Raw genomic sequence first — 57,671 nt, 5'->3', positions numbered from 1 at the left:
TGGAAGAATCTGTTCCCTTTACCTGTGCTTCCACACTCTTATTGTCAACAAAAGAAACTGTCAGCGTTTTATTACTTTCCACTACATGGTTGTTCGTTGCAATTAGAAGTTCTGAATCTGTCTGGGAAATAATAATACCAGAGCCTACACTCTTGCTTTCCTGCTCCTGCACTCCACCAAAGAAATTCTGAACCTGCTGTACACTTAAATTGGTAATTGATACAACCGATGGCATTACATTACTTGCAACTTTGGAAATATCTGAGCTTGTTGAACTACTGTCTGAACTTGTTGTAATCTTTGCACTGTTTACAGTTGCAACTTCTTTTGTCTTACTGCCTGATGTGCCGAAAACCTTGCCACCCACAAGATTACTTGTCTGAAAAGCCGCACTTGCTGCCACACCAAATGCCAGTCCGAAACATACTGCTTTTACCCAATGTGATGTTTTCTTTTTCGGTGGTTTCTCATCCTGCGGCTGATACTGATAACCTCCCTGTCCATTTTGATTCTGATCATCCTGATCCGGTGTATAATAAGTATATTGATTTTCCATAAATCATTACTCCTTTCACTACTTCGTTTATACTAAGTAGTCTAATCTATAATTGTGTTTAAACTGTGATAAAACTATGTTTAAACCTTAAAAAACAACCTGGATCAAAAACATATATAATGCCGTACCAACACCAATACTTAACAGGTTATTACGTTTCCATACATGAAGTCCTGCCGTCACTGCCACAGCAAGAAATTCTGGTATGCCATGTGGCGATACAAAAACTGGTGTATTCTTTAGGCAGTAAACTACTAACATCCCGATCACTGCCGGAGTCAGTACTTTTCCCAGATACTGGATCACTGGCGGTATTGCTTTTCCTTCTGGAAACAAGAGAAACGGAAATACCCTTGTTCCAAAAGTTGTCAATGCAACTGCCAGAATAATAATTACTGATAACGCTGCATTTACTGGCATGACAGGTTCACCTCCTTCTGAAGCTGTTTTTTCGATACAAATAAAATCATTACAATTAATAACATGGATGGCAGTACAAATCTGGATGCCCCGAAAATCTGCAATCCAATAAATGCTGCTGCCACTCCGATAATTTCCGGAATCCGGTTCTTTTTATCCAGCCACTGTTCAATAAAAATGACAACAAACAATGCCGTCATTGCAAAATCAATTCCCTCTGAATTAAATGGCAGTACACTTCCCGCCACTGCACCAATGATTGAACCAGCTACCCAGTACATCTGATCCAGTGAAGCAATCGCAAACAGGAATTTTCCTTCATCAATGCCTTCCGGAATCTTCGTCGTACACAAAAGGGAATATGTTTCATCTGTCAGGCTGAAAATCATATACCATTTTTTCTTTCCCATACCATTAAATCGTTCCAATAAGGAAATTCCGTAAAAAACATGACGGATGTTAACCATTAATGTCATAAAGACAACCTGGAAAATTGATATTCCGGGAACAAAAAAATTCACAGCAAGATACTGTCCGGAACCTGCATATACAAGAATACTCATAAGCGCAGCCCATAAAAATGAATATCCCTTTTCTGCAAACATAACTCCGAATGCTACTCCGATAAATATATATCCGGTCAAAACCGGAATCGTATATGGGAATGCTTTTTTGTATGCCTCTCTGTATCCTTTCATCTTATTGCTCGCTCCTTTTTTCATCTTATGTATCCAAATGCCGTTTTCTTCGTCGTATAGACACAGGTAAACTTCCGGCACTGTAATGCTATACATAAAGCCAGATCCTTTTGCAAAGATCTGGCTTCTCGCTCTCTATCAAGAATGATTCAGTGCTTTCTGTAACTCCTTTACCGATTCCTCAAGTAATGCATCCGACTTCAATGCCGTCTGATACTGTCGGCGGCTCTTTTCAAGCAGTGCTTTCACATCATGTTGTCCGGCAAGCAATTTTATATGGTCAATCTCCTGCCTATCCAGTTGTTTCACCCTGACCTGGAAATTCTTTCCATCCTTTTCCGTAATATACAAGGTTCCTACTCCCGGAAGCTCTGTATAGACCTGCTTAATCTTCATCCGATACATTACAAATGCTACATATGTATCTGCATATTCTCCATCTTTTATATAAATCTGGAGATGATTGTATGTTTCTACAAAGTCCGTCTTCTCTGCTATACATCTGTAATAATCTCTTACCGCCTGTCTTAATTCCGGCGATCTATTCTTACGCAGAGGATTCAGTTGTTCAACTTTACATCCCATATTTCTTGTTCTGCGCTTTTCTCTTACTATCTTTTGTGCTTTCTTCTGTGTGTTATCTCCCGTAAGTCCGATTCCGGTGCTCAACAAGATCAGGATAAAAAATAAGAAAAGCAGGCATCTTCTGCTTTTTCTCTTCTGAATATTCCTGTCTGTGAAGCCCGCTCCTAACGCACCTTTCATAAGAGTACCTCCACATACTATGCACTTTTAAAATACACACCCGGGCGGATTCGAACCGCCGCTCCCGCCTCCGGAGGGCGGTGCTCTATCCCCTGAGCTACGGGTGCATGACAATTTTCTTCAAACTGCATTATTTATACTACCATATTTTTCTTTTAAAGTAAAGGAAATGCTATAGACATTTCGTACATTTCCTTTACTTTATCATTTCTACTTTTCCTGATTCTTTTTACAATCTCAACAACTAATAAATGTTTTTTTACAGCCAATTTATACATTGGATTCTTTTATGCCTTCATATCAGCATATTGCAAGCCGATCCTCTATTCTGTCATAATAATAGGCATGATTTTCAAGAATTTCTTCCGGCAGTACACAGGCTGCATTAATGCTTGCAACCATTTCGTTCAGATTCATGCAGTCATCGGTCTCCTTTTCGGGAACAATGATCACTTCATGCACACTGCTTGGCAAGACGTAAAAGTTTTCCTTCAGATATGTACCAATCTGATTTAAACATCCTGGATATATCATAGTTGCTGCCCCGAAACTTTTCTTTTCATTCGTCAGTATATACATTCTTGCAGCTTTATCTACAGCAATTCCTTCTTCGGAAAGCACATTCTGTATTGAATGAAATCTTGCTGGAAGGTGTTTTTTCATATTCATCATTGCAATTGCAAGAAGTTCCTTTTCATCTACGTTCCATTTTTCCATTGTTTCATTGCTGATCTGCATGGAAGCCATACCGTCTTTGGTTATCTCTAAAAGTATGTAGAAAATAATCTCCAGATCCAGAATCGGCACATGTGGAATTTCTTTCAAAAATTCTTCATTCCTACTTCTCTGGACAAGCCTGAATACGATCTTATTCTTTATCTTTTCATAATTAAAAATCTCCGGCTCTTCCCATGACTGATCAAATTTCACTTTTTCATATACATTTAGAACTTCTTTTGCCAGCTCATCTACCTGGCTTCCAGACTGGTACTGTTCATAATAACCTTCCAGATAAATCGTCGGCGAAACATTCACACGCTGTTCTGAAATCACCAGACCGCTCCGGATGATTCCATTATTCTTTTTATTGTTGCATAATTCGACAGACAAAAGACACCCTGCCATTTCTTTCACACTTTTTTCCAATGCCTCAGTAAATTGATGATAAGTCATATTTCTCCTCTTTGGCCATTGTTGTAGTTATCTTCCGGAAATTGATGCGGGAAAATCCGCTTTTTACATCTTGTAGAAATTTAGAATAAATATTATGGTTTTATTATTATAAAAAAGCCTTGCAGAAAATGCAAGGCTTTTTTAATATTCTTTTAACTCGAAAAGATTAGTTTGCTCTGGATAAGTACTCTCCGGAACGTGTATCGATCTTAATCTTCTCTCCCTGCTCAACAAATAACGGAACTGCAACCTGTGCACCGGTCTCAACAATAGCCGGTTTGTTTGCTCCCTGAGCTGTGTTACCTTTGAATCCAGGCTCCGTCTCTGTAACAACCAGTTCAACAGTAAGCGGTGGCTCGATTGCGAAAGGTTTCTCCTGATATAAACTTACAGTAACTTCTTCGTTCTCTTTTACGAATTTCAGAGAATCACCAACATCTTCTGTTCCTACAGCGATCTGGTCAAATGTCTCATTATCCATGAAATAATACAGATCTCCATCATTGTACAGATACTGCATTTTCTTTCTCTCAATATATGCTTCCTGGAAAGACTCTGTAGGACGGAATGTTGTCTCTACTACACCACCGTTGATGATATCTTTTAATTTAACACGAACGAATGCTGCACCTTTTCCTGGTTTAACGTGCATGAAATCAATAACCTGACATACTTTACCATCAATCTCCAGTGTCATACCATTTCTAAATTCACCTGCTGACTTTGTTGCCATACTTTTATCCTCCTTAAATTATGTGTTTTCACACTTTATCAATTCTACTCACTTGTTCCATTCTATAATATCTGAGCGTTTTTTTCAACTATTTTTTATCTGTACAGCCCCATTTTACCGTCCTTTTCGCTCTTTTTGATAAAAATAAAGAACGATTTTCTCCAGGTAACGTTTTAATACAATCTGTATCTCTTCTTTTGGATGGATCGGCTTCACAAGAATATTTCTGATTCCGGCTCTTTTTGCTCCCCAGACATCCGTAAAAAGCTGATCTCCCACAAATACTGTATTGGAAACATCCGTTCCCATAATCTCCATTGCTTTTTTGTAATTTTTCGTTGAAGGCTTATGCGCATCACAGATATAATTCACCTGGATATCCTGATTGAACATCTTCACACGTGGCTCCTGATTGTTGGAGATCAGACAGCACTGATAACCAATCTTTTTAAGTCTCGCAAAAAGTGCTTTCGCACGGTCATCTGCCGGTGCACCATGCGGAACAAGCGTATTGTCAATATCAAAAATTACGGCACGTATTCCTTCTTCATACAGTTTCTCAAAATCTATTACATAAGTAGATGCAACATATGCATCCGGGAAAAATCTGTCAAACATGTCTATTCATCCATCTCCATTAATCGTTGTACCAGTTCCTCACAGATCTGCAGAACAGTCTTATTATCTGTCTGGATAACAATATCTGCAGCCGCTTCATATTTCTCACGTCTCTGCTCCATCAGTTCGGAAATGCCTTCGACATTCTTGCGGCCGTTCAGAACCGGACGGTCATTGCTGTCCTTTACACGTTCATAGATTACCTGTGGACTTGCTGTCAGAAGTACAACTCTACCATTCTTCTTCATCTCCTGCACATTATTCTTGCGAAGGGCAGCTCCTCCTCCGCAGGAAATAACTGTATTCTTCTTCTCCTGCATTTCCACAAGAAGATTGGTTTCCAGATTACGGAAATATTCTTCTCCATACGTTTCAAAGATATCCGGAATACTCATCTCTTCTCTCTCTGCGATAACCTGATCCATCTCAACGATTTCCATCGCAAACATCGTACTTAAATAATCTGAGATCGTAGATTTGCCTGCGCCCATAAAACCAATGAGTACAATATTGTAATCAAACAGTTTTCTTGCTTGAATCCGCTTGCTGTTCTTGCGGATACAATGGAAAATGTCACAGATCTCATCCTTGTAACGATTATCCGAAAGCTTTTCTTCCAGTCTTCTTTTCTGCTTTGCTTCCTGCCCCGGCTGAAGGATCGGCATACCATATTCTTCTTTGTATGCCATGATTTTCTCTATGATCATGCTTCTTTCCACAAGGGCATCAATAATTTTATCATCACACAGAGCTAACTGCTCTCTGTACAGTTCCAAGTCGTTCATGCTTGCCTCTCCTGTTTTCCTTACGATTTCTTTCTTAATTATGTATAAATATACATACGCTTATATATTATAGCAATATCACTTTGATTTTTCCAGTGCTTTTTTTACATCTTTCCGGAACTGTTTCCAGGCATTTTCATGTTCTACAAAATATTTCGGACAGTTCTTTCCTGTGACATCATAATGCCGAATAATATCATCCGGTGACAGAGCAAACTTCAGGCAAAGCCAGGCACACAAATGTATCACTGAGCGATAAGTCGCTTTATTAAATTCCCCCGTCTTATCCGGATGGCAACACTCAATCGATACCGTATCTTTATTCCGGTTATTGGAAGCATACGCCACTTCCCATGTCGGCACGCACTGCACGATTTCTCCATCCAGCCCTACAATGAAATTACTGCTCGTTTTTGTCACATGACTGTCTTTGAGCCCCTCAAAGTAGTTTCGGTTTCCCATTGCTGTTGCACCCGGATTTGCTGTATAATGCACAACAATTCCCTTAATCTTACCGGTTTTTATCCCCGGTCTGGAATACGGATTCGGCGTCAGAAGTTTCACTGTAATATCAGGTTTAGATGCATCAACCTGTGCATTGTCTATTTCACTGTATTTTCCAGACAGCCATTCCGGATGTAAAATCCTGATTCCTGCTGCCAGAACCATAACAATCACCAATAAAAGCAGGCCCAGCCGCATCCTGCGCTGAGCCTGTTTTTTCTGTTGTATAGTTGTGAATGATTTTTTTCTGTTTTTAATCTTTTTTGTTCTCTTCATACTACACATTATTCATATGGCATATATTCTATGCCTTTTGTAAATTCTTATTGAATAGAAAACTGATATACCGTTTTGGATGTAAATAGTTCATTCGCCTTGATAACCGGCTGCGCAAACTCCGAATGATGAATGGCATCCGGGAAAAACTGTGTTTCAAAGCAGGCAGCATTGCGGATACGGTATTCAGCTCCGCCTTTGCCTTTCTCATAATCAACATAGTTTGCTGTATACAACTGCATACCCGGAAGATCTGTATATACATCCATATGGATTCCTGTCTTATCAGAATACATGGAGGCAGCTTTGCGGAATCCTTCACCTCTGATCACCCAGTTATGATCGTAACCTTTTCCATCGATCAACGGCTGGTAATCCGCTTCTATATCCTGTCCGATCGCTTTTGCTTCATTAAAATCCATCGGTGTTCCCTTTACAGGTGTCAGTTCACCTGTCGGAATACTCTGGGCATCTGCAAGAGTAAAATAATCTGCACTGATCGTTACTTTCTGATCCAGTACATCGCCACTTCCCTGTCCGGCGAGATTAAAATAACTGTGATTTGTAAGATTCAGCAGTGTATCTGCATCTGCTGTTGATCCATAAACAATTTCCAGTTCATTCTCCGGTGTAACCGTATAAGTTACTGTCAGCTTAAGATTTCCTGGAAATCCCTGGTCTCCATCTGGGCTGTCAAGTGATAAAGTCACGCTGTTATCTGTAGATTCTTCAACTTTCCACATACGCTTATTCATCATATCTCTACCACCGTGTAGTGTATTATCCCCATCATTCTTTGTCAGTTCATAAGTCTTACCATTTAATGTAAATGAACCTCCTGCAATACGGTTTGCCACACGTCCTACAAATGCGCCAAATACACGGTCGCCTTTTTCATAACCACTGACATCGTCATATCCGAGAACAACATCCGTCGGATGTCCTTCCTTATCCGGTACGATCACATTTACAATCGTTGCGCCATAATCGGAAATAGCAACTTCCATCCCTTTTTCATTCTTCAACAGATACAATTCTGCCTTTTCTTTTGTTTTCAATGTTCCAAATGCCCGCTTCATATCTTGCCTCCTGCTGTAATGTCTATTATAACGCCAAATTTCTCTGGTATTATTCTCTTTTACTCATCTACACTGTAGTTTGGAGCTTCTTTCGTAATGTGAATGTCGTGCGGATGACTTTCTTTCAGAGATGCAGATGAGATCTTTACAAACTGTCCTCTCTGTTTGAGTTCTTCAATTGTTGGAGTTCCGCAGTAACCCATACCGGAACGAAGACCTCCCATCAACTGGAATACAGTATCTTCTACAGTTCCTTTGTATGCTACACGTCCTTCTACACCTTCCGGTACTAACTTCTTCGCATCTGTCTGGAAATAACGGTCTTTGCTTCCGTTCTCCATTGCAGCAATCGATCCCATGCCACGGTATACTTTGTATTTTCTTCCCTGATATAATTCAAATGTTCCCGGGCTCTCATCACATCCTGCAAAGATTGATCCCATCATACATACATTCGCACCGGCTGCAATTGCTTTTGTCATATCTCCTGAATATTTGATACCACCATCTGCGATAATCGGAATTCCATATTTGTCTGCCGCTTCATAACAACTCATAACTGCTGTGATCTGTGGAACACCGATACCTGCAACGACACGTGTTGTACAGATAGATCCAGGTCCAATACCAACCTTTACTGCATCTGCTCCTGCTTTGATCAGCGCTTCTGCTGCTGTTCCTGTTGCAACGTTTCCTGCGATAACCTGCAGATCCGGGAATTTGGATTTGACCATATCTACGGTACGGAGTACATTAGCAGAATGTCCGTGTGCAGAATCCATAACAACAACGTCTACATGCGCGTTCACAAGTTCCCGTGCACGTTCCAGGCAGTTTGCGGTAATTCCAAGTGCTGCACCGCAAAGCAGTCTTCCCTGGGAATCTTTAGCTGACAGTGGATATTTGATCTGTTTTTCAATATCTTTAATCGTAATAAGACCTTTCAAATTGAAATCTTTGTCTACGATCGGTAATTTCTCTTTTCTGGCTTTTGCAAGAATCTTCTTTGCATCTTCCAGCGTAATTCCTTCCTGTGCTGTAATAAGTCCCTCAGAAGTCATTGATTCTTTAATCTTCTTCGTAAAATCTTCTTCAAATTTCAGATCACGGTTCGTGATAATGCCTACCAGTTTTCCGTTTTCTGTAATTGGTACACCTGAAATGCGGAATTTTGCCATTAAATTATTGGCATCTTCCAACGTATGTTCCGGAGACAGATAAAAGGGATCCGTGATAACACCGTTCTCAGAACGTTTTACTTTATCAACTTCCTCTGCCTGCTGCTCGATCGTCATATTCTTATGAATGATACCAATTCCACCCTGACGAGCCATTGCAATTGCCATACGGTGTTCTGTAACCGTATCCATACCTGCACTCATCATCGGTATATTCAATTTAATATTTTTTGTTAAATACGTGGATAAATCTACTTGATTTGGAATCACCTCAGAATATGCCGGTACAAGCAGCACGTCATCAAATGTAATTCCTTCTCCAATAATTTTTCCCATGGTAAACTCCTTTCACTCTTATCCTTATTTATAGCTTATCGGGGTAAAAACTCCGTTTTGCTCTTTCCTATAATTAACTGGTATCATAACGAACTTTGCTATCGTTTGTCAACTTGTTTTTTTATACATACAAAATACATTTTTCTGACTATTTTGCAGATTTGTATGTAACTTTTCCCGGAATCATTCCGGCATACCCGTCTACAATCGTCTGATTCGGTTCAAAAATAATTTTTCTTAATTCTCCTGCCCTGGAAACAACTAGCACATAAGTCTGATCATTGCGTCTGCCCGAGCTATAATCGCTTTTCTTTGCCCGCTGGTACTGTCTGAGTTCACCTGTTCCAAATGGAGCCAGGACCTCTATTTCTTCTAACTTTATTGTACAGATTCGTCTTCTTCTCGACTTATGTATGATCTTGTCAACATCCAGTTCCCCATTCACAAATAAATATTCATATTCTGCATCAAATTCCAGATACAAATATATATCCATTACAAGTAATATAACTGTAAGCACTATAAAAAAAAGACAATGTACGACACCATATACACTCAGTAAAGTCGCTGCAAGCACCATTCCTTCCAGAAACCACTGACCTTTGCTTTTCTTCCTTTTAATAAGCTGTTCTGTACATATGTCATTCATGTCTTACATCCTCCGCTTTTCTCAATGTGTCTATTGTAGCACAAAAACAAGAAAAAAGAAAACTCCCCATACAGGGAGTTTTCTTAACTTTTTCTTACATCATGCCCATTCCGGCACCTGCACCTGCAGGCATAGCCGGTGTCTCTTCTTTGATATTAGCAACAACGGACTCTGTTGTCAGCAGTGTAGATGCAACACTTGTTGCATTCTGCAGAGCACTTCTTGTTACCTTAGCCGGATCAAGGATACCATGTTCAACCATGTCTACATATTCCTCAGCTAATGCATCAAATCCGATTCCTGGTTCTGACTCATATACTTTATTAATGATTACTGCGCCTTCCAGTCCTGCATTTGCAGCGATGCGGAGCAGTGGAGCTTCCAGAGCTTTCAGTACAACATTCGCACCTGTCTTCTCATCACCATCCAAATCAGCAACGATCTTGGCAACTTCTTTTGCACAGTGAATATAAGCAGATCCGCCACCTGCAATGATTCCTTCTTCTACGGCTGCTCTTGTTGCTGCAAGTGCATCTTCCATACGAAGTTTTGCTTCTTTCATCTCAGTCTCAGTTGCGGCACCTACACGGATAACTGCTACACCGCCTGCAAGTTTTGCAAGTCTCTCCTGCAGTTTCTCTCTGTCGAAATCAGATGTTGTCTCTTCAATCTGTGCTTTAATCTGTGCTACACGGTCTGCGATTGCCTGTTTGTCTCCGCATCCGTCAACGATAACTGTATTTTCTTTCTGAACTTTTACAGATTTTGCACGTCCAAGCTGATCCAGTGTTGTATCTTTCAACTCCATACCGAGTTCTTCTGAAATTACCTGACCGCCTGTCAGAATTGCAAGATCCTTTAACATCTCTTTTCTTCTGTCACCATATCCAGGCGCTTTAACACCTACTACATTGAATGTTCCACGCAGTTTGTTTACGATCAGTGTTGTAAGAGCCTCACCTTCAATATCTTCTGCAACGATCAGGAGTCTTGCTCCGGACTGTACGATCTGCTCCAGAACTGGCAGGATCTCCTGAATGTTAGAAATCTTCTTGTCTGTGATCAAAATATATGGATCATCCAGATTTGCTTCCATCTTATCCATATCTGTAGCCATATATGCAGATACATATCCACGGTCAAACTGCATACCTTCTACAAGGTCAAGTTCTGTCTTCATAGTCTTGGATTCTTCAATTGTGATAACCCCGTCATTGGAAACTTTTTCCATTGCATCTGCAACCATCTTTCCAACTTCTTCATCACTTGCAGAAATAGCTGCAACTTTTGCGATCTGATCTTTGTCTTTTACTTTGCTGGACATTTTAGCGATCGTCTCAACTGCTTTGTCTGTTGCTTTCTTCATTCCTTTTCTAAGGATGATCGGGTTTGCTCCTGCTGCCAGGTTCTTCATTCCTTCATGTACCATTGCCTGTGCAAGTACTGTAGCTGTTGTTGTACCATCTCCGGCAACATCATTTGTCTTAGATGCAACTTCTTTGATAAGCTGTGCACCCATATTCTCAAATGCATCTTCTAATTCAATTTCTTTTGCAATTGTAACACCATCATTAGTAATAAGCGGTGCTCCGAAAGATTTGTCAAGAACTACGTTACGTCCTTTTGGTCCTAACGTAACTCTGACTGTATCAGCCAGCTTATTAACTCCTTCTTCTAATGCTGCTCTTGCTTCTGCGCCATATTTAATTTCCTTTGCCATGATCAAATGCCTCCTATAATCTTTGTTTCTCTTCTTACATCTACATCTTACTCACAAATTGCAAGGATATCGTCCTGTTTTACGATAATATACTCTTCATCATCAAGCTCTACAGATGTTCCTGCGTATTTAGAATAAATAACTTTCTGTCCTACAGTGACATTCATCTTCACTTCTTTTCCGTCAACTGTTCCACCAGGTCCTACAGCAACGATCTCTGCCTGCTGTGGTTTTTCTTTAGACTGTCCAGGAATTACGATTCCTGATTTTGTTGTCTCTTCTGCAACCAACTGTTTTAATACAACCCTGTCTCCTAATGGTACTAATTTCATATTTATTCCTCCTTAAATGATATACTTATTTATTTTGTTAGCACTCACAAAAAGAGAGTGCTAAGAAACTCTAGATATAAAATAGCACTCTCTTAATATTTTGTCAACCGCCTTTGTTTAGTTTACAGTATTTTTATAAAATCCATTTTCCACATGGAAAACAAGTACTTTTCCTCTCTTATCCCAGTACCGTTCGACAATCTTTCCTCTGCATTTGACCTCTTCTTCCTCATCCGTCATCGTGCACTCATAGATACTGTCCAAAGAAAATTCTGACAGTTCCGTCTTCCCCGTTAACAGATATATGCATTCCTCTTCTTCATTATACTTAATCATCTTACACAGATAGATATTATCGTTAAAATATCCCCCGTCAAGAATCGTTTTTATCATCTCGAGTTTCACCGTATCGTCCTGAAATTTTTCCATTATATCCTCCAGTAAAATTCATCTCATCTTCAATCAAAGAAAAGGGTACCAGTCTCCCGATACCCTTATACTTCATCTTAATTGTTGCGCTCTGCTTTGATCTTATCCAGTTCCGTAAATACATAATCATTCACAACTTTGATATAAGTTCCCTTCATACCGGAAGATCTGGATTCAATAACTCCGGCACTCTCAAACTTGCGAAGCGCATTCACGATCACAGAACGAGTAATTCCTACACGGTCTGCAATCTTGCTTGCAACCAGGATTCCTTCTGTACCATCCAGTTCATCAAAAATATGAATGATCGCTTCCAGTTCAGAATAAGAAAGTGTGCTGATGGCTGACTGTACAATGTGTTCTTTTCTTGTTTCCTCCGCACTTTCTTCATTTACAGAACGAAGCATCTCAAGACCAACAACTGTTGTTCCATATTCACTTAAAATGATATCATCAATCTCATATACTTCGTCTTTCTTATAGATGAATAATGTGCCGAGTCTCTCTCCTGCGATATCGATTGGAGTTATAATAGCCTGATAACCTTTTGAGGCTTCTTCCGAAAATCCAAGAGTCTCAAGATTCACATTTTCCTTTGTCGAAAGAATGCTGAGCAGACGTTCATTTAACATATCATCAATATGTCTGCCTACTTCCTTCTGGATCAGTTCTTCTATATACGGAACACCTGTACATTTGCTTCCTCCGAGAACTTTTCCTTTTTTGCTGACCACCAGTACATTCGATGACAGAATCTCTGTCAGAACTTCACAAATATCATTAAAGACCACTTTACTTGAATTATTGTTGTGAAGTAACTTGTTGATTTTTCTAGTTTTGTCTAATAATTGTACACTCATTTGCACTCCTCCATCCTATGAAGTTATATTATCATACAATTCACTATAATTCAACGAATATTATTGTTATTTATCAGAATTTTCCTTATTTTCTACATATCCGCACTGAGCGTCACTACAACAGATCTTATTTCCCTTTTCGACCATATAATTTCCACATCTCGGACACTTTTTCTGAACCGGTTTCTGCCATGACATAAATTCACAGTCCGGATTGTCTTCACATCCGTAATATTTTCTGCCTTTCTTTGTCTTACGGAGCACAACATCTTTTCCACAAAGCGGGCAGGAAACACCGATTTTTTCCAGATAAGGCTTTGTATTTCTACACTCCGGGAATCCCGGACATGCGAGGAATTTTCCGTGTGGACCGTATTTGATGACCATGTTGCGTCCGCACTGTTCACAGACAACGTCAGTCACTTCATCTTCGATCTTGACTGTCTCTAGTTCTTTCTGTGCCTTTTCCACTGCGGCTTCAATATCCGGATAGAAGTTCTCGATAATCGTCTTCCATTTTACCTTGCCTTCTGCCACACCATCAAGCAGGCTTTCCATGTTGGCTGTAAAATTCACATCTACAATACTTGGGAAGGACTGTAACATGATATTATCTACAACTTCTCCCAGTTCTGTCAGATACAGATTCTTGTTCTCTTTTGCAACATATCTTCTGGCAATAATCGTTGAAATTGTCGGTGCATACGTGCTTGGACGTCCAATGCCCAGTTCTTCAAGAGCTTTTACAAGTGTTGCTTCTGTATAATGTGCCGGTGGCTGTGTAAAGTGCTGCTTCGTATCAAAACTTTCTTTTGTGAGCTTTGAATCCATATCCAGCCCTTTCATCAATACAGATTTTTCTTCTTTCTCTTCTCCTGCTTCTGTATAAACCAGTCTGAATCCCTGGAATACAATCTTGGAAGCAGCTACTGTAAAACGATATTTTCCTGCACTGATCTTCACAGATGTTGTCTCATATTTTGCCGGTTGCATTCTGCTGGCAAGGAAACGCTTCCAGATAAGCTGATACAGACGGAACTGATCTCTTGTCAGAGATTCTTTGATTGCCGCCGGTGTTCTTGCCGGATCTGTCGGACGGATCGCCTCATGCGCATCCTGGATGATCTTGCCGCCTGTCTTTGCTTTTGTTTCTCCAACTGCAACATACTCTTCTCCGTACTGTTCTCCGATATAAGCACGTACATTTGCATCTGCTTCATCTGAAATACGAGTAGAATCGGTACGCAGATACGTGATCAGACCGACGGTTCCATTTCCTTTGATATCGACACCTTCATACAACTGCTGTGCGATCTGCATCGTTTTTCCTGTAGCAAAATTCAATGCTTTGGATGCTTCCTGCTGTAATGTACTGGTTGTAAATGGAACCGGTGCTTTCTTTGTACGTTCCCCTTTTTTAATCTCAGCGACTTCATAAGATGCACCTTCTAATTCTTTTAAGATCTTATCCAGTTCCTCTTTGGATGAAATCGTCATCTTTTTCTTATCTGTTCCGTAAAACTTGGCATTCAGGAGTTTTCTCTCGCCTTTGACTTTCAGATTCGCATCCAGGCTCCAGTATTCTTCCGGAATAAATGCATTGATCTCTTCTTCACGGTCAGCAATGATACGAAGTGCTACAGACTGTACGCGTCCCGCACTTAAACCTCTTTTTACTTTCGCCCAGAGTACCGGGCTGATTTTATATCCAACCACGCGGTCAAGGACACGTCTCGCCTGCTGGGCATCTACCAGATCCATATCAATCTCTCTGGCATTTTTCAGAGATGCTTTGACTGCGTTTTTCGTAATCTCATTAAAACTGATTCGGTACGTTTTCTTGTTTTCCAGTTTCAGTGCTTTGCATAAATGCCAGGAAATCGCTTCTCCTTCGCGGTCCGGGTCAGTTGCAAGATATACTTTATCTGCTTTTTTCACTTCTTTTCGAAGATTTGCAAGAATCTCTCCCTTGCCACGGATTGTTATATACTTTGGTTCATAGTCATTCTCAGGTCCGACACCAAGCTGGCTCTTCGGCAGATCGCGCACATGTCCGTTAGACGCTACGACTACATAATTACTTCCTAAAAATTTTTTAATTGTCTTCACCTTCGTCGGTGACTCCACGATCACAAGATAACGTGCCATATATGATTTCCTCCATAAAATCCGCCCCGCTTTTTAGCGCATTTTCACATAATAATTCTTCGATATTTCTTTGACAAACCCTTGCAGTTCAAGCGTTATTAACTCTTCCATAAGTATCTCCGGAGCCAGTTTTGTCTCCTGCGCAAGCTCCTGAAGTCCCTTTGGAAACAAACCGACACAACTATACACCATATTTTCTGGACTTTCAAGTACTTTTTTCTCCGATGATTTATTTTGTCTGCTTTTTGACAAACAAATTCCCATCGTTTCCATCAGGTCTTCCGGACTTAGCAAAATCCCTGCACCTTGCGCGATCAGCCGGTGACACCCCTGACTTAAAAGGCTTGTTACAGGTCCCGGAAGTGCATAAACTTCCTTCCCCTGTTCCAGCGCCTGGTCTGCCGTAATAAGAGAGCCGCTTTTTTCTTTTGCTTCTATTACAAGTACGATATCTGCCATCCCGCTGATGATACGGTTACGCGCAGGAAAGTACCTGGCAAGAGGCGGGCTTCCCGGACTCTGTTCTGAAATCACACCGCCTTTTTTGATCAGATCCTGATATAGTCCGCGATGTTCTCCCGGATAACAGATATCCACGCCACATCCTAATATACCATATGTCATTCCCCCGGCATTTAATGCACCTCTTTGTCCGGCGCCATCAATTCCTCTTGCCATCCCGCTGATAATACTAATCCCGTTTTCTGCCAGCTTTTCTCCATATTCTAATGCCATTCTCTCGCCATAATGCGTACAGTTTCTTGCACCCACCAAAGCAGCCGCAGGTCTGTCACTGTCCGGCAGCCTGCCTCTCACATAGAGTGCATATGGAGGCGCCGGAATATTCTTAAGGCGCACTGGATATTCTTCCGAAAAATACGGAATAAAACGGATATTTTTCTCTTCCAGCATCTCCCATTTTTCTTTTATATCCTGCTGTTTTTTTGCTTTTATAAGTGCCTGGATTTCTCTGTCCGTCAGTATCCCCAGTTCTGTTAATTTTATTTCTTCTATATAATAAATCATTTCTGCTGTCTTTAAAATTTCACGCAGTTTTTTCTTTTTCATACAGTTAAGCCCGGAAATCCCAGCATACCAATATTCATAAATCATAAGCCTTTCCCCCAGTATTTTTTATCTACCGTACGGTATCCGATTGCCTCTTTAATATGCGCCGGAGTGATCACCTCACTTCCGGCAAGATCTGCGATCGTCCGTGCCACACGCAGAATCTTATGATATGTCCGCGCTGTCAGACCAAGTGTACAGAATGCCTGCTCCATAATCTGTTCCGTCACAGCGTCTAGCACACAGTGTTTTCGGATTTCCTTTGCTCCCAGCCTTGCATTTACCGAAAACGGCAATCCTTCATATCTCTTTTTCTGTATTTCTCTCGCTGCACACACGCGTGCACGTATATCTACTGAGCGTTCCTGCTTCTGTTGTGTATGGAGGGCCGCATAATCCACGCGCGGTGTTTCGATGCAGATATCCAACCGGTCTAAAAACGGCTGACTGATCCTTGCCAGATAATTCTGGATCTGCTGTGGTGTGCATGTACACGTCTGAGCCGGATAATTTCCGCAGGGACATGGGTTCATTGCCGCAACAAGCATGAAATCTGCCGGAAATGTATAATTTGCCTGATTCCTGGCGAGATGGATCTTCTGCTCTTCCAAAGGCTGGCGGAGCACTTCCAGAACAGACTTTTTAAACTCCGCAAGCTCGTCCAGGAAGAGGACACCTCCATGTGCCAGACTGATCTCTCCCGGAACCGGGTAATTCCCGCCACCGATCAATGCCGCTTTTGTAACCGTATGATGCACCTCCCGGAACGGTCTTCCTAACATCAACGGATGGGTTTCCTCCACTTTTCCAACGACACTGTAGAGACTTGTAACTTCCATCGATTCTTCCAATGAAGGCTTCGGTAAAATGGTTGGAATTCTCTTTGCAGCCATCGTCTTTCCACTTCCCGGTGGCCCAACTAACAGCAGATTATGTCCACCGGCAACCGCCACTGTCGCAGCTCTTTTTACAATTTCTTGTCCCTGTATCTCACTGTAATCCAAAAGTTCCGAATCCAACAGTCTCCCACATTCTCTGGCATCTTTGCACATCGCCGGTTCCAGCTTTTTTTCTCCTTTCAGATAACTGCACACTTCCTCCAGTGAATTCACACCATATACCGTGATCTTTTCTACCAGTGCACCTTCCGCCGCATTCTGCTCCGGTACAATGCAGCATTTAAAGCCTTCTCTTCCTGCTTTCTGTACGATTGGTAAAATTCCGGAGACCTTTTGTACACTTCCGTCCAGCCCCAGTTCACCGGCAACCATTACATCTCGCAATCGTTCTTCTGGAAATATTTCAAGTGCTGCCATAATACTTAATGCAATAGGAAGGTCAAACGCTGTTCCTTTTTTCCTTATTGAGCCGGGCGCCAGATTTACAATGATTTTCTTCGGAGGCAGCACAATACCACTGTTACGGATCGCTGTCCGCACACGTTCTGCTGCCTCCCGTACCTCACCGGACAGATATCCCACCATATGAAACACAGGCAGACCATTGCTGACATCTGCCTCCACCTGTATCATCTTCGCTTCAACACCCTGAATCACTGCTGAATTTACTATACAAACTCCCATGTATCCACCTCTTTCTTCCTGCTTATTCCATGCGTTTACTGCTGTACCTGCAAAACTCCGCCAGCGACAGTTTCCTCCGGCTGCTATAACAGCTAAAAAAATGTACGCAGTTTTTCGATCGCACTTTTCTCAATCCGTGATACATAAGAACGAGAAATTCCAAGCTGTCCGGCAATCTCCCTCTGCGTATACTCCTCTTCCCCATAAAGTCCGTATCGCATTTTCAGAACCAGCCGTTCTCTCTGAGATAATTCCGACTCCATTTTTGCATACAAAATCCGGACCGATTCTTTTAATTCCGCATGTCTGTGCGCATCTTCTTCTTTTGTTTCGATCACATCAAAAAGCTGGATTTCATTGCCTTCCCTGTCTGTCCCGATCGGCTCGTACAGTGAAATTTCCCGGGACATTTTTTTCTTCGCACGCAGATGCATCAATATCTCATTTTCAATGCACCGCGCCGCATATGTTCCCAGACGCACACGTTTTTCCGGATCAAAACTTACAACTGCTTTAATAAGCCCGATTGTCCCGATCGACAAAAGATCTTCCACATCCTCCTCTCTGGATGGATATTTTTTCACAATATGTGCAACAAGGCGCAAATTCCGTTCGATCAGAATATGTTTTGCTTTCAGGTCGCCCTCTGTATACTTTTGCATATAATAAGCTTCTTCTGCTGCAGTGAGGGGTTTCGGAAATGATTTCAAGGAACGCACCTCTCAGGGTATTTGCTTATAGTTTATGTAAGAGTATTCTTTTTTGTGCTTTTCCATCTGTTATGATCTTTTTCTGGTATTTTGTTGGATCGTATCTGTTTATGTCTTTGTTGAAAAATTATAAGATCTGTTTATGAAAACCATCACGCATATGTGACAATTTCAGATTATAGATGTTCCGGTTAAGATCTGCCGGACTCTCTTTCTTATGTGGCTAATAGTATACTGTATCTCTGCCGAAAATACAATCATTTTTTATAAAAGCGCTTTAGGACGAAGTTTTCTGGCATAGAAAAGAATGCCAGACAGCGTCCACATATAATAGGTTTCTCTGTCTGACATCCTATATTCTCAAATCATCTGTTTTTAAGCCTCTATGTCTTCCGCTCTTCTTAAAATATCATACTTCTCTGCTTTTTTATCCAGTTCGACATAGAGAACCTGTTTGGAATGCGGGGCACTCTCCTGTGTTTCCCCGTCTTCATTGATAATCGCCCGGACAACCGTCTCTATGTTTTGTCCATCCGGCTTCATAATCTCAATCGTCTCGCCAACCGAGAATTTATTTCTCTGCTCAATGCGATATCTTCCGTCTGACTCTTTGCCAATAATTCCAAGATATGTGTATTCTCTTACATAAGTGTTGCTGTCATAAATCTGACTTGTCTCATCCGGTTTTCCAAAGTAAAATCCGGTTGTAAACTGCCGGTATGTGCAATTTGAAATCTGATCCAGATACCACAGCATATGTTCTTCATACAGCTTCGGATCTTTCAGATAGTCATCAATCGCAAGGCGGTATGTTCTTGCAACTGTTGCGACATACAGCGCCGTCTTCATACGTCCTTCAATCTTGAAACTGTCAATTCCTGCTTCGACCATCTCCGGAATGTGCTCGATCATACAAAGATCCTTGGAATTGAAAATGTAAGTTCCTCTTTCATTTTCATATACCGGCATATACTGTCCCGGCCTTTTTTCCTCTACAACTGCATATTTCCAACGGCACGGGTGTGTACAGGCTCCCTGATTCGCATCTCTTCCGGTAAAGAAATTGCTGAGCAGACATCTTCCGGAATAAGAAATGCACATTGCACCGTGAATAAAACTTTCAATCTCCATCTCCTCCGGAATATGCTTACGAATCTCAGAAATCTCTTTCAAGGACAGTTCTCTTGCCGAAACTACTCTTTTTGCTCCCTGTTTCCACCAGAAATTGTAAGTACCATAATTTGTATTATTCGCCTGTGTACTGACATGGCGTTCAATGTCCGGGCAGATTTCTTTTGCCATTTCAAAGATTGCCGGATCTGCAATGATCAGCGCATCTGGTTTTAATTCCTTCAATTCGCAGAGATATTCCCGCACGCCTTCCAGATCATCATTATGTGCCAGAATATTTACGGTAACATGCACACGTACACCATGTTCATGCGCAAAACGGATTCCGGCAGCCATATCATCTTTTGAAAAATTCTTTGCTTTTGCACGTAATCCGAATGCCTCTCCTCCGATATAAACAGCATCGGCTCCAAACATAACCGCCACTTTGAGTACTTCCAGATTACTTGCTGGAATTAATAATTCCGGTCGTCTACCATTCATCTTACTTTTCTTCCTCCTTTTTCACACTCAGTGCCACCCCGTCTCCCAGTGGAAGAATGGATGTCCGAAGTCCTTCGTGGTGTTTCAGTTCATACAAGTATTCCCGCATGCGACTGTGAATTGTACGATTCCTTCTTTCAACAGCAAATCTTGACTGTGTAATATCGCCGTCTTGAAGTACATTGTCTGACATCAGTACTCCTTCCGGCGCCAACAGACGCAGTACTTCCGGCATATAATGAATATACTGTCCTTTCGCTGCGTCCATAAAAATAAAATCATACGGTCCTTCCAGCGTTTTCATCACTTCAAGAGCATCTCCCTCCAGCAGTGTGATCTTATCTTCTTTCTCCGCCCTGGCAAAATTTGCTCTGGCAACCGGGATTCTTTTTTCATAATTCTCAATCGTGATAATATGTCCGTCCTTTGGCATATAATGGCTCATTAAGACAGCCGAAAAACCTACTGCGGTTCCTACTTCCAGAATTCTTTTCGGTTTCTGTATCGTCAATAATACTTTCAGGAAACTCTGTGTCTCTTTTCGGATGATCGGCACATAAGCTTCCAGCGCTTCTTTTTCAATCTCTTCGATCACCGGAATATCCGGCATTTCCAGAGAATGTAGGTAGGTTGTAATTCTGTCATCTACGATCACAAAGTCTTCCTCCTTCTGACATAATACAGGACGTAGTAAAGACTGCTCTACTACGTCCTTTTTCTTCTATACGTCCATAATGATCGGAAGGATCATCGGTTTACGTTTTGTTCTCTTCCAGATAAACTCATTCATCGTATCACGGATCACAAGCTTAATCTTGCTCCAGTCCGCATTTCTCTGATGTGTCAGACAATCTTCCACGGCATTTGTCAGAACATTGCGTGCCTCTTCCATCAATCCTTCAGATTCTCTCACATATACAAATCCTCTGGATACAATATCCGGTCCCGCAAGCAACTGATTACTTCCTTTCTCAAGCGTCAGTACAACGATCAAAATTCCGTCTTCAGCAAGGTGCTGACGGTCTCTCAACACAATATTCCCAACATCTCCAACGCCAAGTCCGTCTACAAGGATCTCGCCTGTGTGAACCTTATCCACAACTTTTGCTTCATTCTCACTGACTTCCAGTACATCTCCGGACTGTAACAGGAAAATATTTTCCTTCGGAATACCCAGGGATCTTGCTACTCCCGCATTGGCCTTCAAATGACGGTATTCTCCATGAACCGGAATCGCATATTTCGGTTTTACAAGAGAATAAATAAGCTTCAGTTCTTCCTGGCAGGCATGCCCGGATACATGTGCATCCTGGAAAATAACATTGGCACCTTTGGAAGAAAGCTCATTAATAACCTTGGAAACAGATTTTTCATTTCCAGGAATCGGATTAGAACTGAAAATAACTGTATCACCCGGCATAATTGTAACCTTCTTATGCACATCTGCCGCCATACGCGACAGTGCTGCCATAGATTCTCCCTGACTTCCTGTCGTGATCAGGACCGTCTTCTCCGGTGGATAGTTTTTCAGCTGATCAATCTCAATCAATGTCTTGTCCGGCACATTCAGATAACCTAATTCCTGTGCAACCTGAATGATATTTACCATACTTCGTCCTTCTACAACAACCTTACGGTTGTATTTGCATGCAGAGTTAATGATCTGCTGAACACGATCTACATTTGAAGCGAATGTAGCAATAATAATTCTCGTATTCTGATGCTCTGCAAAAATATGGTCAAATGTAATTCCTACTGTACGCTCTGACTGAGTAAATCCCGGTCTCTCTGCATTCGTACTGTCTGACATCAGCGCCAGAACGCCTTTTTTGCCAATCTCTGCGAAACGCTGCAAATCGATTGCATCTCCGAATACAGGCGTATAGTCTACTTTGAAGTCTCCAGTATGCACAACAATACCTGCCGGAGAGTAAATTGCAAGCGCTGCTGCATCCTGAATGCTGTGATTTGTTTTAATAAATTCAATCCTGAACTTGCCAAGATTAATAGACTGTCCATGTCTGACTACTTTTCTGCGCGTACTGCGGAGAAGATTATGCTCTGAGAGCTTCTTCTCAATAATTCCCATTGTCAATTTCGTTGCATAAATCGGAAGATTCATCTCACGAAGTACATAAGATAATGCTCCAATATGATCCTCGTGTCCGTGTGTGATCACAAATCCTTTTACTTTCTGAATGTTCTCTTTCAGATATGTCACATCCGGAATAACGAGATCGATTCCGAGCATATCATCTTCTGGGAATGCAAGACCGCAGTCCACAACAATAATACTGTCTTCAAACTCAAAGGCAGTAATGTTCATTCCGATCTTCTCCAGACCTCCAAGCGGAATGATACGCAATTTTCCGTTGTTTTCTCTTTTCAATTTAACACCTCCATGTGCCTCTCCGTACTACTTTTTCCGGCATTTTTTACACTGTCCGTAGAATTTCAGCTCATGGTCCAACACATGGAATCCTGTCTCTTCCTCAATATGACGTTCTAGTCCGTCCAGCAGATCGTCCCTGAAAGGGAACACTTTTCCACATGTTTTACAGATCAGATGATGGTGATGATGGTGTGGCTCACCCTCTCCGTCATTTGCCTCACCAATCTCATATCGCACACATCCGTCATCCAGATTGATCTTATCCACCAACTGCATCTCGAGCAAAAGCTGCACTGTCCTGTATATCGTCGCCAGTCCAATCTCCGGATAGTCTTCTTTTACAAGTTCATAGATATCCTCCGCAGTCATGTGTCTGTCCCGATGTGCGGCAAGGACTTCCAGAACGAGCAATCTCTGGTTTGTAACTTTCAAACCTTTTTCTTTCAGCATTTGTTTAAACTTTTCCTGACTGATAGACATAAAGTTCTTACCTTTCAATCTCAATATCTTCCAGTAACTCCTCGAACACTTTTAAAATTGCTGACAATTCTTTCTCGTCTTCTACAATCTCATAAATGCTCTCTTTTTCTTCTTCCGCTGATGTATCTTTTAAAATTAAACACTCTGCATCGTCTTCTTCTGAATCCGTCACAAGAATGTAAGACACTCCATTTAATTTCGTCTGTTCCAGCACAAAGAATTCTGTCTCTTCCTGCAGTTCATCCGATGTAAATCTTATTTTTTCCATACAAAAAACACCTCACGACTTTACCGAGTCCAAGTATCCCTGCAAAATAAATACTGCAGCAATTTTATCGATATATTTTTTGCGGTCCTCTCGTCTGATATTGCTTTCGATCAGGGTACGTTCCGCTTCCATTGTTGTAAGTCTTTCGTCCCACATCTGCACTTCCAGACCTGTCCGTCTTTTTAACATCTCTGCGAATTCCATTGACTTCTCAGCTCTGATTCCAATGTCATTGTTCATATGCTTTGGCAACCCGATGACGATCTTCTCCACTTGATACTCTTCGATCAGAGCCTCAATTCTTGCACAGGTCTTACGCAGCTTGTTCTCATCTTTGCGTGTAATTGTCTCAATTCCCTGCGCAGTAATGCCAAGTGGATCGCTGATTGCAACGCCCACCGTCTTCGAGCCGTAATCCAGTCCCATTATTCTCATAGATATTATACCCACTTGTTGTGCTCAATATACGTCTTGAGCATCTCTTCCACCAGTTCGTCCCGCTCCATCTTCATGATCAGGCTTCTGGCTCCGTTATAACTTGTAATATAAGTCGGATCTCCTGACATAATATATCCAACGATCTGGTTGACCGGATTGTATCCCTTCTCAACCAATGCCCGATAGACAATTTCCAGAATATCTTTTGCCTGAATCTGCGGGCCGCTTTCTACCTGGAAAAACTGTGTACTGCTTAAATCTTTCATATACTCACGTCCTTCAAAAATACTTTTCATTTTATTCTAACTTATTAACACCGAAAATTCAATGTATTATTTGCAAACGGCTCTCAATTTCTACATTTATGAGCTGATTTGCCAGATTTTTTTCTGTTTTATATCCAATTTTTACATATTCCTTCGTATGCCCGATCTGCCAGATTCCGTCTTCTCTCTCTATAGCTTCTTCCATCAGCACTTCCTGTGTAGTTCCGATCAGTTCTTCCTCAAAGCGGCTCTGTTTCTCTTCACTTAATGCAATCAGTACTTTGCTTCGCTCTGCCTTGATCTGCTCCGGTACCTGATTCGGCATAACGGCAGCTTTTGTACCTTCTCTTCTAGAATATTTAAAAATATGTGTCTCATAGAAATCCATGCTGTCTACAAACGCCCTGGACTCTTCAAATTCTTCCGGTGTCTCTCCCGGAAATCCAGTGATCACATCGGTTGTAAGTGCCGGATGTGCAAAATATTTGCGCAGGAGCTGACATTTTGCAGCATATTCTTCTGCCGTATATCTACGATTCATTCTGCGAAGTGTCGCATTACATCCGCTTTGCAGAGACAGGTGAAAATGTGGGCACACCTTCGGCAGTGCGGAAATCGTCCGGACAAACTCTTCCGTGATAATCCCCGGTTCCAGTGAGCCAAGACGGATACGGTGGATTCCATCCACTTCGTGTACAGCCAGAATAAGAGAAAGCAGGCTATCCTCTATATCTACTCCGTAAGAGCTCAGATGGATTCCGGTCAGTACGACTTCCTTATAACCATTTGTAGCAAGTGTCTTTACTTCCTCGATCACATCTTCTTTGGCACGGCTTCGCACTCTTCCTCTTGCATACGGAATAATACAGTAAGAGCAGAACTGATTACATCCGTCCTGTACTTTGATATACGCTCTTGTATGCTCTCCTGTACGGCTCAGATGAAGATTCTCATACTCCTTTGTATGTCCGATATCAATAAGATCGGTTGTTCTTTCTCTCTCCTCTTCGTACTGTTTGAGGATCTCCACAATATCTTTCTTTTTATTATTACCAATCACAATATCAATGCAATCGTCCACTTCCTGATTCTCAGTCTGCACATAACAGCCGGTTGCCACTACGATTGCATCCGGATTCATCTTTCTTGCCTTGTGCAGCATCTGTCTGGACTTACGGTCCGCAATGTTTGTAACTGTACATGTATTGACTACATAAACATCTGCACCTTCTTTGAACGGCACGATCTCATAACCGTTTTTTTCCAGAAGCTCCTGCATGGCTTCTGTTTCATATGCATTTACTTTACATCCAAGATTATGCAATGCTGCTTTCTTCATAATTTTCTTTTTTCCTCTCTTTACAAATTATTCCTTGACTTTTTGACTACAAAAAACTAAGATAAACGTGTAGAAAAAAATGAAACCAAGGAGGTATATTCAATGAAAACAGTTAAAATTTCTTTGAATTCCATTGACAAAGTAAAATCTTTCGTAAATGAAATCACAAAATATGATTATGATTTTGATTTAGTATCCGGCAGATACGTGATCGATGCCAAATCCATCATGGGTATCTTCAGTCTGGATTTATCTAAGAGCATTGACCTCAACATCCATGCTGATGACAGCGAGATTGACAAGATCCTCGAAACATTAAAACCATACATCGTAGAGTAATTATTTTTAACCTTTAAAAGAATGTGCCGGAGCACATTCTTTTTTGTTTTACGGTGTTACTTCAATCACTTCTACTGTATCGATTGCTTCCTGAACCATAGCATCGATCTTCTCAGCCAGTTTCTCCTCTGATCTGCGAATCACTTCTATATTCGGCTTTGTAACCGGATGTTTAGCCACAAAAATCGTACAGCAGTCTTCGTACGGCTGAATCGATGTCTCATAAGTTTCGATCTTCTCTGAAATATCTACAATCTCCTGTTTGTCAAATCCAATGACCGGACGATATACCGGAAGTGTGCATACATCATTTGTCGCTGCAAGGCTATGCATTGTCTGACTTGCGACCTGACCAATGCTCTCTCCTGTGATCATTCCAAGACATCCGTCTGCTTTTGCAAAATGTTCTGCGATCCGCATCATATAACGACGCATAATGATCGTCAGCTCATCATGCGGACACTGATCATAAATATAGAGCTGGATATCTGTAAAGTTTACCACATGAAGCTTGATCGGTCCGGAATATCTTGCTACAATCTTTGCAAGGTCTACAACCTTCTGCTTTGCACGTTCACTTGTATACGGTGGTGCATGGAAATAAGTTGCTTCCAGTCCAACTCCACGTTTGGAGATCATATAACCGGCAACCGGGCTGTCAATGCCGCCTGACAGAAGAAGCATGGCACTTCCATTTGTTCCAACCGGCATTCCGCCTGCTCCCGGAATGATCTGTGAATACACATAAATCTCATTACGTACTTCAACATGCAGCATCACATCTGGTTTGTGCACATCTACATGTGTCTCCGGGAATGCATCCAGAATTGCCTCTCCCAGATCACAGTTGATCTCCATGGAAGTCTTCGGGTAAGATTTTCTCGCTCTTCTTGCTTCCACTTTGAAAGAAAGCTTCTTATCCGGATATACTTCATCCATATATGCAACGACATCTTTTTTCAACTGGTCAAAGCCCTGATCTTCCATCCGGACAACCGGACAGATACCTACCAGTCCGAACACTCTTTTTAAATGCTCTACTGTATCGTCATAATCATATTCACCTTCACAGTCCACATAAATACGTGCCTGTGATTTATAAACAGTGAAAGTTCCTTCTACATCTTTTAAAGCGTAACGCACCTGTCTTACAAGTGCATCTTCAAAAAGATAACGGTTCTTTCCTTTAATTCCAATCTCTCCATATTTTAACAAAAAAGTATGAAATCTCATCTTATGTCTCCTTTTCGCTTCCGGACCGGTTAGTGTCTGGTATATTTTCTAAGCACCGGTACTATATTATAAAGGGTATCCAAAGTATAGTCAATCTCTTCTGATGTAGTAAATTCCGACATACTGAAGCGAAGTGTGGCATCTAAAAATTCCTGCCCTGCTCCGATTCCTTTTAACACGCCGCTCACCTGCGGATGGTTGGAAGCGCAGGCAGATCCGGAGGATACATAGATTCCCTTTTCCTCCAGTGCATGCAGGAGCACTTCGCTTCGGATACCTGCAAATCCGACACTGATAATATGCGGCGCACTCGTCTCATCATAGAGCCCATGGATCGTCGTATTTTCAATCCTGGCAATTCCTTCGATGAAATGCTCTTTCAGCTTACGCATCTTCTGCACTTTTTCATCCAGATCCTCGTAAATTGTCTTCGCTGCAAGAGACAGTCCTGCAATACCCGGAACGTTTTCCGTACCGGAGCGGATATTCTTCTGCTGTTCTCCTCCAAACAGAATTGGTTTGATCTTCACTTTGCTGTCAATATACAGCACTCCCGTTCCTTTCGGTCCATGAATCTTATGACCGCTGATGGAGCAGAGATCTACACCCAGTTTCTTCGGATGGATCCTGTATTTGCCAAATCCCTGTACTGCATCTACATGAAACAGAATATTTTTATTATATGCTTTCACAATACTTGCCGCTTCTGCGACCGGCTGTACAGAACCAACTTCATTATTTACATACATCACAGACACCAGTATCGTTTCATCACAGAGTGCCTCCTTCAATGCCTCTAACTGCACTCTTCCATAACGGTCAACCGGAAGAAATGTAACCCGGAATCCCTGTTCTTCCAGATAGCGCATCGTATTGATGATCGCAGGATGTTCAATTCCTGTCGTGATCAGATGATTACCTGCGCGTCTGTTTGCCATTGCTGTTCCGATCAGCGCTAGATTATCACTCTCTGTTCCTCCAGATGTGAAAAATATTTCTTTTTCCTGTACTTTTAAAAGTCTGGCAAATGTCTCTTTTGCATCTTTTATATATTGTTCTGCTTCAACGCCTTTTCTGTGCAGAGAAGATGGATTGCCATAATCTTCGCACATCACATGCGCAACCAGTTTTCCGACACTGTCGTAAGCTCTGGTTGTTGCTGAATTGTCCAGATAAACTTCTTTCATGTTCTTCTCTCCTGCTTATTTTCACTATTAGCTTATGTATCATTCTTCCAAATGGAACATAAGTACCGACAACGTTGTAAGTCCCGCTGTCTCCGTTCTTAAAATCCTCTTTCCCAGTGTGATCGTATGTGCGCCTGCCGCCAGTGCCTGTTCGATCTCTGCTTCTTCAAATCCGCCTTCCGGTCCGATAAATATCCCAACGCTCTGCCCCGGCCATATTTTCTCAAGAAGTGTTTTTGTTTCTTTCATACCTTCTGCACATTCATACGGTACGAGAATGATATCCAGCTGCTTTGCCTGTTCCAGTGCTTCTTTAAACGTACACACCGGTATAACTTCCGGGATTACACTCCGGCCGGACTGCTTTGCCGCACTTCTGGAAATTTCCTGCCATCGTTCCTGCTTCTTTGCTGCCTTTTTCGCATCCAATTTTACAACGCAGCGCTTCATGGAAACCGGAACAATCTGATAAGCTCCAAGTTCTACCGACTTCTGCACGATCCACTCCATCTTTTCCTGCTTTGGCAGTCCCTGGAACAGATAAATTCTGGATGGAAGTTCTGTACTGCTCTCTTCCTGCGATTCTATTTTAAGTACGGCCTCCTTATCTTCATAAGAATCAATCACACACTGGTATGTCTTTCCGGCTCCGTCACTGACTGTCACACGTTCCCCCACATGCATACGCAGAACGTTCTTCATATGATTCACATCCGAACCATTCAGACGTATCCACTCACCTTCTGCCTGGGACGGTTCAATAAAAAAATGCTGCATCTTTTTTTCTCCTGTCTGAGCTGCCTGTTTTTATTTATGCATTTTTACGTGCGACAACAGAAACCCATTCCCCCTGGTGGTTCACTTCCAGGACTTCCAGTCCTGCCGCCTTTACAGCCTCTGTTACAACTGTTTCTTTATCCTCAATGATACCACTTGTAATATATACAGCTCCCGGTTTCATCTGGTGTACGATTACCGGAGTCAGTGGCTCCAGAACATCCGCAAGGATGTTAGCAAGTACAATGTCGTATTTTTCATATCCGACAGCATCCTGCACGTCTTTATCATCAATAATATTACCGATCATAACTTCATATTGATCTTTTGCTATACCGTTTACTTCCATATTTTCATGGGTGGCATCAAGCGCACACGGATCAAGATCTGTTCCGATGGAATGTCCTGCACCAAACTTCAGTGCAAGCATACCCAGGATACCACTTCCGCATCCTACATCCAGAACAAGATCTCCATTTTTTACATATTTTCTCAGCGCACGGATACAAAGTTGTGTTGTTTCATGCATTCCTGTACCAAAAGCTGTACCCGGATCAATGTGGATCACCAGTTTATCACTGTCTTCTGCTTTTACATCTTCCCAGGATGGAATTACAAGGATATCATCAATATAGAACTGATGGAAATACTGTTTCCAGTTATTTACCCAGTCCACATCTTCTGTCTCGGATTCCTCAATCGTTGCATCTCCTACATCTACATATGCACGCATCTGTTCCATTTCTTCCCTTACCTGTGCAAGGATCGTTCCTGCATCCAGATCCGGGTCAAGATAAAATGTGAGATAGGCAACTCCGTCATCTTCCGGAATATCTGGTAATATATCCACAAACATCTGCTCTTTGTCCTGCTGTGTAAGCGGGATCTTATCTTCAATCTGCACGCCTTCGATTCCAAGATCCGCCAGCATGCTGCTAACAATATCTTCTGCTTCAGTTGTTGTTTTTAATCGGAATTGATTCCATTTCATGATTTTCTCTCCTTCATACAATATATCATCCGTTATATTAACATTGCTCAAAAGCTCCAGCTCTTCCAAACCCAGGAACAGCCAGAGCTTCACAATTAATCAAGGTCAATGAAATCCACCTTAAAGGTATCATCATCTTCCATATGCCCTCTCTTCTTTTTCGGTGTCTCTCCGAGAAGATCATCTAAATCATCAATCGTAAGTTCTTCTCTTGGAGTATATCCGGCAAATACATTTTTATCCAGATTGCCGTAATCATCCTCTTCATAAGTAATCTCTCCGAATTCGTCTTCGTCATAAGCATCGTATTCGTCTTCAAAATCATCTTCGTCATAAGCATCTTCATACGCGTCTTCTGCATCATATGCATCATAATCATCTTCTACATATGCTTCTTCAAATGCATCTCCATCATCTACATTATCAAAATCTTCTCCGTCGTAAGTTTCAAAATCATCTTCATCTGATTGTTTTTTCTTACCAAAACGAGATTCTTTTTTATTCTTCTTTTCTTTTTTGTTTTTTACCGGTACCGGCTCTTCTTCCACATCAATACCGTACTCATCATAAAGCTCATCTAACTCTGCGTTACGGTTATGCAGTTTGATACCAAGAATAATAAGGATCAGTAAAAGAACAATTGCTCCGATTCCTCCTGCAAGAATAATCATCTGTAAATGATCATTTACAAATGCCGGAAGCTTGTTGGAAGTAGTTTTACTGGATGTATCTGTCTTAGAAGTCTCAGACGGATCATCCATTCTCTGGTAAGTATTCTCCTGGGAATCATACTGATAATATCCGGTCTCGCCTTTGTTATTCATTGCATACAGGACATAATAATCTGTACTGTCACTATTCTGCCATACCGGAAATTCTTTATCATTTAAAGTCAGCTTTGCTTCCTGATAATTCGATGGAAGCTTTACTTTGGACGTATCGCTCAGCACAACAATAGATGTACTGTCAGAAATACTGACTTCCTCATATGGAGAAAAAGTTGCATCTTCTTCATTATACATGAAAAAGTCACCTTTTTTATCACTGTCCATCAAATAACCAAGTGTAATGCCACTGTCTTCATTCTTCACCATCTGACGGTCTTCTCCGTCCAGTGAAACAGTCACTCTGGAATATCCCGTCGGAACATCATTATCTGAAAATTCATCTGTCAGCGTATAAGACTTTCCATTTACTTTTACAGTCTTATCTGCTGCATTTCCAGCTTTGCTGCTCTTGGAATCACTTTTTATCTTGGATGGATCACCCGCTGCAATCTTAACTGTTGAATTTCCCTGATCCAGTGTCAGTGTCGTACCGACATCGGACGCAATCGTTGCGCCGGAAACTTCAACCTTGGTGCTTCCTTCTTTTAACGCCTGAAACTTCATTGTAAAAGAAGTTTCTGTAGAGCCGCCGGTTCCTGTATAAGTCAGTGCTCCGCCATTTTCCTTCACACCATCTCCAGATTCAAATTTCAATGAAGCCGTATCATAGCTCAACTTCACTTCCATATTTCCAAGGCTTGAACTTGTGGAGCGTACTACACATTTCACTTCTACTTCATCACCAACTGCTGTGCTTGGATCTGTAAAAGAGATTCTTCCATCTGCTGCATGTGCAACGAAAGAAAAACAAGACACGCACAGACAGAGAGTCAATAAAGCTGCACTGAGTTTCTTAAATGCTTTCATGTTCTTTCTATTCCTCCTAAATCAACTTTTATTCTGTCCCGCCACCAGTTGTATTATTATTACTTTTACTATTTCCGGAGTCACTGGTTGAGTTTGTAATCACCGGTTTATTACTGTTATTGTTATTGTTATTGTTACTATTACTGTTATTATCTGTATTCGTCTCTTCTTCTGTATTCATATTCGCCGGACGTACAACATTCGTCAGATTGGAAATCTCTGTTGAAATCATCTGCACTGTAGAAGATACCGTTTTTGTCTCGTTCGGGTACAGGAACTTATGCAATTCTTCTACATTCTCAGCCAGTCCAAGCGGTACAACAACATCTCCTGCAGTCCTGTAGATAATTCCATCCGTCTTCTCAAACGGGAAGCCCTGACTGTCACCCAGCTTATAACTTGAGGCACTCGCCGCAAGCGAAAGTACTTCTTTCAGCGAAAAACTCGTAGATACCTGCGGAAATATCTTATCCACAATCTTATTAAGTGTACCAATGTCTGCTTTAATACCTTTCTCGTACAACTTCTTAATCACAAGACGCTGTCTCTCTGTACGCTTGTAATCTCCGCCTTCCAGCTTACGAAGTCTTGCATATGTTACAGCCTGCGGTCCATCCAGTGTATAGACACCACCGCCATTTAACTTATGCGCCTTCTTCTTGGATGCTTTTGCTGTCTCACCGACATACTTATTCAGCATCTTCGCTTCCGGATCGGTTACCTGTATCTTAATTCCGCCAAGCATATCTACCACATCAGACATTGCTTTGAAATCGACGGTTGCATAATCCTGAATATCCAGGTCCAGATTCTTGTTCAGCATGTTGATTGCTGCTTTCGGACCGCCTGAAAAATATGCATGATTCGCTTTATTATAGGTATTATCATCCTGCTGCAGAAGCGTATCTCGGTAAATGGACGCCATACGGATCACACCTTCTTTGTGGTCAAGCGCTACAACTATGATCGTATCCGTGCGCGTACCGGCTTCCAGTTCTCCTTCTCTGGAGTCGCCTCCGAATAACGCTACTGTTGTATATCCTTCCTTCTTCACTCCGGAATTGATTTTAATATCATCTGAGTTAATCTCTACACGCTGGAACTTGTCATACTTCGCCATGACAAAAGCTGTTGCGGACAATGCCAGCAATATGATCACTTCGATTGCCAGTACGATTGCACGCCTTCTTCTTCTGTTCCTTCGCTTTTTTCTGGCCTTGGCAGCCTGCACTGCTTTAAGGTTTCTCTGATTCCTCTTCTTTGCCATATCAAGCCTCACTTTTCTTTTTATACAAAATACTACAATATATTACTATATTTTTGCAAAAAGTGCAACCTAAATTAACTCTTCTTTCGTAACCCGAAGAGCTTCTGCTACGACATGGTGCATATCCATGTATTTATATGTTCCAAGTCTTCCTCCAAAAATGACTTTCTTTTCTTCCTTTGCAAGTTTCTCATAAGAATGATACAGCATATTATTCTTCTCATTATTTACCGGATAGTAAGGCTCATCACCTTTCTTCCATGCTGCAGGATATTCTCTAGAGATGACCGTCTTATCCTGTGTGCCAAACTCGAAATGCTTGTGTTCAATGATTCTTGTGTACGGTACTTCGTATTCCGTATAATTTACAACTGCATTTCCCTGATAATTCGGCTGATCCAGTACTTCCGTTTCAAAAGAAACACTGCGGTACTCCAGTTCTCCGAACTGATATCCATAATATGCATCGATCGGGCCGGTATATACTACTTTCTCTGCAAGTGCATCCAGTTCGTCTTTGTGTTCCAGGTAATCCACACCAAGTCTTACTTCTGCCTTTGCAAGCATCTTCTCGATCATAGCTGTATATCCACCAATCGGGATTCCCTGATAAATATCATTAAAATAATTATTATCATAAATATACCGCACCGGCAGACGTTTAATAATCTCCGGTGGAAGCTCTGTTGCGCGATGCCCCCACTGCTTCTCTGTATATCCTTTGATCAGTTTCTCATAAATATCTTTTCCGACCAGGTTGAGTGCCTGTTCTTCCAAATTCGCCGGATGCTCTGTGCGATAAGCTGCTGCCTGTTCTTCAATCTTCGCTTTTGCCTCTGCCGGTGTCACAACACCCCACAGTTTATTGAATGTGTTCATATTAAATGGAAGATTATAGATTTCTCCTTTATAATTCGCTACCGGACTGTTCGTATAACGGTTGAACTCTGCAAACTGCTGTACATACTCCCAGACTTCTCTGTTGCTTGTATGGAAAATGTGTGCTCCATACTGGTGAACCTGAATTCCTTCAACTTCTTTTGTATAAATATTTCCACCAATATGATCTCTTTTCTCCACTACCAGACATTGTTTTCCTTTTTTTCCCGCTTCATACGCGAAAATAGATCCGAATAAACCAGATCCGACAATTAAATAATCATACATCATTTTTCCACCCGTTTTTCTACACTTTTTTGTGTTTATTCTAACAAAAAAAGGATGTACATGTCAATTATGTACACCCTTTCCTTATTATTTTACTTATTCTGCTTCGTTTTCACTGCTTCCGCCTCCGGTATTGCCATCTCCGGATTCACTGCTTCCGCCTCCGGATTCACTGCTTCCATCTCCGGTATTACTTCCAGAGTTTCCACCTGTACTGCCTCCGGTATTTCCACCTGTGCTGCCTCCGGTATTTCCACCTGTGCTGCCTCCGGTATTTCCAGAATGATTTCCCGAATTGTTATTCTTATTGCTGTTGTTATTTTTATTACTGTTTGTACCGCTGTTTCCGTTGTTACGATTACTGTTCGTATTATTATGGTAACTGCTGTTGTTATTCTTATAAGACCTTGTCGGTGTATACTTATTCGACTCCTGTGCCTTATCTTCCGGCGCTGTCTTATATGTCTTACTGTTCAACGTCGAACTGCTTTCTGCCTGTCTCTGTCCGACTCTTGCAACAACTGCATTGCTGATTGTCTTCACTTCACTGGATGTTTTGTAATTTTCATCATCATACAGAAACTTATGCAGTTCTTTTACATTGTTGTCCAGTTTTACCGGAATAACGATACTTCCCAGTCCGGAAATCGTATCTGTCGTTTTTTCAAACGGGAATCCGGATGAGGCACCGATCTTATACTTTGTAAAATCTTTCGCATAAGAGAGGATCTCTGCTGCTGAAAAGTTTGTCTTAATTGTCGGAAGTAATTTATCAATGATCTTGTTGATCGTAGCAAAATCTGATTTCTGTGCCTTCTCAACGATCTTCTGGATAACGAGACGCTGTCTCTCCGTTCGTGTGAAATCCCCGCCCGCTGTTGAACGGATACGTGCATAGGTTGTCGCCTGCACGCCATTGAGATGCTGTTTTCCAGGCTTGGTAACTTTCTTTGCCTTTTTCTTTGCAACTCTGGCTGTCTCACCAACAAACTTATTCAGATACTGGATCTCTTCTTTTTTCACATTTATATCCAGACCACCAAGTAAGTCTATCGTTTCTGAAATAGCTGCAAAATCCACAGTTGCAAACTTTTCAATATCCAGATCCAGATTCTTATTCAGCATATTGATTGCCTGTGTCGGACCACCGAAACTATATGCTGCATTACATTTTTGCAGGTGTCCGTCTTTGATGTCCAGAAGAGTATCTCTGTAAACACTGGACATACGTACTTCTTTTGTCTTATTATTCAGACTTGCTACAATAATACAGTCTGTTCTGGTTCCTTTTTCCAGCTCACCGCTTCTGGAATCGATTCCGAAAAGTGCTACATTCGTATAACCTTCCCCGGTCTCTTCTGCTTCTTTGTTCACCTGAATATCTGCCGCATCGATTTCCTCCGTGTCAAGTTTGCCAAGCTTGGCTGCCACAAATATCACGCCGCTTGCCGCAAGACAAAGCACCAAACTTCCCATACAGAGTGCAATCTTCTTTCCTATGCTTAGACGCGAGAACCAGTTTCCTGCTCTTCTTCTGCGTCTTCTGCGCCTCTTTCCTGCCATGTTGTACCCCATTTCTTCTTAAATTTATCTTGTCATGCCATTCTTCGGATTCGAGTAAAATCCATAAACCTTTTTCGTCCCGTTCTTCTGATATGCACGTATTTTATACTTGTACTTTGTACGCTTTTTCAGTCCTTTATCCGTATAAGAAACAGTTTTTGGATTCGTGAGCGTTTTTATCTTTTTATACGCTTTCTTCTTCGTATTATAGCGGACAATCTCATACCCATCCACACCGATAATCTGTTTCCAGCTTAGTTTTATTTTACTTTTTGAAACAGCCTGTGTCTTAAGAGATGGAAAACCAATGCGTGCTCCCGCACCGGTCTTTATGTAGCTTTTCATTACATATCCCGTCTTCTTCGTTCCGTTCAGCTTCGCTGTAACTTTATACCAACCGCCGCGTGCTCCTGTTACCGATACTGTTTTTCCTCTTGTAAGAGTTCCCTGGCTCTTATAAGAAGTAGATGGTCCTTTGCGGAAATTCACACTTGAAACGCTGACTCTTCCTGTCTCTGCTTTCTTCGTTACCGCTTTTGCTTCTGTATACCCGCTGTATCCTTTTACGCCACTTACCGATTTATATGCACGAATCCGGTATGTATAGGTCTTAGAAGCATCCAGATCCGCATCTGTATAAGATAACGTCTTCGGACTTGTAACGGTCTTTATCGTAGTATAAGACTTCTTCACAGAATCATAACGCTGTATAATATATCCGCTTGCGTCTGCTGCCTGTTCCCAGCCAAGTGAAATCCGATTCAGTGCTGTTCCTTTTGCTGAAAGTGCGGTGCCGTCAATTCCGGTTACACCTGTAGCTGCCGGTGTGAAAGGACTGTAATCTTCCCCTGCATCTTCCTCTAAAAATGCACGCACTTTATAAGTTCCCGCTTCGCCTTTTCCAAGTCCGGTATCTGTATAAGTTGTTGCATCCGCATCTTCGATCGTTGCAATCTTTACGTATTTATCTGCTGTATTTTTCTTGAAAACTTCATAGCCGGATGCATGCTCGATCGGATCCCACTGCATCGTAATACTGTCCTGTGTTGTCTTTTTTATCTTCAAAGTTTCCTGCTGTTTTACATAACGGAAATTCATATCTACATTCTTATCATTGATTCCGCTTATTCTTCCAGTCGGGCTATACTGCCAGTATTCGTATGTTCTTCCATAAGTAACTTTCGTATTATACTGTGCCAGCCAGATCTTATATTTACCATCGATCTGATCTGCATACATATCATTTGTCAGCATCGAACGATTCGCATAAACCATCGGTGTGTAGCCTTTGGATGCAACTCTTGCGCAAAACGCATTGCAGATCTTCGTCTTCTTCGCTCTGCTGAGTTTCGCAGTTGCCAGTCTTCCCAGCGTCGGCGTTACATATTCGTAATCCAGGACAATCGGAAGCTTTAATTTGTATTTGCTGACTTTTGAAATAATATAATCCGCTTCTTCTCTCGCTTCTTTCTCTGTGATCGCCTGTGAGAAAATATAAGCGCCAACCGGGATGCCCGCATTGATCGCTGCCGGAATATAATTATCTACCTGCTTGTCCGGATATAATTTTCCTTCTCCGTAAGAGCGGTATCCCGCACGGATGATCGCAAACTGCACACCGGCAGCCTTTACTTTCTTCCAATCAATATTCCCCTGATGATAAGATACATCAATTCCGGTCTGGATCTCATATCCGTCTTTAAACTTAGACGCATGCTGATATTTCGAATTGTTGATCACTGCTCTTGCTTTTGCCGAAGCAGGTGTATCATAAAATTCCGGTGCAATCTTTCCGTTCAGACGGTAATCTCCCGGGTCACCATCTTCAGGTATCTCTGCGGCTTTTGTACAAAACGGAAGCATGGAAATACTTACACACATTGTCAGAAGCGCCGCCAGTATTCTTGTTCTCTTTTTCATTCTGCTTTTATAATCTCCTCATATTCTGGTATTGCCTGTCATTCCATGAAAGTTAAACTAATTTTTAATTTACAATATACTTACATAACTTGTCAACATATAGCCTGTCTTTTTCTTGCCTTTTACAGAAAATGAGATTTTATACCAGCTTCCCTTTGTTCCTGTCACCGAAATCTTTGTTCCTTTTGTAAGAGTTGTCACTTTTTTATAAGAAGTTCCCGGACCTTTACGCACATTGACATTCATTGCATTTACTTTTGCCTGACGCGATGTGATCTTCACATAATCATCTAAAATATAGCCTGTTTTACTCTTTCCGTTTATACTTGCTTTTACTTTATACCAGCTTCCACTCTTCCCAGTCAGAGTAACATTTTTTCCTTTTTTCAACTGCGCGATCTTTGCTTTAGAAATTGATGCGCCTTTACGGAAATTTACATTACTGCCTTTGATTTTTCCGGAAACCGCTTTTTTCGTAGTCGCTTTCACAGCCGAAGTATAGGAACTGTACACTGTTGTTCCGTTTGCTTTCTTATATGCACGGACACGATATTTGTATGTCGTTGCTGCATTTAAACCTGTATGATTGTAGGACACTGTAGAACCATTGCTAATCGTCTTTATTGTCTCGTAGGCTTTTTTTGAGCTATTGTATTTTTGAATCTTATAACCGCTTGCTCCGTTCACTTTACTCCAGGATAATTTTACCGTATAAAAATTCTTTCCGGATGCTTTAAGAGCCGGAGTCTTCAATGTTCCGGATGCTGTTGTGTCTGAAGTATCTTTTTTTATGTAGCGGAAGTTCATATCCACCCTTCCGCTGATTCCATCCACAGCTCCGGCCGCAGAATATTGCCAGAAATTATAATCTCCGGTATACGTCGTTTTAGATGTATAATTGGCAAGCCAGATCATATAGTTTTTGCCGATATCGGATGCATTTAACTTATTTTTCAACATATCAGCATTTGCATATACCATCGGTGTGTAGCCTTTAGATGCCACTCTCGCGCAAAATGCATTGCATATGGCAGTTGCCTTTGATTTGCTTAATTTGGCATCATAGAGACGTCCTTCATTCTTTCCGCTATCACTGTAATATTCAAAATCCATCACCAGTGGCAGTGTAATCTTATATCCTTTTACCTGGGAAATCAGAAGATCTGCTTCTGCTTTTGCCTCTGCTTCCGTCGTTGCCTGTGAAAATATGTATGCCCCTACAGGAATTCCTGCTGCAAGCGCGTTTTTCAGATTTGTCACACCTGTTTCATCGATTCCCATGGATCCGGCAGAGCCATATCCGCGGTAAGCCATACGCACCAGCGCAAACTGAACACCGGCTTTTTTCGCTCTGCCCCAGTCAATCTTTCCATTCCATTTGGATACATCGACTCCGGTCTGGATTGTATAACCGCTCTTGAACTTATCTGCATGCTTATAGTTCGCCGTTGTTCTTGTCATTGACTGTCCACCAAAAAATTCCGGTGCAATATGTCCGGCTAATCTTCCGGCTCCCGGATCGTCTGCTCCGTTCACATTAGAAGCTTCTGTATTTTCCGTTTCCTGTGTTACTGTTGTTTCTGCCGTCGCATCCTGCGCATATACAGATGCCGGAACTGCGGCCACACAAAGTGCCAGTGCTGTCATCATTGCTACAAGTATATTCCGTTTCTTCATATTTATTATCTCCTGTTCTATTTCCCTACACCCAAATCATCTGCAGAAACTATTTCTAACAATTTCTTTCAGATAATAGCTTTACTAAAACAGAATACCGTAACAATGCGGTTATTGTCAAATTTCAGGAAGCTGTATTGGCATTTTCTATAAAATATTTTAATTATAGGAAAAAGGTGGAATTTATTCTTTTCCACCTTTAAAAACTACAAATCTCTGTCCAAAATAATTCAGTCCCACAAACAGACACATTCCTGCAAACATGGCAATATTATCTTGTATCTTTGTGCCATACCCGCTGAAGATCTGATATACACATGGCTTTGCGATACCATATGCCAGAACATAACAGATTACAATATTTACAGCAAATGTTATCACTTCGCGAAGTGATTTTTCTTTACTCCGGAACGTAAAATGTTTATTCAGAAAATAACTTACAATACTTCCTATAATATAATTGCACGCGGAAGCAATCCAGTATCCGGTATGGAATCCATTATACAGCAAAAACATTACCGCTGATCCCACCAGTGTATTGATCACTCCAACGATCAAAAATTTTATTGTTACCCAATCAATTACTTTCTTCATCTTATTTTCGTTCTTCCCTCTTTTGTTTTCTTTTTCTATTGCCTTTTATTTTCTCTCATTTTACTTTTTATCAGTTCCCATATCCTGCTTGGCATCTGTATCTTTGTAAGTACGCTCACTGATAATATAACGTGGGCGATGCTTAGTCTCCAGATAAATCTTTCCAATATATTCTCCAATCACACCAAGAAATAACATCTGGATTCCTCCGATAAAACATACAATACAGGTTACACTCGCCCATCCCGGTGCCGTCTCTCCAACCAGCGCACCGATCACTGCCCAAAGGATTCCGATAAAGCTCAGACTTGCAACAAGCAACCCAAAGGAAGTAATCAAACGAATCGGTTTTACTGACAGACTGGTAATTCCATCAAAGGCAAGCGCAAGCATTTTCTTTAACGGATAATGGCTTTCTCCGGCGATACGCTCTGCTCTTTCATAATATACAGACGTACTTTTAAAACCAACAAGTGGAACCATGCCACGAAGGAAAATGTTTACTTCTTTATAATTCGCAAATTCCTGTAATACACGACTGGAAATCAGGCGATAATCTGCATGATTATAAACAACCTCCGCTCCCATCCAGTTTAATAACTTATAAAACCCTTCTGCCGTAAACCGCTTAAAAACTGTATCCGTATCTCGTTTTGAACGTACGCCATACACAACTTCACAGCCATCCAGATACGCATCTACCATACGATCCATGGCGTTAATATCATCTTGTCCGTCGCAATCAATCGAAATTGTAATATCACACTGGTCTTTTGCTTCCATAAGACCTGCCAGTACAGCATTCTGATGTCCTCGGTTCCGGCTCTGGCAGATTCCAATATAATGCAGATCTTCTGCTGAGAGTTTCCGGATAATATCCCATGTTGAATCTTTTGATCCATCATTTACAAATAATATCCGGCTGTCATCTGTAATCTTTTCTTCTGTTACTAACTGCTGAATCTTTGCCAGAAACTGCTTACTGGTAATCGGCAGTACTTCCTCTTCATTGTAACACGGAATTACAATATAAAGAGTTGGTGTTTTCTCTCTGATATTCTTTATTTCTATATTGTTCTCCATATTTGTTTCTGCCTTCATCTGCTATCGCTCTCCTCTCTCAACATTTTCATTGCAGCGTTTTTTTGGTATTATTACCAGAACAATTGCTGTCCACAGTAAAAAGATTCCTGCTATTACCAGCATCTGTTTTTTGTCACACCACGGCTCTTTTGTCTCTTTATACACTTGCAGATACAAATTTTCAAAATGATTCCTTCCATCTACTTCCAATTTTCCTTTATAACTGTGCATATAAAACTCTTTTCTATACCACACCCGTAATTTGCCTTTATGAGGTTTTTTATTCCAGATTCGTAAATGATAATCCTTATTCTCTTTTGTTGGTGTTACTTTTGGAAATTTAAGTATGACACTTCCATGCTCTCCCACCTTATCAGCCTGTATTTTTCCTCGGTAAATCCGGTTTCCCTTCTCATCTGTTAATTGTACCTGCAAAATATCATTAAACTCTTTTGCACGGTCTCCGGCACTTACGATCAATCCAATTCTGTTAAATGAATGTAATGCCTCAAACTTCTGATTTATATGGACTGTTTTTCCTACATCTTCCATCTTCTTTGCAGATGTTCCATTAATACAGTGCACACTCCACTGATACACAGGAATTTTAGATTTTCTCATCTGTTCTCCACTTACAAGGCAGATACAGATCACACACACAAGAAGCACCAGTTCTGTCCAGCCACATTTATATGCATATTTCTCATTCCTTTTCTGAAATAACTTTTCCTTACTCTCATCAATCCCTGCCATTCCCAATAATAGAAACAGCATCACAAATGGCATACCGTAAGAGCTTTTTATTTCCCAGATACAATAAAAAAGAATTCCACCTAATATAGATACTGCCCAGAATACCTGAAGGATATCTTCTTTTTTCCTTTTCAGCAGTCTCCATAATGCCAGACACAGAAAAGCCATATTAGAGATCCTGAATCCATAGCAGTATGCCCGGAACAGATCGAATCTGCTTCCTAATATCCATGTGTACAGCGGTGTATTCTTCTGATCCTGCGAAATTTTTTCTATCAGGTCTCCTCCATCCGCATAACACCACGAAACCATAAGTTTCTTCTGTTCAAAAGCCATCAGTTCACTGAAACTGTAACTTTTATAATTTTTTATCATCCGGTCAACTGTCGCCTGTGTTTTCTCTTCTTTTGTCCTGAACTGATGTGTATAAGCATAATCTTCTTTATTGTGCTCTCCGTCTCCATGTGACGCCATCATTAACCAATGTGTAATTGGATAATTCTGTGCTGAGACTGTTTCAAAATACGACTGGTTTAATCCCGATATGCCATGCGAAACTACAATTCCTATAAGCAGTACGATTCCAAAGCTCTGTATACTTTCTTTTATTTTCTTTTTTCCAATAAGCTGATCCAAAATATAACAGAAAACAAATGCAATCATCGGGATCACTACCGTTGGACGGATATAATAACCGGTTATTCCGAATACAGCAAACAATATTGCAGAAATAACTCTGTCTTTCCATGACTCTTCTTTCAAAAGTCTGACTCCGAAATAGATTACTGCCGCCGTAAAAGGGATGGAAAATGAGCAGGTATATATCCACATTGGCAAAATATAATAAATCGGATTCAACACACATAATGTCAGAATTTTCGCTCCGCCTTTTAAACCTCCGATACGAATTCCTGTCAAATATAAAAATATTGTCGCAATAATCATTCCTGCCACAGATAAAGCTAACAGAGCAAACTGTACTTCTGTGATACCGGCACGGGACAACATATTGATAAATTTTGCAAATATAACAGTCAGGAAATAATTATTGGAAAACATTCCGAAATAAGATGCATGCGGTGCTGTATCAGAAATCGGCTTTTCTCCTGTCTTTGCGAGATACATTGCCATATCCTGCATGTTATATGCATCTGTAGACGAAAATGGAAGAAAATTACTAAGAATAACTCCGAAACCAGCTAATAATATCACAAATAATATACCCGTGTATATCCAGAGTCCCTTTTTTCCCATCTTGTCCAAACATCTGAAAAGGATGAGCAGAGAACTGCCAAGCAACAATGCAATAAGAATTGGAAGCAGCAACCGCATTACCGGTGACAAAATATCTGCAAACACCTGGCTTTGTGCTGTCACGATTGTCCCTGCTTCTATAAATACAATAAAAAATAAAGTCAATGCCATAACGGCTTTATATAGATTCAATTGTAATTTCATTCTAAAAGTATGCATATCTTTCTACTCTCGTATTTTATACCTCTATGATTTGTTCTTTTCGTAGTCTAGCACACTTTTTCCATTTATATGTCCATCTTCTGTAAAGCTTCAACAATTCTTAATATTATCTTCAGAAATTGTGGAAAAGGGAGCGACTTAATCGTTCCGTTCCCTTTTTATTACATTAATAGTAATATCTAAATAAATATATGAATTATAATAACTCAATCCATTTGGATGTTCAGATTTTTCTAATTTATATGTCGGTTTCCAGACATAATCTTTTTCTCCCAAATCATTTAACATTATCCGTTTTCTTTCACTTTATTCAGGCATGCTTCCGGGCAACACAAAAATACCATAGATGCAAGCACGCAAAAACATAAGCATATAACAAAAGCCGTTCTTCCAGAACACCATGCTTCCTGCTTTTCCAGATAAACACCCAGATACAGCTTTGACTTCATTTTATCGCCGGAAATTTTCATTACTCCTTTATAGCTATGGAGCACACCTTCTTTCCGTTTCCAGATATTTAAATTTCCTGCGTACTCACTTTTCTTCCATATTGTTAATTTATATTTTCTTTTACCTTCTGGTAAAACTTTCGGAATTTTTAATACAACTTCCTGCTGCCTGGAAAGATTTTTTGCTGCAATTTCTCCACGATATAACAATTTTCCGGAAGTGTCCGTCAATTTCACATATATACTTGCATTATTCTCTTTGGCTTTTCCCTTTGCGCCAGCCATGAGAACGATTCTGTTATATGGTCTGTCCGCATAAAAAATCTGCTCCAGACGAAATCGTTTCTGATATCCTTTTATTTTTCTTACAGATCCTATATCTGCACAATGGACTTCCCATTCTTTATGTACCGTTACAGACTGACTGATTTCTGCATACATCATTACTGAAACACTCACGATAAATATAATTATTGTTGTTTTCTGCCAGAAGTTTTTGCCTCCCTCATTTATACAAATACATTTTTTCTTTTTTTCTTTCATCTGCTCTGCTAAATATTCCATTCCATAACTTCCAAGGAGCAAAAGAAACATAAGAAATGGCATTCCATAAGACGCTTTTATTTCCCATATACTGTAAAAACATACGCCACCTAAAAATGATAATGTATAAAACACCTGATTTACATCCTGATTTCTTTTTTTCAGCATCTTCCATAATACAAGCAGAACCATCCCTATATTCGCAATACGAAAAGCATAACAATATGTTCGGAATAAATCCGATTTACTTCCAAGAATCCAGTTGTAAATAACTGTATTTTTCCGGTTCTGTGAAACCTTTTCCAAAAGATCATTTCCATCAGCATAGCACCAGGAAATATCTAATTTTTTATTTATAAAATCAAACAGCTCCGATAGCGAATATGCTTCATAATTCTCTTTTAACCGCTTTAAATCAGCCTTCTGTTTCTCCTCTTTTGACGGAAACTGTATCGTATATTTATAATCTGCAATATCAAGTTCACCAGTTCCATGAGATGCCATCATCATCCAGTGTGTAATTGGAATATTCTGATCAGATACCTCCGAAAAATATCTGTGATTTATCTTTGAAATTCCACCTATTGTAATCGCTGAAACCACGATTACAATTCCAACACATTCTCCTACCTCTTTCCACTGACGTTTTCCTGCAATCAGCTCTACAATAAGGCATATTAAAAAAGCAATAGCCGGTATCACAACGGTCGGTCGTATATAATATCCAACTGCAAGACTTCCTGCAAATAAAGCTGCAGATATACCTCTGCCCTTTCTTCCCTTTTCATGCAACAGACGAATAGCAAAGTATACTGTAGCAGCAGTAAATGGTACTGAAAGTGCATTTGTATATGCCCACAGCGGCAATATATAATATAGTGGATTACCTGCACAAAGTGCCAAAATCTCTGCTCCACCACGAATTCCCTTCACATATACTCCTGTCAAATACAAGAACATTGTTCCAACAAGCATCCCTCCAATTGTTAATATATATAATGGAATATATATATCCTGAATTCCAAGCCACAACAAAATCCTGAAATATTTTGCTAATAAAATTGTTAAAAAATAATTATTAGCATAATATCCAAAATATTCCATTGCATGAGGCGCATCCGCAGACACTCGGTGTTTCCCGGTCTTCGCCAAATAAAGTGCAAGATCCTGTACATTATAAGCATCCGATGAAGCAAATGGCTGAATATTATACAGAATTATTCCATACACAAGTAACATCATGAATACAATTACCAGCGTAGCTATTATAATTGACTTTTTTGAAGCATTTTGAAAAAAACGAAACAATAAAACATAACTGCCTATAACCGTCAAAATTAATATTATTAAAAATGCTATCCTTACCGCTGGCTGTAAAACAGACATAAACACACTGTTATGAGCATGAAAAATCGTTCCACTCCCTATCATCAACAACACGCAAAATGTTATAATCGTAATTATTTTATAAACACTCATACAAAATATTTTTTTATAATTACTCATTCCACTTTTCCTTTCTCCTAAAACATCCATTGTAGCATTTTAACACAAACCCTCTATATATTTTTTGATTTTCAGAAAATATTAAGAATAATATTTTCTGTTAGTATATTCTAACATATTTTTATTCTCATTTTGTGGTTATAACCTACAGAACCTGCCAATGGCAGCTTCCTCCGGATGCTATGACAAAAAAGACTTTTTGGACAATTAATTTTCGTCAAAAAGTCTTTCGTAATTCTCAAGCTATTTTTTTTGTAAACTCAGAAGTACTCTTTTCTCCATGAAAAGATCCAAATACTTCAAGGCAACTGCAAGAACAAATGAAATTAAAAGCATACTTCCTTCATATTTTAATCGATATGTAGGATAATCCAAAGTCTTAAATACTTTTCTGAATGCAACATGTATCAAATAAATCTCTATCGTATATTTACCAAACCAGTTTAATATTGCCAAAATACCATTTCTCAACTTTAAAATCACAGAAGATTTATTCTCTGTCCATTCAAAGAGCAACATTAGAATCTCGCAGATTGTCAAATTCATCAATGCAAGTAAATATACTCCCATTATCTTTTTGTTATATAGCTGCAATGGAATCATCATCCAACATAAAAGTATCAGCTGTAACCAGACGCTCCATATGGGTTTTCCCTTCTTTTCCCAGGCTAATTTTCCAATATATACACCGATTATAAATGCCGGAACCCTCTTTGTTGCAATACTGATATTCATATACAGATCTTTTGCATACAATTGCAGCATCATTGTAACAATTGTAGCTGTCAGGCACAATACAAGTACACGCATCTTTGCTTCTGTATGATCCCGGACTTTCTCAATCACATCGAATATATATGGAAAAATAAGGTAACAAAAACCACATAATAATATATACCAGAACCATTTATTTTCTCCAACAAAGAATGTAAGAAAAAATAGATCCGAAAACATCTGTACTAATCCATTATGTTCTTCAATCAGATCCAGCCATATCCATGCCGGTACCGCAACCAGAAAATATGGAATCAGTATTTTTACAAATCTCCTCTGATAAAACGATTTCAGCTCTGCCCTCTTCTTCCAGGAATAATAAAGTCCTAAACCTGATACCAGAAGAAATATATCTACTCCGGAACTTTTAACATAATTATAAAACCAGTAAACTATACCAGAATATCTGACGTTATATCCCTTGCAATCTTCTGTAAAATGGAAAAACACAATCAATAAAATCTGTATTCCCATAATTGCTCCCCTGTATTTCGAGAACATTTCATATGCAAAATAATGTTTTTTCATAATACACACCTGTTACTTTCGCATTTTGTCTATATCAATCTGTTTCTGACTCTTCATTATCTCTTTGTAAATTCTCTTACAGTTATTATGATCTTTATATACAAAGAAATCATCTGCGCGCTTTACATACTTTTCTTTCATAACACAATTGTTTTGCATATATTCACACAGCAGATCCACAAGCTGTTCTGTCTTCGTGCAAATCTCACCGAATCCCATTGTATCGTAGAAGAAGATTCCATCTTCGTAATGTGGTGGCAGTTCTTCCGGGTGGAAATAAACAATCGGCTTTCTCATGTAAGCGAAATCAAACTGAACTCCTGAATAATCCGTAACCATCAAACTAGATTCTGTCAATATCTTTTCATAGCTTAAATCTCCAACAGATGGAATTACTTCTACTTCTTCATTCGGTGTAAAATCATCTGCCTGTGAACTCAAAATCGGATGCAGTAAGAATTTAATCTTATATCCAGTCTTCTTTGCACAGTCAATCAATCGTTTATGATTGATCAGATTATTATACACCTGATAATATGTAGAGTTTTTAAACTCCGGATTATATCCCCTCTGATCACCTTCACTCGTTGTTACCGGAAGTGCATTGTACATTCTCCAGGTTGGTGAAAGCAAAATCTGTTTCTGATCATTACTGATCAATCCATCATATCGTCCGATTCCTGTTAATTTCAACACATCAAAATTCTGATATCCATATGCATGTTTGGAGAGATTTTCATATTCATATTTCGATGCCAGGAAATATCCTGTCGTATTATCAATAATCCTTCTCTGTGCCATTGCACACTTCTGCACAGATAATCCGTGCTGCAGACACATAGATGAAAAATTGCAAAGTCCTCTGAAATATTTGGACTTTTCTTTACGGAATCCATTAAACGGGAACAAATGTGAATTTGTGATCAATACAAGATCTGCATTTAAAAATGCAAGCTGATGCATCAGCGAATTTGTTGCCAATGGCTTATATCCGTCTTTTTTCAATTTTTTATAATCTGGCGTTTTCTTATCAATTACATAATATCTTGTAACACCATCTTCTAATTTTGCCGAATAGCGGTACAGATATTCGCAACTGTCTCCTCCTTTGTATAATTTGTCTAACATCAACCAGATTTTTTTCTTTTTAAAATATGGTCTTGTAATCCAGTATAACCACCGGAGTGCCAGTGCATGACGGCTGTATTTAGAATTGATCTTCAGCAGATTCAACTGGAACTGTATCTCTCTTTTCAAAACATTAGCAATATTTGCTTTTTTAAATACAATCGAATTTTCTGCATGATGACATAAATATTTATTAAAATGCCAGTAGGAATATCTTGGTATTTTACTTAATTTCGCCCAGTGATCCGAAAATGTAATTCTCAACTGATATTTGTCATTTTTATCTTTTGCATAAAACCGTACTGCCTGATTTTTCTTCTTTGGATCTAACGGCAGTTCCAGATGATATGTAATTCTTCTGTATGCCGGAACTCCAAAATATTTTGTAAGAGAATAAGAATCTGTATCCTCTACCTTTATCATCTTTCCGTTAAATTCAGCATAAAAATCAATTCCACCCTGCGCAAATATGCTGATCAGAGAACCATCCAGCCAGACTTTTCCATCTACATAATTCATCATTCCGATTGAAAAATAATGACTGTTCACAGAAGAAATACGATTTCCATTAAAGTACATCACAAGATCCTTTTCCTCTGTCTCCGGATCAATCTCCTGTCGATACTCATATTTCACATTATCAATTCCATATTTGATTCGAAGGAACATACATAAAATCTGCGGATTCTTCGATAAATACTTATGCAGGTCCTGATTCGTAAGATAATAATCATCAACAAATCCGAAAATTTCTTTTACTACCTCTAAGTATTTATCAAACTTCTTTCCAAGAAGCTGTTTTTTATTGCGATTATCAAGATTACATAAGAAACGGTTCAGAACATAATATACCGCATAATTTTGTATAAACAGGCTATCTTCCGAATCCCTTAATAGTGGCAATAAATATTTTTCTGCGGATTCTTCATACCACTGTGAATAATGCGCAGGGATGTGATATAATACCTGATTTTCCTTCGGATCAAAATAATAATACTCTGCCCTGTCTGTTACCAGATATTTTTTTTCATTATTCAAAATGCGCAGCAACACATCCGTGTCATATTCAAACATGATTTCAGTATTAAAGGTATATGTTTTTAAACATGCTGTCCGTATTACCGCACCTGGCAAAGCAGTTTGCAGTGCCCAGTAATTCTTTGTAATATCTACTCCATAAGTTCCTTTAATTACTTTTTTACTTAAAATATGTTTTTTAGGCTTTTCAGAAACCAGCAGATTATCACAATACTGTACAGGGAGCAGAACAGATACTTCTCCCGGATTCATGATTTCGCTCTGTAATACTACACCTTTCGTCTTATGTTCTTCCTCATGTTCATCCTCTGATTCAATTTGTGACTCTGATTCCGCTTCCGGTTCTTCTATCTGCTGTTCTTTTTCATCTTCCATCACACTGGCTGCATGTTTCAGAAACCCTTCACCCAGCCAGTCTCCTTCTTTCATAAAAATTGTATACTGTGACTCACTTTCTCTCACACATTCATTATAAGCATCCGCAACGGTGGCTGCCTGTTTGAATGTAATCTGTTTTTTATATTTCTTAATCTCTTTTAATGATTTTATCTGTTCCAGATTACCGATTCCAACAATTATAATTCTGTCATTCTCTAATATCTGATTTTCACAGCTTTGTACCGTTTTCTTTAATTTATCTGCATTTTCAAGAAATGTGATAATTATTTCATATCTTATTTCGTTCATAAAGCATCTCCTGTTATTTCTATAATTATTTCTCATTAGAAATGATTCTGCACATACTTTTGTATTATAATATAAATGGCTACAAACTTTCAATAGTCTGTAGCCATTTTCATATTCTTCTTTGATTCTTTTAGTGGCATCCACGAGCTTTACATTTGCTTCTTGCTGTCGGATCTGTCGGATCCCATGTATGCCATGATGCAAGTTTTGCTGCTTTCGGTTTTCCAAACGGACCAACCGAAGAGCTGTTATAAATAATTACCTTTGTTCTCAACCGGCAGTTATCATAAATCCATTTTGCATCTCCCGCTCTTAATCTTACACATCCATGCGAACAGGTTGTTCCCAGTTTATTATAAGCATTCACACTTAATGTAGAATTGCTTCTTGTACTGTAGAACACAGAATGGAATAATACACCGCCATGAATTCTTGTACACCACTGTCCATAGCATGGTCCCATCAATGTCTGCCAGCGATATTTTGCCGGTGTATAGAATGTACCTACCGGTGTTGCCGCACCGCCTGAACATACAAATGATTTTACCGGAATAATATAGCCGTTATCTCCGTCTTTTGCATAAACAGTAACAACATTCATCTTTTTATTAACTTTGATCACATAAGAGGACTGCTTTCCGATAATCTTGCTGACATCTTTTACAAGTTTTCCCTGCGCATCATAATATAATTTTAATCCGTTTATATATTTCCATCCTGCCGTTCCTTTACGGAAACGATTAGAATATCCGCCATATAATTTCTTGCCATCTACTGTACGATATGCACGAATCTTATAGTAATAATACTGTCCTTTTTTCAGGCCCGAATTAGTCCATTTTACAGTACGTCCACTTTTAATATTCTTTACAAGTGTATATTTCCCTGATTTTGACGTAGATCTGTAAATCTCATATCCACTCGCGCCATATACTTTTACCCACTTTAAATTAACCTTTGTCTGAAAGCACTCAGAACTTGCCTTAATCGTTGTTGTTCCCGGAAGTGCACGACCGGATTTTGCTTTTGATAAATCACCGTAACATTTTGTCTTGCCTGAAAGACGATATGCACGCACCTTATAGTAATAAGTAGTTCCACATGTTGTTGTCTTATCTGTATATGAGGTTGCATTTGCTATAACTTTTAATGCCTTGTAAGTTCCATTTACAGATGTACTTCTATATACTTTATAGCCATTTGCACCATTGACTTTACTCCACTTTACAGTAACTGCATTGTAAGATGTCGTAGATGCAGATGCAGTACGCTTTACTGAAGAAGTTCCTACTTTTACTTTCTGCTTCGAAACTGGTGAATACTCTCCAAATACTGCTTTATCTCCAACTCTACGATATGCACGCACTTTATAATAATACGTCTGATTAAAAGTAACCTTCGTATCATTATAATTTACTGTTGCTCCGGATTTAACTGTTTTTATTGCTTTATATCCACTGTCTTTTGATGTACTGCGGTAGATTTTGTATCCGGAAGCTCCTGTAACCTTTCCCCACGAAAGACTAACCTTATTGTATACAGAACTTGTCTTGATATCAGAAGTTCCAACTACAATCGAAAATGTCGCTTTGGCAGTATCTGTATAATTACCGATTCCGGTTACGGTTATCTCCGCAGTTCCGACATTCTTATTATTCGCATAAGACACTTTATAATCGGTATTTTCTTTTAACACTTTACCACCAAGTTCTACTGTAACTGCAGGCTTCACGGCTGTTCCTGTGTATGTAGCTGACTTGTTTGCCACTGTAACCGCTGCATCTTTCAAAGATGCCGGAGAAATTGTAAATTCTTTTGTTAATTCTCCGGTAACGCCTTCATTTTCCTTTCCCTTTACAGTAACTTTGGCAGTTCCTGCATTCACATTATCAGAATATGTAGTCTCATATTTGTTCTCATCAAGAACTGTTTCTTCTTTTGATTCATCTGTTCTCACAACTTTAATCGCCGGTGTGACTTCTTTACCAGTATATGTGATACTGGCGGAATCAGCAATCTGAATCTCATATCCATCAGATTTGATATCCATCAGTGCGCTACTTTCGCCATCTGCGGCGTGTACCTGTGTAGACACTATGAAAGTGAACACCATAACAAACGCTAAAATACGTTTTAATTGTTTTTTCATCTGCATCTTTTCTTCTCCTTTTTAATAATTTATGCACATTACTATAATTATACCATAATCTCATCTGTATTCCACACCAACTTTATGAATTATATATTAAGATACATTAGAAAATCAAAAATGACAAAGGATTTTTGGTTTCAGTCCTCTGTCATTTCTTTTTCTACTTTTCTTTTTCTACTTTTTTAATAAGATAGCATCAATTGCCTTATCTGCCGCATGACCGTCATATTCATCATAGTTATCTTTTACAAACTGATGTACCTTTTCAATCTCATAATCCTTATTTCGAAGTGCACGCATCATTTCTTCAAATGTATCACACACTTTTCCAGGTGCGCATTCCTTTACACTTCTGTGCACACCGCGTGACAATTCATAAACTTCTCTGTCCGGTGTGTAAAACAAAATCGGGCGCTCCATTAAAGAATATTCAAAATAGTTCGAAGAATAATCTGTGATCAGAATCTCCGTCACATAATACAGATCGTTAATATTCGGATAAGATGCAAAATCCATGATTCGGTTCTGATATTCCTGCGGAATCTGAATCGGATCATCTACAAACGGGTGCATCTTTACTAAAAATACATATTCTTCTCCACAAAAATCATAAATCTCTTTCAAATCCAGCCAGTCATAATTATAATTTGCTGTTTTCTGTCCGTCGCCACGATATGTCGGTGCAAACAGAATAATTTTCTTACTCTGCAGATTTGGATATTCTTTATAAAATTCATTTTTGAAATTCTGGATTTTATTTTCATCTAAAAATCCGTCCAGCCTCGGCATTCCAACCGGAAGAAAACGATTTTCCGGAAGTCCAAATACCTCCGCATATACCTCAACCAGTTTTGGAGCACCTACCAGTACATAATCATATTGCTTATGGCAGGAACCTGCCGGAAACGGCGTACCGCTCTTTCCAAAACGGCTGTATCCGACTGATTTGAAACCTACTCCAGCATGCCATACCTGAATCAGCTTCGTCTTCTTACACAATTCCAAGAATCCGAATACCGGTACATAATCATCAACAAAAATATAATCCTGCTTTGCAATCTTGAATATCAGCCCTGCCCAGCTAAGTATGCTCATATGGGATCCAACAGCTCTTCTGAATGAATACGAAATATGAAATTGCTTATCCAGTCCTCTTGCATGCAGCCTTTCATCTATTGACTTCAGGTTGCCCCACAAATAATCTTTCGTTTCACTCATCAACAGAATATTTTTTCCACGCTTTGGAAAGATATGCGACCATACAACGTAAAATGCCCGCATCAGAACAATCGCAGTATACATATTCAAACGCTTGAATTTACCCTTTAAAGTCATCGCTTCCTGCACATAACGGCGGGTTTTCCAATGCTGATTCTGTATCATAAAATAAGAATTCATCAAAAACCAGAAATTCTTTTCGTCCTCCAAAGAGCTGAAAGAAATATTGTATGCATACTTTCCCTTTCCATAACGGAATATTCTCGAATAATCGTCTAAAAGATACCCCGTTTTATGAGACGTAACACATACATAATCACTATCTGCTGTATGCGCCACGATTCTCCATTTTCCATTATTGAGAAATGCATTGTCATTCATCGCGGAAATATTCAAGAAAAAATAATAACATCCATTCTCTTTCTTTTCATAGGAAACCGGGATTTTTTCCAGAATCTCCGCACGGACACTCTCTGTGCCTTCCTGTTCTTCATGTATAATTTTTCCAATTCTTTCCAAACTGAATGTAGCATTATCCTTACAATTTGTCCGCACTTCAAGTGACAGGAAAATTCTTTCCCATTTTAAATTACAAATTTCAAAAAATACATCTGGCTTATTCATTTTCTTTTCCTTTCGCAGGACGAACCAGCTTCTTAACTTTATGCCAGCATTTTGCTGAAACAGACGGTTGCCAGATAGATTCAAATACAACAACACTTACATTTCCTGCCGGAATGTATGGAATCTTTGACTCTTCTTTAAATATATAACGCTCACCTGTTTCCGGCGTTCCTGGCTCAATTAATTTTAAAGAACCATCTGCCATGTACCAATACCATTTATCATTATCCTTTATCCGCATCTTTCTACCTAAACATTTATAATGTGGGATAGAATAATGTTCATTAAGGAGTTCTGATGTACCATCATTAATGCCTGCTTCTGACATTCGATATTCAACAGAAAGATCATTTCTGGTAAATACTGTTCCTTTTGACTCATCGAACTGATATTGTAATTTTCGGGATTTCCTGCCTCCGTTATAAACAACATCAAAAGAATTCATTCCTTCTTCCCAGATTGCCTCTGCTACAATTCCCTTTATTCCATTAAGTGGGATAAACGGAATCCGTTCACCTTCTCTGAAAATTTTTAATGGACTATATTTTTCATTATTTTCACTATATTCCGTTCTTTCAACATACGTATGATCTTCTAAGTACCAATACCAGCGTTTTCCTATTCGGAAACGAATCCTCCATCCTGCCGGAACGTGATTATGATATCCGAATCCATTGAAAAGTAATTTAAACATTCCATCATTCTCTGCATATCTTTCAGGAGTAAATTCTGTACTTCCCGAAGAAAATCTCCTGGTTTCTCCCGGTACCGAAGCAAATGTACCAACTTTTACTTCATCTTTTACGCCGCTGTTATAATGAATTGGATATGTTTGTCTGCGCTTCCACCATCCATAATCTTTTTTTTGCTTTTCTTTATTCTCCATCGCATGAATTGCATTTAAAATAAATTCAGATGATTCTTTTCTCTTTTCAGCCATGATTTTTTTTACTTTTTCGTAATCTGTCTTAGGCAGTGGATTATTAATCAAATCACTTTCCCTTTCAAATTTACGTTCTAACATGTCAAACATTTCTAATACATGCGTAACTTTATCTCCCATACGAAAGCCAACGAAAAGTTCTTTCTCAAACAAAATACTAAAACAACAGCAATGGAATGAATTTGTAAACACGGCATCTGCATAGCGGATGTACCCCAGCCATTCTTCAATTCCCATGTCATAATTATAAATAACTTCTACATCAGTATACTGCTGAAGACGTCCGCCTTTAATTGGACGATCTGTAATTTCGACAATCTTTAAATTATGTGCTCTGGCATATTTTACAGCCTGTTCAATCGTAGCCTCTGCTTTTTCCTGTACATAATATAAGAACAAATAATGTTCTTCTTCCGGTTTTTTCATAAAATCATAATAAAATTCTTTTTCATGTAACAGTACTGGATCCAGCACTTCCGTAACATCCTGGCTTATATTCTTTCTTAAATATTCTGCCAGAAATTTTTCACGGACGGAAACAGCATCAATGTCGTCAATATAATGAAGAAATGTCTTTTCATCCTCTTCATTTTCACTATGATATACACCTCTGCTCGCCGCATAGGAGATTTTCCATTTATTTTCCAAAGAAGAACACGCCAAAAAGAAACCGCGATCAAAACCAAAACCCGGCTCTTTCTTCCAGATAACATCTGTACAGCAGATATAACAATCAAATCCCGGATCTTCCACTTCTAACAAATCTGCATCATAAATTTTATCTGTTTTAATATAATTGGTATCAATAAAATTCTGAAATTTATCATATCTTCTTTCACGTTCATTATATAGCGCCTGATATTCGTCCCTTAATTCAGTAAAACGCTGCCAATTATCCGGATCCAATTCTTTTTTTCCGTTTTTTTCCATATTATCGCATATTTTTTTATAATACTCATATGGATGTCTGAGATTAAAATCATTAAAATATACAGGTGTATAACTGATAATTGTATTATCAATTTTATTTTTTAACAAAAACTGCTGAAAAGCAAAATTATGCAAAGGGCAAGCAAAATTTAATCCCTTCGAGAACATATTAATCGAAATAATACCTATCTTCATTTCTTCCTACTCCTACACTCCATTTTCCATGTAAATAACACAGATAAAATTACCCAAAAAGTCTGTCAAATAATCCTGGCTTTCTGTCTTTTATAATACGTTCCTTAAACTTTTCATCTCGCTCTGCTTTTTTTTGTGCCTTTGTAAGTGTATTATAAGTTTCAATGTATTCAGCATAATGTTCACACACTGTGTCAATGTCACCATATTCTCTCATTTTTCCACCTTCCAACCACATTGCTGAATCACAAAATTCCTGCACTTGTGGAAGTGAATGTGAAATAAATACAATTGTCTTTCCATCTTCTTTTAATTCCTGCATACGATCCAGACATTTTTTAGCAAAAGATTTATCACCAACAGACAATGCTTCGTCTATAATCATAATCTCTGGATTCAGACAAAGGTTAATTGAAAATCCAAGTCTGGATTTCATACCACTGGAATATTTCTTGACAGGCTGGTATAAGAAATCTCCAATCTCCGCGAATTCAATTACTCCATCTACAATTTCCTGCACTCTTTTTTTTGATAAACCAAGCAAAGCACCTTTCAGTTCTATATTTTCCAGACCTGTAAGCTGCTTATTAAGTCCTGTATTAATGGCGACCAGTGCCTGTTCACCATTGACAATGATCTCTCCTTCATCCGGAGATGCAATTCCGGATAAAACAAGTGCCATTGTAGATTTTCCGGAACCGTTCGTTCCCAGTATACCGAGAACCTGTCCTTTTTTTACCTGAAAAGACAAGTCCTTCAATGCATAGAAGAACTGTGTCTTTTCATCCTTTTTTACTTCTTTATCTTTTCGTTTTAATTTATATATTTTTGATACATTTTTAAATTCAATTGCAATATCCTGCTGTCCCATCACTTATATTCTCCTCGTAAATTAGATCAGATCAATAAAACGTGTTTTAAATTTATACATCATATAGCTTCCAAAAAAGAAGAGTACTAAAGTAATTCCCCAGAACCATCCCATAGACCAACTATATGCCATAATACCTTTGTGGTAGAAAAAGCAGTCTCTGAATCCCTGTACTACATAATAAATTGGATTACACGTCATCAGTTTCATCAAACGTCCATGTCCTAATTTGTCAATATCCCATAAAATAGGGGTTAAATACAAAAGCAGACGCATGCATGCAAGAATCAGTTTTCTCGTGTCACGTGCAAGCATATTTAATACAGATGTCGTCAATGAAAGCGATACTGCAAATATAATCGCACACAGCAGATAATAAATCAACCCGATCCAGTGCCAGGTTGGATAATAACCATATAATGCAAATACTACAATCAGTATAATCATCAGGCAAAAATGATCAAACAATTTCTGTAAAACAACTGTCATCGGCAGAACACTGACCGGAAACTTCATCTTCGTAATTACATCTATCTTTTTAAAGACTGCATTACATCCGTCCGTAATACATGGGCTGATGAAAAACCATACAACCATTCCGCCAAGCATCCAGAGCAAATAAGGAATATGCCCTACGCTTTTTCTATTAAATACATAACCAAATACAAACCAATAAGTCATTACCTGAATCGCCGGATTGGCAAAATTCCAGAACCATCCAAGCTTACTGTCACGCATATCTGCCAGCAGCTCATATTTTGCGATAGAAAAAATACGATACATATTCTGCGTATTCTCTCTTATCACGTATCTAACACTTGTAAACACCGTTTTTCCTCCTAGATATTTAGACCCTATTTTCGTTTTCATGTCACTGTGCTTTTTACGCACACCTCACCTATTATAATCAAATAGGTATCGTTTGTCAAAACTTTCTTTATTTCTTT

Annotated in this window: 51 protein-coding genes and 1 tRNA gene (2 of these 52 only partly in view); 1 reads left to right on the top strand and 51 read right to left on the bottom strand. The window is 39.6% G+C overall.

From position 1 onward, the window contains the following. The 29 genes from DW125_RS11090 to mtaB all read right to left on the bottom strand — a co-directional run. Positions 1-556 carry the beginning of a S1C family serine protease gene (locus tag DW125_RS11090; protein WP_117538155.1) on the bottom strand. The gene continues 719 nt to the left of window position 1, outside the view, so 556 of the gene's 1,275 nt are visible here — the first part of the coding sequence; it begins with the start codon at positions 554-556; its stop codon lies off the left edge, out of view. A gap of 87 nt (positions 557-643) precedes the next feature. Then, the gene (locus DW125_RS11085; RefSeq protein ID WP_117538154.1) at positions 644-976 is read right to left on the bottom strand and encodes a branched-chain amino acid transporter permease; all 333 of its coding nucleotides are present in this window, start codon (positions 974-976) and stop codon (positions 644-646) included. Next, the gene (locus DW125_RS11080; RefSeq protein WP_117538188.1) at positions 967-1,674 is read right to left on the bottom strand and encodes an AzlC family ABC transporter permease; all 708 of its coding nucleotides are present in this window, start codon (positions 1,672-1,674) and stop codon (positions 967-969) included. Before DW125_RS11080 ends, DW125_RS11085 begins: the two co-directional genes overlap by 10 nt. A 138-nt stretch (positions 1,675-1,812) precedes the next feature. Then, positions 1,813-2,439, bottom strand: a complete 627-nt coding sequence (locus DW125_RS11075) for a hypothetical protein (protein ID WP_021861587.1) — start codon at positions 2,437-2,439, stop codon at positions 1,813-1,815. A 35-nt stretch (positions 2,440-2,474) separates the two neighbouring features. Continuing rightward, positions 2,475-2,546, bottom strand: a tRNA-Arg gene (locus DW125_RS11070). 193 nt (positions 2,547-2,739) lie between these two features. Continuing rightward, positions 2,740-3,612 carry a DUF5688 family protein gene (locus DW125_RS11065; RefSeq protein WP_021861588.1) on the bottom strand — a complete coding sequence of 291 codons (873 nt, stop codon included), beginning with the start codon at positions 3,610-3,612 and terminating at the stop codon, positions 2,740-2,742. 166 nt (positions 3,613-3,778) lie between these two features. Next, positions 3,779-4,345 (bottom strand): elongation factor P, encoded by a 567-nt coding sequence (gene efp / locus DW125_RS11060; protein WP_021861589.1) that lies wholly within the window; start codon positions 4,343-4,345, stop codon positions 3,779-3,781. A gap of 114 nt (positions 4,346-4,459) precedes the next feature. Next, positions 4,460-4,963, bottom strand: a complete 504-nt coding sequence (locus DW125_RS11055; RefSeq protein WP_117538153.1) for a YqeG family HAD IIIA-type phosphatase — start codon at positions 4,961-4,963, stop codon at positions 4,460-4,462. A 2-nt stretch (positions 4,964-4,965) separates the two neighbouring features. Next, positions 4,966-5,748 carry a shikimate kinase gene (locus DW125_RS11050; RefSeq protein ID WP_117538152.1) on the bottom strand — a complete coding sequence of 261 codons (783 nt, stop codon included), beginning with the start codon at positions 5,746-5,748 and terminating at the stop codon, positions 4,966-4,968. A 78-nt stretch (positions 5,749-5,826) separates the two neighbouring features. Then, the gene (locus DW125_RS11045) at positions 5,827-6,537 is read right to left on the bottom strand and encodes a peptidoglycan recognition protein family protein (protein WP_408640160.1); all 711 of its coding nucleotides are present in this window, start codon (positions 6,535-6,537) and stop codon (positions 5,827-5,829) included. Between the two features lie 38 nt (positions 6,538-6,575). After that, positions 6,576-7,607, bottom strand: a complete 1,032-nt coding sequence (locus DW125_RS11040) for an aldose epimerase family protein (RefSeq protein WP_021861593.1) — start codon at positions 7,605-7,607, stop codon at positions 6,576-6,578. A 59-nt stretch (positions 7,608-7,666) separates the two neighbouring features. Next, on the bottom strand, positions 7,667-9,121 hold the full coding sequence (guaB, locus tag DW125_RS11035; RefSeq protein ID WP_021861594.1) for an IMP dehydrogenase: 1,455 nt from the start codon (positions 9,119-9,121) through the stop codon (positions 7,667-7,669). Positions 9,122-9,269: 148 nt separating this feature from the next. Then, positions 9,270-9,770 (bottom strand): DUF6106 family protein, encoded by a 501-nt coding sequence (locus tag DW125_RS11030; protein WP_021861595.1) that lies wholly within the window; start codon positions 9,768-9,770, stop codon positions 9,270-9,272. A 94-nt stretch (positions 9,771-9,864) separates the two neighbouring features. Beyond that, positions 9,865-11,490, bottom strand: coding sequence for a chaperonin GroEL (gene groL / locus DW125_RS11025; RefSeq protein WP_021861596.1), 1,626 nt, complete (start codon positions 11,488-11,490; stop codon positions 9,865-9,867). A 47-nt stretch (positions 11,491-11,537) separates the two neighbouring features. After that, entirely contained in the window at positions 11,538-11,822 is a 285-nt protein-coding gene (locus DW125_RS11020; protein ID WP_117538150.1) for a co-chaperone GroES, read from the bottom strand. Positions 11,823-11,939: 117 nt separating this feature from the next. Then, positions 11,940-12,251 carry a hypothetical protein gene (locus tag DW125_RS11015; protein ID WP_021861598.1) on the bottom strand — a complete coding sequence of 104 codons (312 nt, stop codon included), beginning with the start codon at positions 12,249-12,251 and terminating at the stop codon, positions 11,940-11,942. 77 nt (positions 12,252-12,328) lie between these two features. Further along, entirely contained in the window at positions 12,329-13,111 is a 783-nt protein-coding gene (gene codY, locus DW125_RS11010; protein ID WP_021861599.1) for a GTP-sensing pleiotropic transcriptional regulator CodY, read from the bottom strand. A gap of 66 nt (positions 13,112-13,177) precedes the next feature. Next, positions 13,178-15,259 (bottom strand): type I DNA topoisomerase, encoded by a 2,082-nt coding sequence (gene topA / locus DW125_RS11005; RefSeq protein WP_021861600.1) that lies wholly within the window; start codon positions 15,257-15,259, stop codon positions 13,178-13,180. Positions 15,260-15,292: 33 nt separating this feature from the next. Further along, on the bottom strand, positions 15,293-16,372 hold the full coding sequence (dprA, locus tag DW125_RS11000; RefSeq protein ID WP_021861601.1) for a DNA-processing protein DprA: 1,080 nt from the start codon (positions 16,370-16,372) through the stop codon (positions 15,293-15,295). Then, on the bottom strand, positions 16,369-17,910 hold the full coding sequence (locus DW125_RS10995; RefSeq protein ID WP_117538149.1) for a YifB family Mg chelatase-like AAA ATPase: 1,542 nt from the start codon (positions 17,908-17,910) through the stop codon (positions 16,369-16,371). Before DW125_RS10995 ends, dprA begins: the two co-directional genes overlap by 4 nt. A gap of 92 nt (positions 17,911-18,002) precedes the next feature. After that, positions 18,003-18,620, bottom strand: a complete 618-nt coding sequence (sigK, locus tag DW125_RS10990; protein ID WP_117538148.1) for an RNA polymerase sporulation sigma factor SigK — start codon at positions 18,618-18,620, stop codon at positions 18,003-18,005. 375 nt (positions 18,621-18,995) lie between these two features. Next, positions 18,996-20,234 (bottom strand): peptidase U32 family protein, encoded by a 1,239-nt coding sequence (locus tag DW125_RS10985; RefSeq protein WP_117538147.1) that lies wholly within the window; start codon positions 20,232-20,234, stop codon positions 18,996-18,998. Position 20,235: 1 nt separating this feature from the next. Next, the gene (locus DW125_RS10980; RefSeq protein ID WP_117538146.1) at positions 20,236-20,889 is read right to left on the bottom strand and encodes an O-methyltransferase; all 654 of its coding nucleotides are present in this window, start codon (positions 20,887-20,889) and stop codon (positions 20,236-20,238) included. A gap of 66 nt (positions 20,890-20,955) precedes the next feature. Continuing rightward, positions 20,956-22,623 carry a ribonuclease J gene (locus DW125_RS10975; protein WP_021861606.1) on the bottom strand — a complete coding sequence of 556 codons (1,668 nt, stop codon included), beginning with the start codon at positions 22,621-22,623 and terminating at the stop codon, positions 20,956-20,958. A gap of 27 nt (positions 22,624-22,650) precedes the next feature. Further along, a complete protein-coding gene (locus DW125_RS10970) occupies positions 22,651-23,106 on the bottom strand; it encodes a Fur family transcriptional regulator (RefSeq protein WP_021861607.1) in 456 nt (151 codons plus the stop codon). Positions 23,107-23,113: 7 nt separating this feature from the next. Further along, complete coding sequence (locus DW125_RS10965; RefSeq protein WP_117538145.1) at positions 23,114-23,374, bottom strand: DUF1292 domain-containing protein; 261 nt, start codon at positions 23,372-23,374, stop codon at positions 23,114-23,116. A 12-nt stretch (positions 23,375-23,386) separates the two neighbouring features. Continuing rightward, positions 23,387-23,809, bottom strand: a complete 423-nt coding sequence (ruvX, locus tag DW125_RS10960; RefSeq protein ID WP_117538144.1) for a Holliday junction resolvase RuvX — start codon at positions 23,807-23,809, stop codon at positions 23,387-23,389. A 5-nt stretch (positions 23,810-23,814) separates the two neighbouring features. Beyond that, on the bottom strand, positions 23,815-24,078 hold the full coding sequence (locus DW125_RS10955) for an IreB family regulatory phosphoprotein (protein WP_021861610.1): 264 nt from the start codon (positions 24,076-24,078) through the stop codon (positions 23,815-23,817). Between the two features lie 58 nt (positions 24,079-24,136). Then, complete coding sequence (gene mtaB, locus DW125_RS10950; protein WP_117538143.1) at positions 24,137-25,417, bottom strand: tRNA (N(6)-L-threonylcarbamoyladenosine(37)-C(2))-methylthiotransferase MtaB; 1,281 nt, start codon at positions 25,415-25,417, stop codon at positions 24,137-24,139. Between the two features lie 102 nt (positions 25,418-25,519). Between mtaB and DW125_RS10945 the strand changes: the two genes are divergently transcribed. Then, positions 25,520-25,756, top strand: a complete 237-nt coding sequence (locus DW125_RS10945; RefSeq protein ID WP_021861612.1) for an HPr family phosphocarrier protein — start codon at positions 25,520-25,522, stop codon at positions 25,754-25,756. A 48-nt stretch (positions 25,757-25,804) separates the two neighbouring features. Here the strand turns inward: DW125_RS10945 and thiI are convergent, their stop codons facing one another. The 22 genes from thiI to ispD all read right to left on the bottom strand — a co-directional run. Next, positions 25,805-26,989, bottom strand: coding sequence for a tRNA uracil 4-sulfurtransferase ThiI (gene thiI / locus DW125_RS10940; RefSeq protein WP_117538142.1), 1,185 nt, complete (start codon positions 26,987-26,989; stop codon positions 25,805-25,807). Between the two features lie 29 nt (positions 26,990-27,018). Then, entirely contained in the window at positions 27,019-28,176 is a 1,158-nt protein-coding gene (locus tag DW125_RS10935; protein ID WP_117538141.1) for a cysteine desulfurase family protein, read from the bottom strand. A 39-nt stretch (positions 28,177-28,215) separates the two neighbouring features. Then, a complete protein-coding gene (locus DW125_RS10930; RefSeq protein WP_117538140.1) occupies positions 28,216-28,953 on the bottom strand; it encodes a 16S rRNA (uracil(1498)-N(3))-methyltransferase in 738 nt (245 codons plus the stop codon). 34 nt (positions 28,954-28,987) lie between these two features. After that, positions 28,988-29,944 (bottom strand): 50S ribosomal protein L11 methyltransferase, encoded by a 957-nt coding sequence (gene prmA, locus DW125_RS10925; protein WP_117538187.1) that lies wholly within the window; start codon positions 29,942-29,944, stop codon positions 28,988-28,990. A gap of 95 nt (positions 29,945-30,039) precedes the next feature. Then, positions 30,040-31,638: a cohesin domain-containing protein gene (locus DW125_RS10920; RefSeq protein WP_117538139.1), complete on the bottom strand. Its 1,599-nt coding sequence runs from the start codon at positions 31,636-31,638 to the stop codon at positions 30,040-30,042. A gap of 28 nt (positions 31,639-31,666) precedes the next feature. Beyond that, a complete protein-coding gene (locus DW125_RS10915) occupies positions 31,667-32,905 on the bottom strand; it encodes an LCP family protein (protein ID WP_199537837.1) in 1,239 nt (412 codons plus the stop codon). Between the two features lie 69 nt (positions 32,906-32,974). Next, positions 32,975-34,072, bottom strand: a complete 1,098-nt coding sequence (gene glf, locus DW125_RS10910; protein WP_117538138.1) for a UDP-galactopyranose mutase — start codon at positions 34,070-34,072, stop codon at positions 32,975-32,977. Between the two features lie 96 nt (positions 34,073-34,168). Beyond that, on the bottom strand, positions 34,169-35,635 hold the full coding sequence (locus tag DW125_RS10905) for an LCP family protein (protein WP_117538137.1): 1,467 nt from the start codon (positions 35,633-35,635) through the stop codon (positions 34,169-34,171). Between the two features lie 24 nt (positions 35,636-35,659). Beyond that, positions 35,660-37,555 (bottom strand): GH25 family lysozyme, encoded by a 1,896-nt coding sequence (locus tag DW125_RS10900; RefSeq protein WP_117538136.1) that lies wholly within the window; start codon positions 37,553-37,555, stop codon positions 35,660-35,662. A 69-nt stretch (positions 37,556-37,624) separates the two neighbouring features. Then, positions 37,625-39,232, bottom strand: a complete 1,608-nt coding sequence (locus tag DW125_RS10895; RefSeq protein ID WP_117538135.1) for a GH25 family lysozyme — start codon at positions 39,230-39,232, stop codon at positions 37,625-37,627. 183 nt (positions 39,233-39,415) lie between these two features. After that, a complete protein-coding gene (locus tag DW125_RS10890) occupies positions 39,416-39,826 on the bottom strand; it encodes a GtrA family protein (RefSeq protein ID WP_021861623.1) in 411 nt (136 codons plus the stop codon). A gap of 60 nt (positions 39,827-39,886) precedes the next feature. Continuing rightward, positions 39,887-40,909: a glycosyltransferase family 2 protein gene (locus tag DW125_RS10885; RefSeq protein WP_117538186.1), complete on the bottom strand. Its 1,023-nt coding sequence runs from the start codon at positions 40,907-40,909 to the stop codon at positions 39,887-39,889. Between the two features lie 21 nt (positions 40,910-40,930). Then, complete coding sequence (locus DW125_RS10880) at positions 40,931-43,135, bottom strand: hypothetical protein (RefSeq protein ID WP_117538134.1); 2,205 nt, start codon at positions 43,133-43,135, stop codon at positions 40,931-40,933. A 290-nt stretch (positions 43,136-43,425) separates the two neighbouring features. Then, a complete protein-coding gene (locus DW125_RS10875; protein WP_147323699.1) occupies positions 43,426-45,360 on the bottom strand; it encodes a hypothetical protein in 1,935 nt (644 codons plus the stop codon). 519 nt (positions 45,361-45,879) lie between these two features. Continuing rightward, the gene (locus DW125_RS10870) at positions 45,880-46,884 is read right to left on the bottom strand and encodes an acyltransferase family protein (protein WP_158549917.1); all 1,005 of its coding nucleotides are present in this window, start codon (positions 46,882-46,884) and stop codon (positions 45,880-45,882) included. Between the two features lie 66 nt (positions 46,885-46,950). Continuing rightward, entirely contained in the window at positions 46,951-49,791 is a 2,841-nt protein-coding gene (locus tag DW125_RS10865) for a CDP-glycerol glycerophosphotransferase family protein (RefSeq protein ID WP_242992975.1), read from the bottom strand. Positions 49,792-49,921: 130 nt separating this feature from the next. Next, positions 49,922-51,946, bottom strand: coding sequence for a L,D-transpeptidase family protein (locus DW125_RS10860; protein ID WP_242992974.1), 2,025 nt, complete (start codon positions 51,944-51,946; stop codon positions 49,922-49,924). Between the two features lie 171 nt (positions 51,947-52,117). Beyond that, positions 52,118-53,785, bottom strand: a complete 1,668-nt coding sequence (locus DW125_RS10855) for a CDP-glycerol glycerophosphotransferase family protein (protein ID WP_117538131.1) — start codon at positions 53,783-53,785, stop codon at positions 52,118-52,120. Further along, a complete protein-coding gene (locus tag DW125_RS10850; RefSeq protein ID WP_117538130.1) occupies positions 53,778-55,853 on the bottom strand; it encodes a polysaccharide pyruvyl transferase family protein in 2,076 nt (691 codons plus the stop codon). The genes DW125_RS10855 and DW125_RS10850 overlap by 8 nt, the downstream gene beginning before the upstream one ends. A gap of 49 nt (positions 55,854-55,902) precedes the next feature. Next, a complete protein-coding gene (locus DW125_RS10845; protein WP_021861633.1) occupies positions 55,903-56,724 on the bottom strand; it encodes an ABC transporter ATP-binding protein in 822 nt (273 codons plus the stop codon). A 21-nt stretch (positions 56,725-56,745) separates the two neighbouring features. After that, entirely contained in the window at positions 56,746-57,552 is an 807-nt protein-coding gene (locus DW125_RS10840) for an ABC transporter permease (RefSeq protein WP_021861634.1), read from the bottom strand. Between the two features lie 109 nt (positions 57,553-57,661). Beyond that, on the bottom strand, positions 57,662-57,671 hold the 3' end of the coding sequence (gene ispD, locus DW125_RS10835; protein WP_021861635.1) for a 2-C-methyl-D-erythritol 4-phosphate cytidylyltransferase. It continues 752 nt past the right edge of the window; 10 of the gene's 762 nt are visible here — the last part of the coding sequence; its start codon lies off the right edge, out of view; the stop codon is at positions 57,662-57,664.

The organism is Dorea sp. AM10-31 (assembly GCF_003435815.1).
Taxonomy (GTDB): Bacteria; Bacillota; Clostridia; order Lachnospirales; family Lachnospiraceae; genus Dorea_D; species Dorea_D hominis.
This window is presented reverse-complemented; position numbering and strand designations above follow the sequence as displayed.

What these genes read in the sequence shown, in the direction of transcription:
- DW125_RS11085 (WP_117538154.1), bottom strand. Translation starts at nt 976, where the DNA reads ATGCCAGTAAATGCAGCGTTATCAGTAATTATTATTCTGGCAGTTGCA.
- DW125_RS11080 (WP_117538188.1), bottom strand. Translation starts at nt 1,674, where the DNA reads ATGAAAGGATACAGAGAGGCATACAAAAAAGCATTCCCATATACGATT.
- DW125_RS11075 (WP_021861587.1), bottom strand. Translation starts at nt 2,439, where the DNA reads ATGAAAGGTGCGTTAGGAGCGGGCTTCACAGACAGGAATATTCAGAAG.
- DW125_RS11065 (WP_021861588.1), bottom strand. Translation starts at nt 3,612, where the DNA reads ATGACTTATCATCAATTTACTGAGGCATTGGAAAAAAGTGTGAAAGAA.
- efp (WP_021861589.1), bottom strand. Translation starts at nt 4,345, where the DNA reads ATGGCAACAAAGTCAGCAGGTGAATTTAGAAATGGTATGACACTGGAG.
- DW125_RS11055 (WP_117538153.1), bottom strand. Translation starts at nt 4,963, where the DNA reads ATGTTTGACAGATTTTTCCCGGATGCATATGTTGCATCTACTTATGTA.
- DW125_RS11050 (WP_117538152.1), bottom strand. Translation starts at nt 5,748, where the DNA reads ATGAACGACTTGGAACTGTACAGAGAGCAGTTAGCTCTGTGTGATGAT.
- DW125_RS11045 (WP_408640160.1), bottom strand. Translation starts at nt 6,537, where the DNA reads ATGTGTAGTATGAAGAGAACAAAAAAGATTAAAAACAGAAAAAAATCA.
- DW125_RS11040 (WP_021861593.1), bottom strand. Translation starts at nt 7,607, where the DNA reads ATGAAGCGGGCATTTGGAACATTGAAAACAAAAGAAAAGGCAGAATTG.
- guaB (WP_021861594.1), bottom strand. Translation starts at nt 9,121, where the DNA reads ATGGGAAAAATTATTGGAGAAGGAATTACATTTGATGACGTGCTGCTT.
- DW125_RS11030 (WP_021861595.1), bottom strand. Translation starts at nt 9,770, where the DNA reads ATGAATGACATATGTACAGAACAGCTTATTAAAAGGAAGAAAAGCAAA.
- groL (WP_021861596.1), bottom strand. Translation starts at nt 11,490, where the DNA reads ATGGCAAAGGAAATTAAATATGGCGCAGAAGCAAGAGCAGCATTAGAA.
- DW125_RS11020 (WP_117538150.1), bottom strand. Translation starts at nt 11,822, where the DNA reads ATGAAATTAGTACCATTAGGAGACAGGGTTGTATTAAAACAGTTGGTT.
- DW125_RS11015 (WP_021861598.1), bottom strand. Translation starts at nt 12,251, where the DNA reads ATGGAAAAATTTCAGGACGATACGGTGAAACTCGAGATGATAAAAACG.
- codY (WP_021861599.1), bottom strand. Translation starts at nt 13,111, where the DNA reads ATGAGTGTACAATTATTAGACAAAACTAGAAAAATCAACAAGTTACTT.
- topA (WP_021861600.1), bottom strand. Translation starts at nt 15,259, where the DNA reads ATGGCACGTTATCTTGTGATCGTGGAGTCACCGACGAAGGTGAAGACA.
- dprA (WP_021861601.1), bottom strand. Translation starts at nt 16,372, where the DNA reads ATGATTTATGAATATTGGTATGCTGGGATTTCCGGGCTTAACTGTATG.
- DW125_RS10995 (WP_117538149.1), bottom strand. Translation starts at nt 17,910, where the DNA reads ATGGGAGTTTGTATAGTAAATTCAGCAGTGATTCAGGGTGTTGAAGCG.
- DW125_RS10985 (WP_117538147.1), bottom strand. Translation starts at nt 20,234, where the DNA reads ATGAATGGTAGACGACCGGAATTATTAATTCCAGCAAGTAATCTGGAA.
- DW125_RS10970 (WP_021861607.1), bottom strand. Translation starts at nt 23,106, where the DNA reads ATGTCTATCAGTCAGGAAAAGTTTAAACAAATGCTGAAAGAAAAAGGT.
- DW125_RS10965 (WP_117538145.1), bottom strand. Translation starts at nt 23,374, where the DNA reads ATGGAAAAAATAAGATTTACATCGGATGAACTGCAGGAAGAGACAGAA.
- ruvX (WP_117538144.1), bottom strand. Translation starts at nt 23,809, where the DNA reads ATGAGAATAATGGGACTGGATTACGGCTCGAAGACGGTGGGCGTTGCA.
- DW125_RS10955 (WP_021861610.1), bottom strand. Translation starts at nt 24,078, where the DNA reads ATGAAAGATTTAAGCAGTACACAGTTTTTCCAGGTAGAAAGCGGCCCG.
- mtaB (WP_117538143.1), bottom strand. Translation starts at nt 25,417, where the DNA reads ATGAAGAAAGCAGCATTGCATAATCTTGGATGTAAAGTAAATGCATAT.
- DW125_RS10945 (WP_021861612.1), top strand. Translation starts at nt 25,520, where the DNA reads ATGAAAACAGTTAAAATTTCTTTGAATTCCATTGACAAAGTAAAATCT.
- thiI (WP_117538142.1), bottom strand. Translation starts at nt 26,989, where the DNA reads ATGAGATTTCATACTTTTTTGTTAAAATATGGAGAGATTGGAATTAAA.
- DW125_RS10935 (WP_117538141.1), bottom strand. Translation starts at nt 28,176, where the DNA reads ATGAAAGAAGTTTATCTGGACAATTCAGCAACAACCAGAGCTTACGAC.
- DW125_RS10930 (WP_117538140.1), bottom strand. Translation starts at nt 28,953, where the DNA reads ATGCAGCATTTTTTTATTGAACCGTCCCAGGCAGAAGGTGAGTGGATA.
- prmA (WP_117538187.1), bottom strand. Translation starts at nt 29,944, where the DNA reads ATGAAATGGAATCAATTCCGATTAAAAACAACAACTGAAGCAGAAGAT.
- DW125_RS10920 (WP_117538139.1), bottom strand. Translation starts at nt 31,638, where the DNA reads ATGAAAGCATTTAAGAAACTCAGTGCAGCTTTATTGACTCTCTGTCTG.
- DW125_RS10915 (WP_199537837.1), bottom strand. Translation starts at nt 32,905, where the DNA reads ATGGCAAAGAAGAGGAATCAGAGAAACCTTAAAGCAGTGCAGGCTGCC.
- glf (WP_117538138.1), bottom strand. Translation starts at nt 34,072, where the DNA reads ATGTATGATTATTTAATTGTCGGATCTGGTTTATTCGGATCTATTTTC.
- DW125_RS10905 (WP_117538137.1), bottom strand. Translation starts at nt 35,635, where the DNA reads ATGGCAGGAAAGAGGCGCAGAAGACGCAGAAGAAGAGCAGGAAACTGG.
- DW125_RS10900 (WP_117538136.1), bottom strand. Translation starts at nt 37,555, where the DNA reads ATGAAAAAGAGAACAAGAATACTGGCGGCGCTTCTGACAATGTGTGTA.
- DW125_RS10895 (WP_117538135.1), bottom strand. Translation starts at nt 39,232, where the DNA reads ATGAAGAAACGGAATATACTTGTAGCAATGATGACAGCACTGGCACTT.
- DW125_RS10890 (WP_021861623.1), bottom strand. Translation starts at nt 39,826, where the DNA reads ATGAAGAAAGTAATTGATTGGGTAACAATAAAATTTTTGATCGTTGGA.
- DW125_RS10885 (WP_117538186.1), bottom strand. Translation starts at nt 40,909, where the DNA reads ATGGAGAACAATATAGAAATAAAGAATATCAGAGAGAAAACACCAACT.
- DW125_RS10880 (WP_117538134.1), bottom strand. Translation starts at nt 43,135, where the DNA reads ATGCATACTTTTAGAATGAAATTACAATTGAATCTATATAAAGCCGTT.
- DW125_RS10870 (WP_158549917.1), bottom strand. Translation starts at nt 46,884, where the DNA reads ATGGGAATACAGATTTTATTGATTGTGTTTTTCCATTTTACAGAAGAT.
- DW125_RS10865 (WP_242992975.1), bottom strand. Translation starts at nt 49,791, where the DNA reads ATGAACGAAATAAGATATGAAATAATTATCACATTTCTTGAAAATGCA.
- DW125_RS10860 (WP_242992974.1), bottom strand. Translation starts at nt 51,946, where the DNA reads ATGCAGATGAAAAAACAATTAAAACGTATTTTAGCGTTTGTTATGGTG.
- DW125_RS10855 (WP_117538131.1), bottom strand. Translation starts at nt 53,785, where the DNA reads ATGAATAAGCCAGATGTATTTTTTGAAATTTGTAATTTAAAATGGGAA.
- DW125_RS10850 (WP_117538130.1), bottom strand. Translation starts at nt 55,853, where the DNA reads ATGAAGATAGGTATTATTTCGATTAATATGTTCTCGAAGGGATTAAAT.
- DW125_RS10845 (WP_021861633.1), bottom strand. Translation starts at nt 56,724, where the DNA reads ATGGGACAGCAGGATATTGCAATTGAATTTAAAAATGTATCAAAAATA.